The following is a 56304-nucleotide window of genomic DNA, read 5'->3' on the forward strand; positions in this document are numbered from 1 at the left end:
GCGGGCAAAGTGGCCGCACCTAAAATTGTGCTGCGGCCAAATTAAGCGATTTACCCAAACAAGATAGACTGAAGCTGTTCCGCGCCGCCCAATAGAATGGAGCGTTCGGCGATGGCGGATTCTGGTGTGACGCGCGGGCTGGGACCGTGCATGGCCAAAGATGCGATGTAACGCCCCTGGGGGTCAGTCACGGGCACGGCAAGTGCGACCATGCCGTCCATGAATTCTTCGTTGTCGATGGCGTAGCCGCGTTTGCGTGTGAGGGCGAGTTCTTCGAGCAGGGTTAACGCGCTGGTGTGTGTTTTGTCGGTGCGCGGTGACAAATCCAATCCCATCACAAAAGCTTTGCGTGCGGAGGGGGGCAGGGATGCCATGTAGGTTTTGCCACTGGCGGTGCAATGAAATGGGACGTTTGTGCCCACTGGCAATTGAATGCGAAACGCCCAATCTGTATCGACGCGATCGAGATAGTGCATTCCTGTTTCTTGTGGGACCACGTAGTTCACGGCTTCGCGCACCTGACGGGCCACGTTTTCAAGCACCTGATGGCGGATAATCTGATCGCGATTGGATTGGACGAGCCCCGCGCTCATGTCCATCAGACGGCGCGCTGGGCACAAACGTTTGCCGTCTGTTGAACGGGTGAGGAACCCTTCGGCTTCTAATGTGGAGCATAATCTGTGGACGGTTTGTTTGGGCAGGCCAAGTTTGGCGTTGATTTCGGTCGGGGTGAGTGGCGTGTCGCTGTTTCCGACAACTTCTAAAATCAGGAGCATTCGCAGGTTTGTTGGAATTCTCTCTTCTGCGGCCACGACTTTTCCTTTGCAATCCGTCCGAATCTCTGTTTAGCTTGATTTCACCAAAAAACAAGACAAAAAGTCTCAATAATTGACGAAATGGGGAATTTTTGGAATTTGACTATGTTGTCATAGGGGCTGGCTCGGCTGGCTGTGCTGCTGCTGCTCGGCTCTCTGAGTCGGGAAAGTATACGGTTGCGCTGTTGGAAGCGGGTGGCAAGGACACGAATCCGTGGATTCATATCCCCGTTGGTTATTTCAAAACCATGGGCAATCCGAAGACCGATTGGATGTATCATACGGAATCTGATCCGGGTCTGAACGGACGTGGTATTCCATGGCCACGCGGTAAGGTTTTGGGCGGATCGTCGTCGATCAATGGTCTGCTTTATGTGCGCGGTCAGGCGGAGGATTTCGACGGCTGGCGGCAGCTCGGCAATGAAGGCTGGGGTTGGGACGATGTTCTGCCGTTTTTCAAAAAAGCGGAAAGCTGGCAAGGCGAAGGATCAGAGGATCGCGGGACAGATGGGCCTTTGACCGTTTCGCCAACGCGGGCGGGACGTGATCTGGTGGATCACTGGATCGAAAGCGCGGTGAATGCGGGGTACAAGAAGAACCCAGATTACAATAGCGGCGATCAAGAAGGTGTTGGATATTTCCAACTGACCCAGCGCGGCGGTTTGCGGTGTTCTTCGGCCAAGGCGTATTTGAAACCTGCGCGGGGGCGCAAAAACCTTGACGTGATCACGCGGGCGCAGACCGAGAAAGTGATCATCGAAGAGGGCCGTGCCACGGGTGTAATTGCGAATGTGCGTGGCACGTCGAAGACGATTAAGGCGCGCAAGGAAGTGATCTTGTGTGCGGGTGCAATTGGGTCGCCGCAAATTCTAATGCTATCGGGTGTGGGTGATGCCGAGCATTTGAAATCGGTTGGTATTGCGGGTGTGAAGCATCTGCCCGGTGTGGGGAAGAACCTGCAAGATCATTTGCAGGCGCGACCTGTGTTCAAAACAACGCTCAGCACGATCAACGTTGAAATCGACAGCATGTTTAAGCAGGCCATGATTGGCTTGCGGTTTTTGACCACGCAGTCTGGGCCGATGACGATGGCAGCGAGCCTTGGGACGGGTTTTTTGAAAACCGATGAGCGTTTGGCAACGCCTGACATTCAGTTCCACATTCAGCCGTTCAGCGCGGATAAGCCCGCAGATGGGCCGCATAAGTTCAGCGGATTTACTGCGTCTGTTTTGCAGATGCGTCCTGAAAGTGCGGGCCATTTGGAGCTGACGTCAAACAACTGGCGCGATTATCCTGCGATCCATCCGAATTATCTGGCAACAGAAACGGATCAGCGCACGATTGTGGCTGGGATTGAGATCGCACGAAAGATTTCGCGCACCAACCCATTGGCCGAATTCATCACCGAAGAGCATGCACCGGGTGAAGGTGTGGCGATGGGTGATTATGAGGCGACATTGAATTGGGCGCGCGAAGCGTCTGTTACAATTTATCATCCCACTGGAACCTGCAAGATGGGCAAAGACGACCAAGCGGTTGTTGATCCACGGTTGCGGGTACATGGAATCGAAGGTTTGCGGGTGGCGGATGCGTCGATCATGCCAATCATCACAAGCGGAAATACAAATGCGCCTTGCATCATGATTGGTGAAAAGGTTGCGAGCATGGTCTTGGAGGACGCAAACTAATGTGGGAATCTGTAATTGATTACAGTCAAATTATCATCGCTGACCTGATTTTGTCAGGGGATAATGCGTTGATTATTGGCATGGCGGCGGCTGGCCTGTCACCTGAGTTGCGCAAGAAAGCGATCCTGTATGGGATGGTGATTGCGGCTGTTCTGCGAATCGTCTTTGCGGTTATTGCAACAAAATTGCTGGGGATTCCGGGCATTTTGTTCGTTGGGTCCGTGCTGCTCTTTTGGGTTTGCTGGAGGTTGTTTGTGGAAATCCGCGAAGGAACGGATGAACACGCGGCCGAAGCGTTGGAAGATGCCGAGAATCCAGAGGCTGGATATACAGGTCCACCGCGCCGCACGATGGGCGCAGCCCTTATTTCTATTACGATTGCGGATGTGTCCATGTCCTTGGACAATGTGTTGGCGGTTGCGGCCATTGCGGATGGGGACTCGACCAAGCTGATCGTCGGTCTGGCGCTGGCCATTGTGCTTATGGCGTTCGCTGCTACGCTGATTATGAAATTGCTGACGAGATATCCTTGGATTTCTTGGGTCGGTTTGATCGTTCTGGTCTATGTTGCGGCAGAGATGTTCTATCGCGGTACGTTTGACGCGAACAATGGTGTGTTGCCGATGTTGGGTTTGATTGAAGGATATGAACTGAGCAAAGGGGGGCATTAGCGCCCCAGAATGGGAGTTTTCAACAGGTCATACCACTGTTCAGTGGGCGGTCTGATTGAATAAAAGCCGAACTTATTGCCTTCGGGGTTCGGGATAAAAAGTCAGAAGGTTAACCTAGGGAGGAACATTATGTTCACTTTAAAAACTTTGACAAAGGGTGCAGTCGCGACGGCGGTTGGTGTATCTTTGTTCGCATCCGCGGCGTTCGCGGAAAAAGTACTGCGGATTCAATCCGTGCTGCCAACAACAGCTGACGAAGTTGTCATGCTGAACGCGTTTGGTGACGACGTTGCTGCGTTGACAGGGGGGTCACTGAAAATCGAAGTGCTGCCAGCGGGTGCCGTTGTTGGCCCACGCGACATCATGGACGCGGTTGACGCCGGTCTGGTTGAAGGCGGTTTCGCATGGACACACTATTGGGGTGGTAAGCACGTTGCAGCCAACCTGTTTGGCGCACCTGTAGCGGGCGCTGGTGTTGGCATGGACAACATCGCGTTCTTGTCTTGGTTCCAGTTCGGCGGCGGTAAAGAGCTGTACGACCGTCTGTGGGACGAAATGGGCGTAAACGTAAAAGGCTTCATGTTGCAGCCAGTTGGTCCAGAGGCATTGGGTTGGTTCCCAGAGCCGATCAAATCTATGGATGACTTCCGTAAAATGCGTTTCCGGGCTCCTCCAGGTATGGTTGGTGCTGCTTACGCTGAAATCGGTGTTCCTGCTGTAGCTATGGGCGGTGGTGACATTCTGCCAGCGCTGGAAAAAGGTACAATCGATGCGGCTGAATGGTGCTGCCCGAAGCCTGACTCTGTGTTTGGTTTCCAGAAAGTTCTGAAGCACTACTACCTTCAGGGTCTGCACCAGGTTGTTGTGAACGCTGACATGTATGTAAACGGCGATTTCTACAACGGTCTGTCCGATCTGGAAAAGAAAGCGCTGGAAGTTGCTGCAAACGCGTCTTTGTCTAAGTCCATGTCTTACCGTATTTACGAAAACGGCAAGGCGCTGAAAGACCTGACAGACAACCACGGCGTTATTCTGGAAGACACACCAGCTGACTACTTCACCGAGTACATGGCTGCTGCGAAAAAATCGCTGCAAGCTGCGGCTGATGAGAACGCCTTCTTCGCAGAAGTATGGCAGTCTCAGAAAGACTTTGCTGACATCGCTGTTCCATTCTGGGCTGGCGCACAGGCGTCTAACGCGTCTTTGGGTAAAGCACACGCTGACACTCTGAAGTAAGACTTGTCTTACGGTGCGGGGCCCTTCGCGGGCCCCGCGCTTCTTTTTCGATAAGGGCAAACGCCTTTTTCAAAAAAGAAGCCAAGCAAATGGCTGATAAATATAAAAGGGAGAGACATCATGGCTGCTGAAGAACCGATTCCAGAGAATCTTGAAATTGCAGATGAACTGATTGCGGAGCGCCGTGCCGAAGCCCCAGGTGAAACGCCCGAGGATATGACGCCGTGGCAACGTCCGATCACTGCTGTGATTGATGTGATTAACTATCGCGCGGGGCAGATCATTGCGTTGATGATGATCCCGCTGATCGCGATTGTTGTGTGGGAAGTCATTTCGCGCAACTTGGATTCTATTTTGGTGGATGCTGGGTTTGGCGATTTGGCCAAATCCTTGGGCCTTGGCCCGACGCTGCAAGCCTATGACCTGAGCCGCATGATTGCGGGTGTGTTGTGGATGGCGGGTGCGGGTTACGGCCTGATGCGCGGTGTGCATATCCGTGCGGACTTCCTCTATCGGAACTGGTCTGACAAGACACAGGCGACGATGGATGCGGTTGCGTATCTATTGTTCTTTATTCCTTCGATGATCTTTTTCACCGTGGTGGCCAGCCAATTCTGGTGGTTGTCCTATGAAACGGGCGAGCGCATGGCGCTGGATAGTGCGTGGCAGCCGATTTTGTGGCCTGCACGTATTGCGATGCCGATTGGTGGTTTCCTGCTGCTGATCCAAGGCCTGCCTGAGATTTTCCGTGCTTTCCATAAGATGGGTAAAGAACGCGAGCGCAAGTTTGTTATGTTCTTGCCGATCTATCTGATTGGCTTGGTGTGGCTGACGCTTGCGATCTTTGCACCTGATGTGGTGCCGGGCGGTGAGTGGTTCACGGGTGTCATGTCGGCGAGCCCTGGGCTGTCTAAACCAACGATTGGTTTGATTATGCTGGGTGCGATGTTGTTCGTGATCTTCATCGGCTTCCCGATTTCCTTTACGCTGATCTTCCTTGGCTTTGTGTTCGGGATTTGGGGTGCGAACTTCAAACTGACCACGTTGTTGATGACGCTGAACACCAACTCTACCATGCTGAACGATCAGCTGATGGCGGTGCCACTGTTCGTGCTGATGGGGATTGTGATGGAGAGCGCTGGTTTGATGGAACGCCTGTTCTCGTCGATCCAGATGATCATGTCGCGGGTGCGCGGTGCGTTGTTTATCGCGGTTTTGATCGTGTCTACGATCTTTGCGGCAGCGACGGGTATCGTTGGTGCGTCTGTAACCATGCTGGGTATTATGGCGGGTGCCACGATGAGCCGTGCTGGATATGATGTGAAACTGGCGGCGGGTACGATTACAGCTGGCGGGACACTTGGTATTCTGATCCCACCGTCGATCATGTTGATCGTGATGGGGCCTGTGCTTGAGGTCTCCACGCTTGATCTGTTCCGTGCGGCGTTTGTGCCAGGGGCGATCCTTGCTTCGCTTTACCTGCTGTATACGCTGGGGCGGTGTTGGATTAACCCAGATTTGGGTCCAATCCTATCCGAAGAGGACCAACCTGAAACGTCGAACTTCTATGGCGCAGAGGTTGCCTTGATCTGTCTGGGTATTCTGACGATCTGTCGTGTGTTTGGTTTGGGCCTTGGCGGCGCATTTGGCGGGGTGGTTCCGTTTGGTGGGTTGCTGATGCTGTTGATTGTGATGGCCGTGGCCTATCAAGCCTATCGCAAGCTGGCGATCCTGCGCATTGCGGTGCCTTTGGCGGTGCTGTTCCACCTGTATATGGTGTTCGGGAATATGGGTGAGGATGGCAGCCTGTCGATTATGTCGATTGCAATGGCTGCATTTGTTGTGCTGTTGGCCATCTTGGGTCGCCCGATTTACAGCAAAGACGCAGAAGAGGGGTTCTACTTTGCGCCGCTGTGGGATGAGTTCTTTGCGGGGCTGATGCCACCGACGATCCTCATTTCCTTTGCGCTTGGCTCGATCCTTCTCGGCTTTGCAACACCTGCAGAAGCGGCGGCGATGGGTGCCTTTGGTGCGATCCTTCTGTCCATTGGGTACGGTAAATTCACTTTCTCCAGTTTCTTTGACAGTTTGATCAAGGCTTTGGAAATCACCGTGCTGATTATGTTCTTGGTGGCGGCGTCCAACTTCTTTGGTGCGGAATTCTCGGCTCTGGGCACACCGCAGCTGATGACCAAACTGCTGCTGGGGATGGAGTTGTCGCCTTACATCATGCTGTTGCTGGTGATGGCGCTGATCTTCCTGCTTGGCTGGCCGCTGGAATGGGTGCCGATTGTGCTGATCGTTGTGCCGATCCTGTTGCCGGTTGTGCATGCGCTCGATCTGCATGGGTTGAATCGCTATGACATGATGGTTTGGTTCGGTATCCTTGTTGCGGTGAACCTGCAAACCGCGTGGCTCAGTCCGCCTGTGGCTTTGTCGGCGTACTTCCTGAAAGGGGTTGTGCCGAATTGGGACCTGAAAGACATCTACATCGGTATGATGCAGTTCATGCTGGTGCAGTTGACAGGCCTGATCCTGCTGTTGGTGTTCCCTCAGTTAGTTCTGTGGTTGCCACGGGTGATGAGCGGCGGGTGACGTCGTAACGCTGAATTATAACGCTTGAATTTGCGCCTCCGATGGGTTCCATGGAACCAACATCATCGGAGGCGCAAATGTTTTCTAAAGACGGTTTGATTGATGAAATTCGTGGGCGGTTTGCCCATGTGGACAGTTGTCCGTTTCAAGGGGAGCGCGTGTTTTTTGAAAACGCGGGTGGGGCGCTGACGTTGAAGTCCGCCGTAGAGACATCCACGTTTTATGCGGCCATTCCAGACAATCAGGGCCGTGACAATGTGGCGGCGGCAGAGCTGATGCGTGTGATTGCCAAGGCCAAGGACGATATGGAGGTGTTGTTTAACGCCAAAGAAGGCCAGTTTTTCGTGGGGGAAAGCGGGACAGAATTGCTGTTTCGGATGATCCGTACTGCCGTTGTGGAAAGTGCCGAAGGTGGGCGTGTTGTGGGCAGTTCGCTTGAGCATCCTGCGAGCCGATCTGCGGCCATTCGATGGGCGGAGATTGCGGGGAAGGACTATGTTTCGGTTCCGCACAATGATGAAACGGGATCGGTTTCGGCGGAGGATTACGCGGCGCATATTACGGCCGATACGCGGGTGGCCACGATCCTACACACCTCCCCCGTGACGGGGATGGCGGTGGATGTGGAGGCTGTGGCAGCGGTGATCCGCGAACGTGCGCCCGCGTGTTTGATTATTGTAGATGGCATTCAGCATGCGGCACATGGGCGGCTGGATTTGGCGGCATATGGCGTGGATGGGTATGCGGTGTCGCCGTACAAGGTGTTTTCGCGCCATGGATATGGTGTGGCGTGGGTGTCAGACCGTCTGGGGGCGATGAACCACGATATGCTGATTGGTGGACCGTCAGACAACTGGGAATTTGGCACCCGAGATACAGGGGCCTATGCCACGTTTTCAGATGTTGTCGATTACTTTGATTGGTTAGGGGCGCAGATATCGGACAGCGATGATCGACGGGAGCGGATTGTGGCAGCGGGGGCGGCAATTCATGCCCATGAGAAAGACCTAACGGATGCGATGCTGCACGGTGTTGGCAATCTGAAAGGGCTGGCTGATATGGACGGCGTGTCGATCATTGGCGGCGTTGATAATCCGCTGCGTGAGGGGCTGGTTTCGTTGACTGTGAACGGTATGACGGGACAAGAGGTGGTGGCCGCGCTGAACGAACAAGGCATCCGCACACATGTGCGCAAGGCGGATCATTATTCTGGTAATATCCTTGATCCGTTGGGATTGGAGACTTGTGTGCGCGTGTCCATGTGTCACTATAACACCGAGGCCGAAGTGGCGCAGTTTTTGGGTGTGATGCAGGGGATTGTTGGCGAGAAATAGGGTTTGAGTATTTTGGGAACAAAGAAACATGCGCGTGGTGTTCCTTTGAGACGAACAGTGAAGTTCGCTTAGCTTTGATGACGGATTGCTCTGTCTGATCTACATTTGGGTCAGAGAAGGAGACCTGAAATGACACCTATTCAAGTACAAGGCATTCATCATATCACGCTGAATGGTGCAGATCGTCAGACGTCTGTTGATTTTTGGGAAGGTGTGCTGGGCATGCCTTTGATTTTTGAGCAGCCTAATTTGGACGAGCCGTCGATCAATCATTTGTATTTCGATACGGGCGATGGACGCACGTTGACCGTGTTCACCGAAGAAGGGCGCAAACCACCGAGCCAAAAGTTGGCACAAGCACCAGGGTCGCTGCATCATATTGCATTCTGGGTGGCGCAGGCCACCATTCGACTGGCTGAGGAACGGTTAAAGGCGCGGGGGATCGGATCCAGTGGAATCAAAGATCGCGGTTTTATGGACAGCCTTTATTTTCGTGATCCGATGGGATTGTTGGTGGAACTGGCCAGTTACAAATTTGATCCGCCGCAGGGCAAAACACACGGTGACGTGTTGAACCGCGCCCATCAATTGCGGTTGGAGCGGGGCGGTTTGGCCATTGAAACAGGCGATGTGGCAGACGCTTTGGCGGAGTTGTCGAAGCGTTAAGTGGTGAGGGTGCGTTTGATCGCATCCTGCCAGCCAGCGTATTTGGCATCGCGGGTTGCGCCATCCATTTTGGGGGTGAAGCGGGTTTCACCCGTCCATGTTTTCGCAAATTCGTCTTGTGTGGGGTAGAGCCCTGCGCGCATTCCTGCGAGCCATGCAGCCCCCAAAGCGGTCGTTTCCAGCACATGTGGGCGGTCTACGGCAGCGCCGAGGATGTCGGACAGGAACTGCATGGTCCAATCGCTGGCGGCCATGCCGCCGTCCACGCGCAGGACGTTTTCGCCGTCTGTTGGGGCGCCGTCTGCGTGCATGGCTTCGATCAGGTCGCGGGTTTGGTAGCCAACGGATTCAAGGGCGGCGCGGGCAAATTCATTTGGACCAGAATTGCGGGTCAGGCCAAAGATCGCACCGCGGCTGTCGGCATCCCAATAGGGCGCGCCAAGGCCTGTGAAGGCTGGCACCATGTAGAGGTTTTGTTCGGGATCGGCGGCTTCGGCCATGGGTTGGCTTTCGGGCGCATTTGCGAGCAGTTTGAGGCCGTCGCGCAGCCATTGCACCACGGCCCCTGCGACGAAAATGGAGCCTTCGAGCGCGTAGGTGGGTTGGCCGTTGAACTGATAAGCGATGGTTCCGAGCAGGCGGTTTTGTGATGTGACGAGCGTGTCGCCCGTGTTCAGAAGCGCAAAACAACCCGTGCCGTAGGTGGATTTCATCATGCCTGGATCAAAGCAGGCTTGCCCGATCGTGGCCGCCTGTTGATCGCCTGCCACGCCAAGAATTGGGATGTTGCCGCCAAACAGGGTGGTGGAGCCAAAATCGGCCGCGCAATCGCGCACATCTGGCAGCATGTGCATGGGAATGTCGAAACGGGTGCAGATGACTTCATCCCAAGCGCCGACGCGGATGTTGTAAAGCATGGTGCGCGAGGCGTTGGTGGCATCTGTGGCGTGAACGCGACCTTCGGTCAGATGCCAGATGAGGAAGCTGTCCACTGTGCCAAACAGCAGGTTTTGGCTGTTGTCCTGCGTTTGCAGGATGTGGCGCAGTTTGGTGCCCGAAAAATAAGGATCGGCGAGTAAGCCCGTGCGGTGAGTGATCTCGGATTCGAACCCCTCCGCCTTTAACTCGGCGCAGAACGGGGCGGTGCGGCGGTCTTGCCAGACGATGGCGTTGTGGACGGCTTTGCCCGTGGTTTTGTCCCAGACGAGTGTGGTTTCCCGTTGGTTGGTGATACCAATGGCGGTGACGTCGTCTGCGGTGATGCCGTGGTTTGCAATGACGTCTTTGCAGGTTTTGAGGGTGGTGTTTAGCAGATCGTTTGGATCATGTTCGACCCAGCCAGATTTTGGGAAATGCTGGGTAAATTCCATCTGTTCCGTTGCCACGGGCTGCATCGCCGCATCAAACAGAATGGCGCGGGTGGAGGTGGTTCCTTGGTCGATGGCCAGCACGTATTTCATCGGTGTCTCCCTTGTTTGACCACTGGGGTAGCACGAGCGTTTGGGGCGGTGCAAAGGTAAACAGGAGGTTAACTTAGACGCGTCATATATGAAGCGTCTAAGTTAAGGATGTGGTAACGAATATGGTGCGCACCGGCGTGAAACTGTTTTGCGTTTCCCCCGAATTCGTCTAGCGTTTTGGCGCAAGAGGGAGACCGCAATGCCAGATGTAGAGTTGAATTTCAGCCGCGCCGAATATGCCGCGCGATTGGCCAAAGTGCGCACCAAAATGGATGCAGCAGGGATCGAGGTGCTGTTCACCTGCGATCCGTCGAACATGGCATGGTTAACGGGGTATGACGGGTGGTCGTTCTATGTGCATCAGGGTGTCATCATCGGCCCAACGGGGGATCCGATTTTCTGGGGCCGTGCCATGGATGCGGTTGGGGCGACGAAAACTTGTTACATGGGTTTGGATGACATCGTTGGGTATTCTGACGATTATGTCATGTCCACAGAGCGTCACGCCATGCAACATCTGGCTGCCCTGTTGAAAGAGCGCGGCTGGGCGCAGCTTCGACTGGGTGTTGAAATGGAGAATTACTATTACACTGCCAAAGCCCATGCAGTTTTATGTGCAGAGATTGGGCAATCGCCCACGGATGTCACGGCCCTTGTAAACTGGTGCCGCGCGGTGAAATCGGATCAGGAATTGGTTTATATGCGCCGTGGTGCGCGTATTGTGGAACGGATGCACGAACGTATCTTTGAGGTGTTCGAACCTGGCAAACGCAAGAATGAAGTGGCGGCGGAGATTTGGCACACAGCCATTTGGGGGGCAGAAGAAGACGGCGTTCAGTTTGGCGGGGATTATCCTGCGCTGACGCCGCTTTTGCCAACGGGGGACGAGGCGGCAGCGGCGCATTTGACGTGGAATGACAAACCTGTTCCGAACAATTCTGGTACTTTCTTTGAAATTGCAGGGGTGCATCGACGCTATCATGTGCCGTTGTGTCGGACCATCTGGCTGGGGGAGCCGCCTGCGGATATCCAACAGGCGGAAGAGGTTGTGCTCGAAGGGATTGACGCGGGCATTGATGCGGCGCGGGTTGGCAATACGGCGGGCGATGTGGCGCGGGCGTTTTATGGGGTTTTGGAAAAACATGGTGTGGAGCGGGAAGGGCGGTGCGGCTATCCCATCGGCATGAGCTATCCGCCTGATTGGGGGGAGCGGACGTTTTCTATCAGGCCGTCGGATGAGACGGTGTTTGAGGAGAATATGACGTTTCACTTTATGCCAGCGCTGTGGATGCCCGAGTGGGGGCTTGAGATCACCGAAACCCTGCGTATTCGCGAGGGTGGGGCGGCAGAGCCGCTGGCCAATGTAGATCGAAAATTGTTTGTGAAAAACTGATGGATCAGCTGACAAAAACGATTGAGATTTTGGAGACGCTTGTCGCGTTTCCGACGATTTCAACGGACAGCAATCAGGCCTGTGTGGATTGGATTGTGGCGTATTTGGCGCCGCTTGGCGCGCGGATTGATGTGTCGTCTGACACGCCTGGAAAGGCAAATATCTTTGCCACCATCGGCCCAGATGTAGAGGGCGGTTTGATCCTGTCTGGGCATCTGGATGTGGTGCCTGTGGCGGGGCAAGATTGGTCGAGCGATCCGTTTTTGTTGCGTGAAGAAGCGGGGCTTTTGTACGGGCGGGGCACCTGTGACATGAAGGGATTTATCGCGGCGTGCCTTGCGCTTGCGCCTGAATTTGCTGCCGCTGATCTGGCCCGCCCCGTGCATTTTGCTTTCACCTATGACGAAGAGACGGGCTGTCTTGGGGCGCGGGTTCTGGTGGATGAGATGGTTAAGGCGGGGTTGCGGCCCAGTGCGGCGATTATTGGTGAACCGACGTCGATGCGGATCATTGAAGGGCACAAAGGGTGTTGTGAATATACGGTTGAATTTACGGGGGTAGAGGGGCATTCATCGCTGCCCGATTTGGGTGTGAATGCGCTGGAATATGCCACCCGATATGTGACGGAACTGATGCGGTTGCGTCAGGATTTGCCTGATCGTGCCCCTGAAGGATCGCGATTTGATCCGCCGCACACCACATTGCAGGTGTGCATGCTTGAGGCGGGTGTGGCCCATAATGTGATCCCGAATAAGGCATCGGTGGGCTGGGAAATGCGGCCTGTTCAGGCCTCTGATCTGGAGTATGTGCGTGGTGAAATCGCCAGTTTTGCGCAAGACGTGTTGCTTCCTGAAATGCAGGCGAAGTCTCCGCTTGCGGGGATTGAAGAAACATTCACGAGCGAAGTGGCAGGGTTGGAACCAGACCCTGACAGCGAGGCCGTGGCCATCGTGCGCCGTTTAACAGGTGGAAATGAAACGGATGTTGTTTCGTTTGGGACCGAGGCTGGGCTGTTTCAAAAGGCGGGTGTCAGTGCGGTGATTTGTGGTCCAGGGTCCATTGAGCAGGCGCATAAGCCTGATGAATTTGTCAGCCGCGATCAATTGAACGCTTGTCTTGAGATGTTGTCCCGTGTGGCGGGGCAGTTGCAGGACTAAAGTGTTACGCTTGGGGCGCGTTACTCCCCAAGCGCAATGCCTTCGCGTCTGGGGTCTGCACCGCCTGTCAGGGTGTCGCCGATGGCAATGCCGTGCAGGCCAGAGTTGATGGGTTTGACTTCTACTTTGAAGCCGATGGATTCGAGTGCGGATTGCAGCGTTTTGGTTTCGCCTTTGTCCTCCAGTTCGAATGTGCCCCAGCGGTTGACGCGGCGGGGCATGTCGATGGCGGCTTGGATATCCATGTGCCAATCGATGTGCGCGATGATGGTTTGGGCGGTAAAGCCGATGATGCGGCTGCCGCCGGGTGATCCGATGACAAGGACTGGTTTTCCATCTTTCAGCACAATTGTGGGCGACATCGACGAGCGAGGCCGTTTGCCGGGCGCGAGCGCATTGGCGATGGGTTTGCCATCGCGGTTGGTGCGGAATGAGAAGTCAGTCAGTTCGTTGTTGAGGATGAACCCCCCTGACATGAGGCGTGAGCCGAAGCGGTTTTCCACAGTCGTCGTCATCGACAGAGCATTTCCATAGCTGTCCACAATGGAAAAATGAGAGGTGGAGGGGAGTTCGATGCTGTCGTCATCGGCCCAGATAAACGTGTGATCAAAGTCTGGTTCCCCTGCCGTTGGCTTTTCCAAAGCCGTGTCGGTGTTTAGCTGTTTTGCGCGGTTTTCGAGGTATTTTGGGTCAACCAGTCCTTTGGTCGGGACGGGGACAAAATCGCTATCCGCCATGTAACGCCCGCGATCGGCAAAGGCGAGCCGTGAGGCATCCCCAATAATGCGCCATGCTTCAGGATCATCCGGCCCAAGTGTGGCCATATCAAAGGGTTCAATCAGCTTTAGGATTTGTCCAACTGTCAGCGCACCAGAAGAGGGTGGTCCCATGCCACAGACATCATACGTACGGTAGGTGACACACACAGGGGCGCGTTCCTTCACACGGTATATTGCCATGTCCACAAGGGATAAGACCCCTGCGTTTCCTTGTGCGTTTTGCACGGTGGATACGATGTCTTGGGCGATTGGCCCTGTATAAAAGGCTTTTGGCCCGTCGTTTTGCAATGCGGTTAATGTGGCAGCGTAGTCTGGATTTTTCAGCACGTCCCCAGCCACAAGCCCCGTGCCATTTGGAAAGAAATAGGCGGCGGTTTCGGGGAAACGGGACAAACGGTCTGGGTCAGCTGCGATGCTGTCTGCCAGCCGTGGGGATACGGAAAACCCATCACTTGCCAAGGATTTCGCGGGGTCGAGCAGGGTGGCCCAAGGTTGGTTTCCCCATCTTTTATGGGCTTGGGCCATGAGCATCGGCGTGCCAGGTGTGCCGACAGATCGCCCGCCGACAACCGCATCGAAGAATTTTAATGGTTCGCCTGTTTCATCCTGAAACAGTGTTGGTGTGGCGCCAAGTGGGGCTGTTTCGCGCCCGTCGAGTGTGGTGACAGCCCCTGTTGCCGCATCATACCAAACCAAAAACGCGCCTCCGCCAAGGCCAGATGATTGTGGTTCCACCAGCCCTAAAACGGCCTGAACCGCAACCATCGCATCCGCTGCGGTGCCGCCATTGCGCAAAACATCTGCGCCCGCCTGAACGGCCAGCGGATTGGCGGCACTGATCATCCAGTTTTGCGCTGTGGTTGATTGCCCAGCGTTTCGCGCCGCAAGGGCGGCCTGCGCGGCACGGGGCAATTCTTGTGCGAAAACGGATGAGCCGAACGCCAAAATAGCGGTCAGAACGATGCAAATACGAGCCATGAAACCTGCCTTATTTTAATGCGGTGGTGTGACACTGCACTCTGAATAGCGCGGATACACAATAAATTTTAATAGATTTTTAACGATTTGTTGGTGTGAACAGGGGGGAAAACAACAGTTCGTTAAGAACGACCCAATAAGTTGCGAGACAGCAGCAGCCCTTAAAACCAAGGGAAATGTGACGAGGCAAGAGGCAAGTGAGATCAGGCAGAGTATACTATTTAACATGATAAATGCAATAAATTCAACATGTTAAGTTTTTATCAAATGGTAAATTTCACCGTTTGAACACATTTTGGCCCAGATTTTTCGTGAGTCTACCCTCATCAAATGTAACGCGGTTGCGCCCCAAATCCGTTGGGTTGCGCCGAAAATGAGTAACGATTGGAAGAGACATGAAACGTATGACAGTGAAATCAGCGGCTTTGGTAACAGGGTTCCTTGCTGCAACGGCACCTGTGATGGCTGCGCAATCCACGGCGAACCTTGCAGTGACAGCAACCGTGGCGGACACGTGCGCGATTACGGCGACAACAGCGTTGGCCTTTGCCACTATTGACGGGGGCAGCGTCACCGATGAATCCGTGAATGGTATCCTGACCGTGGTTTGCACATCCGCGAAAACGGGTGTGACCGTTGATATGGCGGGCGGCAACAACGCATCAGGGGGCCAGCGCCGCATGTCAGACGGTGGTACGGCTTTTCTGCCATATAACATCCATTCCGACAGCGGACACGCATCCGAAGTGGCCATTGATGGCGAAATCTATAACGGCGACGTCAGTGCGGCGGTTCCGTTGTTGATCAATGTTTACGGGCAAATCCCAAGCGGCAGTTACACAGCAGGCGTGTACACCGACACCATCTTGGTCACCCTGACATACTAATCCAAAAAATCGAGTAGGGAAAAAATGAAAAAAGCGATCAAAATTATTGCAGGAGCCTGTCTTGTACTGGCCCCTGCGGTGACGCAGGCACAATCTTTGTCGGTATCTCCAACGCGGTTGGAGGTCCCAAACAAAGGGTCTCAGACCACGCTCACGGTTAAGGCCGAAGGCGGCGGAACCGCAGTTTTGCAAATGCGGGTCATGTCATGGAAAGAAGGCCAAGACCCAAGCCGGATGAAACCCACACGCGATGTGGTGATCAGCCCGCCCATTGCAAAATTGAAACCACGCCAAGAATTAACCGTGCGGGTCGTGCGCACCAAAAAACGCGCTGTTCGCAAACGGGAATGCTATCGCGTTTTGGTGGATCGTTTGCCTGGACGCCCCGTCAAAGGCCAAGTGGTTAAGCTGCAAGTGCGCCACTCTTTGCCTTTGTGCTTTACCTCTTAACCATCTGATTTGGGGCATATCATGATGGTTAAAAACTGGACGAAAACGGCGATTTTGGCCGCTGCTGTTTGGGGCCAAATGGCCCAAGCGCAGACCGCCACAGATGACGTGGATGTATCTGCGGTGGTTGAGGCAGCGCAAATCGCCGCCCCCGCCGCGACCACCCCTTTGTTTCTGGAGGTGTTCATTAACGGGGAAAGCACGCAGTTGATTGCGGAGTTCACGCATCACACCAACAATCGGTTTTCCTCGACACGCAGTGAATTGACCGAAGTCGGCATCCGCCCACCGTTTGGTATTGGCGGAGATGTTTACCTCGATACGATTTCTGGGTTGGAATATGTGTATGATTCGACGGGGCAACGGCTCTATATCACAGTGCCGAACCGATCCCGTTTGCCAAAGGTTTTGTCAGGGTCACGGCGTGCATCCCATGTGGCCCCTGAACGCAGCTTTGGTGCGGTGGTCAATTATGCTTTGGCCACAGAATTTGGGCCTGACTCCACCACGCAAGATTTTGATTTCACGGGGTTAACAGGGTCTGTTGATGGGTGGATTTACGCGCCTTTCGGAACGCTGTCGAACACAGGTTTTTTTCGCGCGGATGCCACCAATGTGGCCAAAGTGAATTACGTGCGCCAAGAAACGCGTCTTGAATTTAACAACACAAAACATGCCGTTAGCCTTTCTTTTGGAGACTTCCAAAGCTCCACCGTCGCATGGAGCCGTCCAATCCGCATGGGCGGTGTGCAGTTTCGCAAAGATTTCAGCCTGCGGTCTGATATTGTGACCGAGCAATTGTTCACCTTTGAGGGCGCTGCCGCTGTGCCGTCGACGGTTGATGTTTTCATCGAAAACAATCGAACCTTTTCTGGTCAGGTCGGATCTGGCCCGTTTTTGCTGGATGATGTGCCGGTGTTCAGTGGCGCAGGCGATGCCGTTGTGGTTATCCGCGATGCAGACGGCAATGAACGCACCGAAGAAGTTTCCTTTTTCGCGTCGCGTAATCTGTTGAAAAAAGGGCGGTTTGATTTTTCGTTTGAGGCTGGCAAAGCCCGCGAGGCGTTTGGCACGCAAAGCAACGAATATGGCGATGACACTGTTTATTCAGCCAGCCTGAAATACGGTGCCACAGAACGAGTTACGCTTGAAGCGCACCTTGAAGGCAAAAACGATTTGTCGATGGGTGGCATCGGATTTACCACCGTCCCGTTTCGCCGTGCGGAAGTGACCCTATCGGCTGGTGCAAGCAAATACCAAGGCAACACCGCAGCGTTTTTTCACGGGGAATTTCGCACAAAAATTAAAAACGTTGATGTGCAGTTCAGCACCCTTCGTGCCGAAGAAGGGTTTGCGGATTTGGCCTTTGCCACTGGTGTCGATTTCTTGGGCGCGGGTGCCATTCAAACGGGGGGCTCTTTGCTGGAGTTTCCGACAGCCACTGATGTTTTATCGCTCGGCCTGCCGATGAAAAAGCAGGGACAGAATTTAGGTATGAGCTTTGTTCGCTCTGCGCGGGCCAGTTCTGATGATGCAATCGCGTCCGTTTCGTACGCGCGCAATCTGGGGATTGGCGATGCGTCGATTAGCGTTTTTGGCTCTCATAATCTGGTGACGGATAACAACCGCATCGCGCTTAGTCTTGCCGTGCCTTTGGGCAAAAAGACGCAAGTTCGTTCATCTTTGGTGACGGATGCGAGCGGGGCGCTCAATTCGAATATTTCATTGTCACGGCCGTTGGGCGATGCGGTTGGGGATTACGGGTATCAGGCGCAATTGGCGGATAATTCGACCAATGCTTTTGGCAGCGTGCGTGGGTCGTATCGCACCCGTTTTGCCAAAGTCAGCGGCGAGGTGTCCCGATCTTCTACCAACACTTTTGCCCGCGGAGTGGTTGAGGGGTCCATCGTCTTTACGGGTGGGAAGCTGGCGGCGGGCAATGCGATCCATGACAGTTTTGCACTGGTGGATACGGGTGTGGCCAACGTGCCTGTGCATCTGCAAAACCGCCCAGTGGCCAAAACTGGCCCTGCGGGTCGTGCGTTGGTTCCTGGACTGACGTCTTTCCGACGCAATCGGATTTCTGTTGATGTTAATGATGTACCGACACACGTGACCCTGAATGCCAGCGCCATGGAAGTTATTCCAGCCCGTCGTGGTGGGGCATTTGTGGATTTTTCAGGCACTGAGGGACAGGGTGTTTTGGTCACGGTTCAAGACGCAAACGGCAACGTCCTTCGTCCGGGTCTGGACGTAAAAGTGAATGGCAACCGAGAGCAAAGCGTTGTGGGTTATGATGGTTTGGTGTGGGTGGAAAACGTGAAGCCGAACAATCGTTTGCGTATCGATACGGCCGCAGGGCCCTGTCAGGCCAAGTTTACGTATAAGAAAACAAGCGCGCTGCAGCAGGCCATTGGCCCAATTGTGTGTCAATAAATGAGGATTGTTTTTTGCATATGTCTCGCACTTTTTGCAGTGTGTTTTGGGCCAAAGGCGGTGCAGGCGCAAACCTGTAGCGCCACGATTTCCCCGATCAATTTTGGCGCGATCAGCGTGCGTGCGGGTGCGGTCAATGAAACATCGGGTACGGTCACGGTGGAATGCACGGGGGCATTGATTTCCCCTGTGGGTGTTTGCATTCGTCTTGGCGATGGGTCGGGCGGTGCGGGCAGCAACAATTCCCCACGATACATGAGCAATGGCAGTGGGGGGCAATTGAGCTATCAGCTTCGGCCCAATGGTAACAGCTCTTCTAATGGAACATGGAACGAGGTGTTTGTTCTGGTTCCTGTCATCCTTGGCAGTGGATCGGTGAGCATTCCGATTTACGCATCCATCACATCGAATACGGTTGCGGTGGATGCGGGGAGTTACACATCCACGTTTTCGGGGCCATCTGATGCGCGGATCACCTATGGCGTAGCATCCTGTTTGTTGCTGGCGTCCGATGCGACGATCCCAGACTTTTCAGTGAGTGCGGATGTTGTTGCCAGTTGTGAATTGAACGTGTCGGCGATGAATTTTGGGAGCTTGAACACGCAGGTGATTAACCCTGTGTTGCAAACCGCAAATATCAATGTGGCCTGTACCGACAACACAAATTATTCCGTAACCTTGTCCCAAGGGCAAGGCGGTGGGTCGGGACCTGCGGATCGACGGCTGAGAAATGGCGGATCGGAACTGAGTTATGGGCTTTACCAAGATGCCAATCGGGCCGTGCCGTGGGGAGATTTGGCCACAAATGATGTGAACGCCACAGGCATTGGCGCAAATCAATCGTTTACGGTTTATGGTAAAATCCACGCGGGCCAGTCGGCGCAATTTGGCACTTATACCGATAATGTCGTGGTCACGGTGGTGTATTAACACAGGATTGGACGGACCCATCTGCGTGGCTGATGGTTTTGGCCGGCGTTCACTGTGGGGGAATTAACAGATGGCAGTCCCTAGGGGAATCGAACCCCTCTTTCCAGGTTGAAAACCTGGCGTCCTAACCGATAGACGAAGGGACCGCGATCTGTGAGACGGCTTTTAGTCTGAGACTTTGCGCGGTTCAAGATGATTCTTTCGCAAATTCGCACTTTTTATTCTGCGGGGGCCACATCTTCTAAGCGCAGTTTCGCTTTGCGCCGTCCGCCCCATTCGTCGATCTCTAATCGGCCTGCCAAATGAAAGGATTGTCCTTTGTGATTTTCCAGCATTGGGCCAATTGGACCATCAAATGCGCCAAAGCAAATGGCGTCAATGCGTCCGCCATTGGCGTCTTGAGCGGTCAGGCGAAGATGGCTTTCGCCCGCGCGTTTTGCAAAAGCGATTTTTTGGGCTGGCAAGGCGAATCGAGGTGCAGGCGCGCCGGCCCCGAAAGGACCTGCCATTTCCAGTTGTTCAACCAATTCGGTGGTGATGGCAGAGGGCATCACCGACCCATCAAGGCGCAAATCCTTGGGCCCAATTTTATCGGCCCCTTGTTTGCGCAGCAATTCGCCAAGACGGTCCATCGCTGCTTCGAGCTTGTCTTCGGCAACGGTGAGGCCCGCGGCCATTTTATGCCCGCCCCCTTTTAACAAAAGCCCTTCGCGCGCACAGGTTGCAATGGCAGAGCCAAGATCAATGCCTGTCACGGACCGTCCAGAACCTTTGCCTTCGCCCCCTTCAAGCCCAATCACAATCGCGGGTCGGTTCGATGTTTCTTTGAGCCGCGATGCAACGATGCCCACAACACCAGGATGCCAATTTTTACCCGCAGCCCAAACCAGCGGTGCATCAAAGCCGCGCTCTTCGGCTTGTTCCATGGCGAGCAGGCGGACCTGTGCTTCGATTTCGCGACGGTCATCGTTCAATTGGCTGAGTTGGTCCGCCATGGCCTGTGCTTCGTCAGGGTTTGTGGTGGCCAACAGGCGCGCGCCGAGGTCCGCCTTGCCGATACGTCCCCCCGCGTTGATGCGGGGACCAAGAGCAAAGCCAAGATGGTAACTGTTGGGGGCAGAGGTCAGGCGTGCGGCATCTGACAGCGCGGCAAGGCCCACGCGATTGCGCTGCCCCATGACCTTCAGTCCTTGTCGCACTAAGGCGCGGTTTAGGCCCGTTAGCGGGGCCACATCGGCCACTGTTGCCAGTGCGACCAGATCCAAAAGGGCCATGAGATCAGGTGTCTTTTCACCATTTTCGCGCAAGTTTCTGTTCACAGCCACAAGGGTTAAGAACACCACGCCCGCAGCACACAGATTGCCAAATTCGCTGTCTTCGTCTTGTCTGTTCGGGTTTACCACGGCCAGTGCAGGGGGCAGCGTTTCGCCGCCCATGTGGTGATCAAGCACGATTACATCTGCCCCTTTGGCCGCTGCAATCGCATCGTGGGACAGGGTTCCGCAATCCACGCAGATGATCAAATCGTGCCGCGCGGCAAGGTCGGCCATGGCCGGTTCGTTGGGGCCGTAGCCTTCGTCAATGCGGTCGGGCACAAAGAGCGTGGCGGGGATGTTAAAGTTGCGCAGATAGTCGATCAACAGGGCAGCCGATGAACCACCATCCACATCGTAGTCTGCAAAAATTGCGATTGTTTGGTGTTTGGCAATGGCCTGCGTGATCCGTTCTGCGGCGGTGTCCATGTCGCGAAAGATCGACGGGTTGGGCATCAGATCGCGCAGAGATGGCGCAAGGTAAGCGGTGGCATTTTCCGCTGCAACGCCAAGGCGGGCCAATGTCCGTGCCAAAGTTGCTGGCAGACCCGTTTGTTGTGCGATGGATTGTGCCAAGCGGTCGTCATTTTCTGACAATCCCACCCACTTGCGCCCTGTGGCGGACGCAGAAACACCCAAAAAAGCGGTCATTTTTTCGACTTCTGAAAAGGTTCACGCCCGCGCAGCAAGGCGGTCAGCACAAAGACAGCCACAAACCAGCCCAGAATGGCAAAGGCTAACCAAATAATGAGAAACGCGTCTGCTGTGCCAGACATTAAAACGCCGAGAGCAAACAATATGCCAATGGACCAGCCTGATATCCACACCATCATAAAGATGATCGAGACCCATTCCCGTTTCCGTTTGGGGGCCTTTGGCATGGGCTGTGTGTTGGGCGAAAGGTCGTGATTGTGCTTTTTGCGAAACTCGTCGAGGTAGCTGTCCGCAATCGACTTTTTCGGTTCCGTGTCTGGCCTGTCAAATCCGACTTTACGCGCCATGGTGCCCCTAAGTTATTGGTTGTTTTGGCGGTATTTAATACGCCGCACGGACCCTGTTTTTGATCGCATCAAAATGGTTTCGGTTTCCATATAGTCGCCGTCTTTGCGCGTGCCTTGCAGGATGGAGCCGTCTGTGACGCCTGTCGCGGCAAAGATCACATCCGCTGTGACCAGTTCGTCGCGGGTGTAGATACGATCAAAGTCGGTGATGCCAGCGCGGCTGGCGCGGCCTCGTTCGTCATCGTTGCGGAAAGTCAGGCGGCCATAGAATTGTCCACCCATACATTTCAGCGCGGCAGCGGCGAGAACGCCTTCTGGTGCGCCGCCAGAGCCCATGTACATGTCGATGCCTGTGATGGCGGCTTCGGCGCAGTGGATGACACCCGCAACGTCGCCGTCAGTGATTAGGCGAATGGCGCAGCCTGTTTCGCGGAGTTCCGCGATCATGGCTTCGTGGCGAGGGCGTTCCAGAACGCAAACTGTGATCTGTTCGGTTTTGCAGCCCTTGGCTTTGGCCAATGCTTCGACCCGTTCGCGTGGGGACATTTGCATAGTGACTGTGTCTGGTGCAAAGCCTGGGCCGATGGCCAATTTGTCCATATAAACATCAGGAGCGTGCAGCATGGAGCCCCGTGGACCCATAGCAATCACGGTGAGCGCATTTGGCATGTCTTTGGCCGTGAGTGTCGTTCCTTCGAGAGGGTCAAGCGCGATGTCCACGCCCGGGCCGTTGCCCGTACCCACTTCTTCGCCGATGTAGAGCATCGGTGCTTCGTCGCGTTCGCCTTCGCCGATTACAACAACGCCTGCGATGTCGAGCATGTTGAGCTGTTCGCGCATGGCGTTTACGGCCGCTTGGTCGGCAGCTTTTTCGTCGCCGCGACCCACCAATTTAGCAGAAGCAATCGCTGCCGCCTCTGACACACGGGCAAGGCCCAAGGAAAGCATACGGTCGGCAAAATCAGCAGTATCGGTCATCGCGAAGGGTCCTCTTGGTATAATGTGGTGTCCCCATGCCGCAAAACGCCATTGGTTACAACAATAAAGCATTTACAGGATCACATTCTAAGGCAATTCTGTGGGCAAAGAAATTGATCATTTGGGAACTGCTATGGGGAATATTCTGATTGATGTGGTGCTGCCACTGGCGTTGGCGTTCATCATGTTTACGCTAGGGCTGGGGTTGAAAATCACCGATTTCACACGCGTTTTTGCGATGCCCAAGGCGTTTGCGGTTGGGATTGTGAACCAAATGATCCTGTTGCCGATTGTGGGGTTTTGCCTTGCGATTGCATTGGGGTTATCGCCAGAAATTGCGGTAGGCATGATGATTTTGGCTTTGGCGCCTGGGGGTGTGACCACCAATGTTTTGGCAAAAATCGGTGGCGGCAATACGGCCTTGTCCATTTCCTTGACGGCGGTTGTTACTATCATTTCTGCGATCACCCTGCCGATCATCATCGCCTTTTCGGTGCGGTATTTCATGGGGTCAGACGCACCAGAGGTGAATACGCTGTCATTGTCTGTGACGATGTTTTTGATGACCGTGGTGCCTGTTGTCTTGGGGATGGGTGTGACGGCGTTGTCGCCAAGTTTTGTGGATGGGGCTGGTCAATGGCTCGGTCGGTTGGCGGTGGTGTTGTTTGCGGTGATCGTTTTGGCAGCAATTCTGACGAATTTAGATGTGCTGTTTGACAACATTGAAAGTCTTGGCCCTGCTACGATTTTGCTGATGGGGATCATGCTAACACTGGGTTTGCTGAGCGCCAAAGTGTTGGGGTTGAGCGTACAGGACGCGACCACGGTGGCAGTGGAAACAGGGGTGCAGAACAGCACGCTGGGCATTGCGGTGGGGGCGATCCTTGCGGGGCAAATATTGGGCGGTGTTGACGGATTTTCCACCTTTGCGCTGCCCTCTGCCATGTATGGAGTGCTAATGTACTTCGGGGCTGTGCCGTTTGTTTTGTGGCGGCGTAGCAAACACTAGACATGCGCTGCGTCAAAGGCGCCAAGGTTTTCGCCTTGAGCGCCTATTCGTTGTTAGACGCGTCCATTTTGTTGCCGATGTCTTGGGCGCGGTTTTCTAGCCAACTGGCAATTGTAAGAATGGCCAAGGCGACGGCTGCAACGAATCCAGCTTCCCACAAATAGCCGAGTCCGCAGGCCACGCCTATTGCGCCAACAGTCCAAACTGCGGCACCTGTGCCCATGCCCCGCACCATTCCTTCGCCGTTGGAGTTTGACATGATTGCGCCTGCACCCAAAAATCCGATTCCCCCGATGATGCCTTGAATTACACGGGTTGGATCAATGGAGATTGCGCTTTCAACCTCTGCCACTGTGCTGGCTGCAAAGTTTAGGGTGATCATTGTGAAACAGGCCGACCCAAGTGCCACCATCATAAACGTGCGCACGCCAACAGGTTTGTTTTTGATACTGCGTTCTAAGCCGAGAAGACCCGCAAATAATACGGCGAGACCCGCATGGAAGCAAAATTCATAAAAATCGGTGATCATTTTCTGTCCTGTTCTTTTTTGTATCGCAACAGCGCAATATGTTCGTTTGCTTCGGATTTGCGATCCTCAAGCATGCAGGTTTCGACAAAGCCAAGGTGGTCTTCGATGGCTTGGCGTGCGCCGGCTGGATTGCGAGCCAGAATGGCATCGTGAATGGCGCGGTGTTGATCCAGTAAGGCGCTGCGGGTGGTACGCACTTTGAACATGACTTGGCGATTATAAAACACGCCTGCGCGTAGCATTTCAAACATGGAACGCATCATGTGCAGCATAAAGACGTTGTGTGATGCCTCTACAATGGCCATGTGAAATTCCGCATCGAGTGCGGCTTCTTCGGCGGGGTTTCGTTTGGAATGTGCGTTTTCCATTTTGCGAAACAGCGTTGAGATGACTTTGTGATCTGTGTCCGAACCGAGCCGTGCGGCCCGTTCTGCGGCCAATCCTTCGAGATCACGGCGAAAGGCGATGTAATCAAACAGCGCTTCTTCGTGAGAGGAGAACAATTTGATCAGAGGTTCAGAAAAGGCAGAGCCCAAAACATCCGCCACAAAGACGCCTGAGCTTGCACGTGTGGCCAACAGATCGCGTGACACGAGATCGGCAATCGCTTCGCGGATTGATGGGCGCGACACACCGAGCCGTTCGGATAAATCCCGTTCCGATGGCAACCGTTCGCCAGGGCGTAAAATCCCGCGCAAGATCAGTTGTTCGATCTGGCGCACAACGGTATCTGCAACCCGTTCTGTCTGAATTTTTTGAAAAGGCATCTTGGCTCTCGGATCAGAATTGGTCTGATAATATGACCAGTGGCAATATTCAGCAAGGGCAGGGGTGGTGTGCGAATTTTCTTGCGCTGGTGTAAGGGGCAGGCCAGCATCGCCAAAAAGGGTGGGCAGAAAATGCGATTTGTTTTTGGATTGATGTGTTTGATTTTCGCAGGGTCAACTGCGTGGGCCTGTGGGCCAAATAGTAAATGCCGCTTGGGGGATCGTCATTATTACATCGCCCTGCCAGAGGGCCATGACGGGCGCAGCCAAGTGGGTGCGATTTTGTTTTCCCATGGACTGCAAGGTACGGCCAAAGGCGTGATGGGCAATGAAACGTTGCGCGGGATTGCTTCGGAGTTGGGGGTGGCGTTGATTGCTGTGAAATCTATCGGAGAAGATTGGACGTTGCCCAATGGCCCACGCAACGCGGTGCGCAATGTGAATGGGACGTTTCGGTATTTTGATGCAGTGGTGCGTGATGCAACGTCGCGGTTTCCCATTGACCCTGATCGCATGATGGCAACGGGATATTCTGCGGGTGGAATGGTGACGTGGAATTTGGTGTGTCAGCGCCCGCAACTGTTTGCGGCCTTTGCGCCGATGGCAGGAACGTTTTGGAAAAACCCGCCAAGGCGCTGTCGCAAACCCGTGGCCAATGTGCTGCATATTCATGGGCTGACGGATAAAACCGTGCCGATGGAGGGCCGTGTGATCAATGGTGTGCGCCAAGGCAATGTGACCAAAGTGATGCGGCGCTATAAACGGATGGGGCGGTTTCGCGCCGCTGGTCGCAGTTCAAATGCGGTGCTGGAGCTGTCGTGTAAATTAAGCCGCAATCGCAAAGGCAAGATGCTGGATCTGTGTTTGTACCCAGGGCGGCACAAATACGACAGCCGCTATGTGGAGTTTGCGTGGAAGCATTTTGTCAAAGCGGGTGTTTTGTAAATCTGCTTCACGAAAAGTTGAAGAAATCGCATATTTATCAATAAATTAGCGAAATTCGCGACATTCTGTCCCGAATGTAACACTCTTTGGTTTGGGCGGTGAATAAAACGGATGGTTTGCGGGTTTCGTTCTTGAACACTGTTGTTCATATCTTAACGAGGACATCCAAAATGAAGTTTTTTCCAACTGTAGCTGCGCTTGTTTTGAGCGTTTCCCCTGTTCTGGCATCGGGTCAAAGTGCTGTGCTTCCAACGGCTGTGGCAAGTTTGATGAATAAAGACGGCAAAGAGATTGGGACCGCGACGTTGACGCAGGGACCCAATGGCGTTTTGTTTCACATCAAGGTTGCCGAACTGACACCTGGTAAGCACGGATTGCATTTGCACAGCCATGGCGAGTGCGAAGCGCATACGGGGTTTAAATCTGCCAAAGGCCATGTGGGCAAAAAGGAAGGGTCGCATGGTTTGTTGAACCCCAATGGGCCAGAGCCTGGGGATATTCCAAACATCTTTGTGGGTGCTGATGGCACGGGTGAAATGGAAGCCTTTAGCACGCTGGTGTCTTTGACTGGTGGTGAAAACAACCTTTTGGATGCGGACGGATCCACATTCATCATTCACGAAAATGGGGATGATCACCTGTCCCAGCCTATCGGTGGGGCAGGAGGGCGCGTGGCTTGTGGTGTGATTAAGGCGGGGTCTTAAAACACAAATGGCCGCTGCATTGGATATCCATTGCAGCGGCCATTTGATTGATTTTGGATCAGCTGGTTGGGCGGATCACAATTTCCACGCGGCGGTTTGCGGCGCGTCCTGACGCAGTGTCGTTTGAGGCGATGGCTTCGGTTTCACCACGGCCATAGGCACGAATGCGGCTGCCGCTGACGCCGTTGTTCAGCAGGATGTTTTCAACCGATGCGGCGCGTCGTGCAGACAGGTTTTGGTTGTATGCGGCATCGCCCACGCTGTCGGTGTGGCCGATCACGTCAACGGTGCTGTCTGGATATTCATCCAAGTTGCGGGCCAGCGCGGCAAGATCGTCTTGCAAGGTGCTGCGGACAAAGGTGCTGTCAGTTTCAAATGTGATGGCTTCGGGCAGGGTAACGATCAAACGATCCCCTGCATTGGTGATGGTTGCACCAGAGCCTTCCATATCGCGGCGCAGATCGCGTTCTTGTTTATCAAGAATATTACCAATCACTGCCCCTGCAACGGCACCAACGGCCCCTGCTTTGACGGCGCTGTTGGCGGAATTGCCAGCAAGGATTTGAGATGCAACGCCGACTGCTGCGCCAATGGCGGCCCCGTTTCGGGTTTTTTCGAAGTCGGGGTTGGATGGATCGCTACATGCGGACAGTGCGAAAACGCATGTGGTGGCAAGGATAAGAGGTTTGGTAAACGCCATTGACTGGTCTTTCTGTTACGTCTCGATCAGCGTAACATGTGGAGTTCTGTCCATTTTACAAGGGTTTTGCCCGTGACGATGCCGTGATCAGGCAGAATTTTGCGCAGAGTGTTGTATTTCGTGATCGGCGTCTGCGCGCGCACCTTCCCATGCCAAAAGCGCGCGTTTAACAGGCAGGCCCCAGTGATAGCCGCCCAAACCGCCTGATTTGCGCAGGGCGCGGTGGCAGGGAATGAGCCAGCTGATGGGGTTGCGCCCCACGGCGGTTCCGACGGCGCGCACGGCTTTGGGGTTGCCGATGGATTTGGCAATTTCGCCATAGGTGGTGACGTGACCTGTGGGAACGTTCAAAAGCGCCTCCCACACTTTGATCTGGAAGGGGGCGCCGATCAGATGCAGGTTGGCTGCGTCACCGCCGATGATAGCATCGACTTTGGCCTGCAAAGTGGTTTCGTTTTGGATGTAAGTGGCTTCGGGCCAGCGGGCTTGCATATCGGTGAGTGACCAGTCGCGGCCAAATTCGGCGGTAAAACCCATGCCGCAAATGCCGCGCGGGGTGGCAGCGACGATCATTTCGCCAAACGGGCTGTCGAACCAACCCCAAGTGATGGTCAGGCCCTTACCTTTGGCGGCGAATTCGCCTGGGCTCATGGCTTCCCAAGTGAGGAACAAGTCATGTAGGCGGCCTGTGCCAGAAAGGCCCGTTTCATGGGCGGTATCAAGGAGTGTGAAGCGGTCGCGCAGAAGGGATTTCGCGTGGTCGAGGGTGAGGTATTGTTGATACCGTTTCGGAGACACGCCCGCCCATTGGGAAAACACCCGCTGAAAGTGCATCGGTGACAGGCCGACGGCGTTGGCCACTTCGTCGAGTTTGGGTTGTTCGCCCACAGTGCTGTCGATGTAGTCAATCGCGCGGGCGATTACGGCGTGATGATATGGATCTTGTGTCATAGGGGGAGTGTGGCGGGTGTGAGGTGAGTCTGCCACCCGTTTCTTGCGGGAAGGTTGGGGAAGGGGGTGCGTGGACCCTTTTGTTCGGGTGTGTCGAGGGCTGTGAAAGTCCGTGAAAACTGCGGCAGCAGCCGCCCATGACGAACGGTAGGTTTTGGCCAAGTACGAGTCAAAATATGCGACCCAAAACGGCCATTTATGGGCCATAGTTTCGCCCAACTTTGCGTCCACTTAACAAATCGTTAAATTGTACACCCCGCGGAAAACCCGCGTTGGACACGTCTGAGTGAAATCTGAATGTTCAACTTGTGGGGTTAACGTGCCTTTCTTCAAAACACACACATCGCGTTCCAAGAAATTCGGTAAAGACGAATCCGGGTCAATTATTGTTTTTGTGCTGATCATTTTTTCGGCCATGTTTCTGGTTGGGGGCACTGCGATTGATTTGGCCCGTCATGAAAACCTGCGGACATCCTTGCAATACAATTTGGATCGCGCGGTCTTGGCCGCTGCATCTTTGCGCCAGACACAAGACCCAAAATTGATCGTTGAGAGCTATATGTCGAAGGTTCAAACCATCGAAGACTTTACGGTTGTGGTGGACTCGACTGTTTCATTGAACGCGCGGGCAGTTGCGGCGTCGGCCACCGCTGAGCTGGACACATGGTTCCTTTCGATGGCGGGAATCAATTCGATGCCCATTACCGTGAAAGCCAGTTCTGAAGAGCGGATCCCAAACTTGGAAATATCATTGGTTCTCGATGTTTCTGGGTCCATGCGGGGCACGAAGTTGACAAACTTGCAGGCTGCGGCAAAGGAGTTTGTCACGACCTTGTTGAATGGCGCGGATACGGACACGGTTGCGATTTCTATTATTCCGTTCAACCAAAATGTTGCGCCATCCATTGACTTGTTTAGCAAGTTGAACATCGTTGAAACGCATACTTTATCTACGTGTTTACAGTTTGAGGACGCTGATTTTGACAGCGTTTCCATTGATCCAGCAGTGGCCCAAACCCAAGCAATTTATACATCTCGGTATGGTTACAATTACGGCGATTTCGAAAAGTTTTATCAGACCTGTTTCCCGCAACCGCAATTTCAGACCCTGCCATATTCCGATGTGTCCGTTGTCATATAAAGTGGGACATCAGAGCGGCTTGAGCATTGGAGGCTCTGGCTCGTTAGTGTGATTGATTATGCTGCTTGTTTCTGATGTTGCAAGCGACGTTGTTTGATTGTCTGTTTCTTGATCCTCTTCCTTTCTCTCAGAATGGCTTTGTCGCGGCCGAAGTAGACATCGGCGGGTGTGACGTTGTTCAGGCTCTCGTGGTATCGTCGGTTATTGTAATAGTCGACGAAGGCCTCGATCTGGCGCTCGAGATCGCCGGGCAGATAGTAGTTTTCTAACAGCACTCGGTTCTTCATCGTTTGATGCCATCGTTCGATTTTGCCTTGGGTCTGTGGATGGAACGGAGCACCACGGACATGATCCATATTTTGCCCTTCCAGCCATTCGGCCAGGTCGCCAGATATGTAACACGATCCGTTATCGCTGAGCAGGCGTGGTTTGTGCCGAACAACCGCTTGGTCACAGCCTGATGCTGTCAGAGCGCGCTCAATCGTCTCGGTCACATCACTGGCCCGCATGGTTGTACACAGTTTCCATGAGATGATGTAGCGGCTGTAATCATCCAAGATCGTAGACAGATAATACCACCCCCAACCAATGATTTTGAAGTAGGTGAAGTCTGTCTGCCACATCTGATTGATGGCGGTGGTTTTATCCGTGAACTCGTTGGCTGCTTTGATCACCACGTAGTCTGGTGCTGTGATCAGGTCGGCTTCCTTGAGAATGCGATAAGCTGATGATTCTGAGACAAAATACCGCTTTTCATCGGTGTATTTGACTGCCAGCTCGCGCGTGCTCAGCGCCTCGTGTTCCAGCGCAAACGCGATCAGGTCGTCACGACGATCATCGGGGATGCGGTTCCAAACGGATTTAGGGCATGGCGATTTGTCAGCCAGCCGGTCAAACCCGCCTTCGAGATATAAATCATACCAGCGATAGAATGTGGTGCGTGGAATGCCCAGCATGTCGAGGGTCTGCTTGGTTGGCAGATGTGATCCCTCGACGGTGCGGATGACCTCCAGCTTCTCAGACGCAGGGTATCTCATTCCTCGAACTCCCCAGCCCCTGTCATGCTTTTTTTGAGAAGCCGGTTCTCAAGCGTCAGATCGGCCACGCATTCCTTCAAGGCCATAGCTTCTGAGCGTAGTTCTTTCACTTCAGGGGATGTGGCCTGACGCGCCGTATCGCCAGATAGACGGCGTTTGCCTGCTTCAAGGAATTCTTTCGACCAGCTGTAATACAGGCTCTCCGCGATGCCCTCCCGACGGCACAACGCTGAGATGCTTTCTTCTCCACGCATCCCTGCCAGCACAATGCGGATCTTCTCCTCCGCCGAATAGGTTTGACGTGTCTTGCGGCGGATGTTCTTTACCAATTTATCTGCAGACGCTTTGCTGCTTCCGGATTTCTTGTTCATCTTCACTCCATGAAGGTTACGATGAACCAGAAATCCTCCGTTGTTCAATTCCTCAAATCTGTCCCAAAGGCCCTGACGTCAGACAAAGGACATTGATCCGCTGGTATTTGTCGGGGCGCCGATTTACACCAGTGTTTGGAATACTCTGTTTAGTGACTTGCAGCCCTTGGATGCAGACAAGCTGATAGACGACTATCTGGACACTGTTACATTAGGGTTGCTTGCCGAAAGGTAAACGATTGAACCGCTAAGTGCGCTTTTTCGGATCGCATCCGAGACATGGGGCGACAGAACTACGACTTTCGAATTTGAGTTGATTACCAGCCGCCTTGTTTTGTGGGCATCGGGTTTTTCGTCGCTATTTGTTTTTACCTATTGCGTCAAAATCCGCCAAAATCTCTTTCGCCACTTCCTCTGCCCAGAGCGCATAAATGTCTGGGCCTGGGTGGTAGCCATCGCTGGCCATCAGATTCGGATCAAGGGGGAGGTCTAGGTGCAGGCGGGTCACTTCGGGGCGGGTGGCTTGGTACTTTGCCATCGCCTTATCAAACCGATTGACGCGCAGTCCTATGATCCAGCGCAAGGGTTGCGGAAGGACGGGAAATTCGCCCATGGGCGGCAGATTTACGGTGTAGATGTGTTTGGCGGAGAACTTGTTGGTCAGCAGGTCGAGGAAGGTGGCTGTTTGGTTGAGCCAGCGGATGAGGGGGATTTGACGGGTGACGTCGTTCACGCCGAGGGAGACGACAACGGCGTCATAGGGTTTGGGTGCTGTGTCGTGGAGCCACTCAATTGTGCTGGCGGTGGTGCCGCCTGTGCGGGCGATCAAGTCCCATTCAACGCTGATGTGGTGTGAGAGGTTTTTGACAAGTTGGCCCATCAATGCGGTGTCTTGGGTTTTTTCCCCGACACCCGCAGCGGCACTGTCACCTACGATCAGCAAACGAAGGGGAGCGTTATTGGATCGATGGGCGGTGACGCCGCTGCGGGGCCCGGTTGGCTCTGGCAAGATTAACGCGTGCTTTCGTACGCGCAGTCCCTGCCAGACCAACAATGGTGCTGCCAGTATTTTAAGGGACAATTCAAATACGGCCTGCACCAGGAGGGACCTTTATTTACTATTCAACACCCTGATACCGCTGAGACGCGCGCAGAACGAAGTCCTGCAAGGCCGTGTCGTCGATCCCCACATCCGAGTCGGATGGGTGAATGACGGCTTGGACAACGCGTGGTTTTTCCAAGATACGGTCATGGGACACTTCGACAACGGGTGTTGTCGTCGTGATTGCGGCGGCGATTGCAGCTGTAAGAGCCGACATGGGTGTGTTCCTTTGTTGTTGCGTATATTCAGAATACGTTTGGTATTCGTGAATGGATCATCTTGTGGTCTTTAAATAACTAAGTAAGCAGTGCTTTCAAGAGGGAAGCTATGCTATTTTTGCATCCCTGTGCATCCATATACGTGAGAGCTCAGGCATTCCGGCGGTATACAGCCGAAATGTTCTGTTTCCAGACCAAAACCAGCCCGATATCGCAAAGGTGATCGGCGGTGAGGGAACAGGGAAGTGCCGTTAGGGGGAGGTGCAGGCCGCGTTCAGGGCGGTTTTGCGCAACGTCATTTTGGTGGCCCAAGGGGCGTTGGATTGCGCGATGTCCCACGTTTGCCATGCAGATGCTGTACCACCTGGCGGTACGGCGCAGACTGTCATAATGGAGGCCCCATTGGCCGCGCGATCCAGCACCACAAATGTAGAATTTTGTGCATTGATGGATTCGGTTTCCAAGCCTTTGTTATCCAGTTTGGTTCCGCTGCCACCCACAACCAACTGAATGGCGGCGCCTGCTTTGGGCTGTTCATATTGAAACAAATGCACGTGCCCGCTGACCACAAAGCTGACGGGATCAGGCAGGCCGCTGCGATAGTTGGGCGTGCCTGATGGGGCGGGGGAGAAAGAATTACCATGGAAAGAAGCAAACGGGACGTGGGTGACGATCCATGTTTCATCTGCCAGCGCGGTAAGATTTGAAAAACCGGACCAAAGGGGGGCGTCCTCGTTGGCGGTATCAAACGCGTAGAGGTTTAGGGCAGGGGCTGCGCCTGTTTGGGCAGCGGCAGGCAGTTGGATCAGCTCTGGTTTTTTGATGTCCCGTTTGTTGGCTTTGCAATTTTTGTAAAGACTGGTCACTGGATCGGTTTTGGATGACAGATCGGGGGTCATGGCCAGAAATACGGCCCAACCGCGCCAGCCACGATCTGCATTTTCACAATCTTCGTGGTTGCCACGTGTAAACACCCAAGGGGCCAAAGGCAGTAGATCGGCAGCGGGTTTGAAGAAGTCTTCTTCCCAGTAATACCATTCTTTTAATTGGCCGTTGATGACGTTGCCGTGGGCGTCTTTTTTGGCGCAGCCTTCGGTTCCGTTCCAGCAATTGTAGCGGTAGACGTAATCGCCCACATGAACCATCAGGTCTGGTTTGGTTTTGGCAATGGCGGCGGCCACGGCGTTAAAGTTCCATTTCGAGGTGTCCGAGCAGTGTTGATAGTGGTGGTCTTTGCGACAGCCCGTATCACCCAAAATCACCACGCGTTTTGGGGCGGCTTTGGGCAGGGTGATTGTGTGGCCGTCCACTGTGACTGTGTTCCCCGTAAAGGTGGACAGATCGATTAGGGCTTCGCAGATTGTGTTGCCGTTCATCTGTTCCATTGTGTTTTTAATGCGAGGTTGAAACGTGACTGATCCCGTTATGGCAGAACACGATTGGGTGGAGATCACACGCAAGCTAACGAGATTGGTGCCCACGAGTTGCGCCCAGACGTATGATTTGGCGGCAGCGGTTTGTGTTAGCAAAAGAAGGGTCAGGAGTGCGGAAACGATTTTGAGCATGGAAACACCTTTAAGTGGAATAGGGTTTGGATAGCATGGGGTGAAGGTGTGACCTAGAAAAATTTTGTAAGGGAAATCCTGCGCGGTTGTCTGTTGGTGGATGGCGTTTGGGGTATAGTTGGCCAAACGCAGGAGGCGCGGGTGAGATTTTTGCCGATTATTTTGGTGTGGTGTATGGTGGTGGGCGCGGCCTTTGCTGTGTTTTCCAGCTTTTTGAGCGGGCTTGGCATGTTTTATCACCCAAACTCCGATGGCGCACATTTGCAGTCATTTTACGGGATGTTTTGGATGGTGGTTCTGTGCGTGCTGCTGTTTCTGGCGTTTTTGATCATGTCAAAGCGGGACCAATGGACGGTTTGGGGGCAAGCTGGTGTATTGGTGGCTTTTGGTGTCGGGGTGTTTGGGATCGAGCGTGGCTATGTTGCGCTGCACCCGCAGCCGTCGCATTTTCTGATGTTGTTTAACGGCACGTATTATAGTCTGCCGCGAGCGTATTCACCACGTGTGGTGGCCGACAGGGTGGAGGTGGATCAGATCAGCAAAAGTGTTTGCGTGGCCGACTTATCGCCCAATTCGGGGTCTGCGTGTGAAGCGCGTGGGGACCGACCGCGCACGGCTCTTATTTCGCTGTCACAGACGCCAATTGCCCGTGATTATTTGATTGCCAATGTGCTGGACGCCAAAGATGTGCCGTTCAAAAGTGATACCATTGGCCCGTTGCCCGAGGGTGTGGGGAAAATGGTGGATGGGGTGTTGGTGTTAAAACATGAAGGCGCAGTTTTGATGTTGGAATTGGACCCTGCGCGACAAGTAAAGCGGGCGGTGTGGTGTCGTGATGGCGTTCTGGGGTGCCATGGGCACAGCAGAACCGCACATGGGCATCTTAGCTTTCCATCCGTGGGGAAGGCCAAGGTTGATAAGGCGCGTTGGGACGCTGAGGAAGCACGGGTGGACGCGTTGTTTGCCGCGTGGCGCTGCGAAGAGCGCAGTTGTGCTGGGGTCTATCAGGGTGGTGCGACGGAAGCGTTTGAGTGAGCGGTGTTAGAAGATCGAGCGGTAGATGGTTTCGCCGTCTTCGATGGTTTTGATGGATACGCCGCCGCCTTTTTCTTCTTCCTCGATGACGAACTCATAGAGTTGGAGGGCGCGGCGGATGACCTCTGCGTGGGAGGAGGCCTCTATCTTGTCTTTGAGTGCAACCATACGGTCGAAGGATTCCTTCGCCATTTCGAACTGTACTCTAGTCGTCGTTTTTTGAATAGGTTTTGAAGTAGTAATCGATGACTTTTCTTACGATTGGAGAAACAATTCTCCACACCTGAGACAGGGCGTTTTCGCCTTTTATGACCCACGCGATTAAGAGCGCAATCAAAAATGCGATAAAAATGAAACTTGCGAACGCTGCCCTGATAACTTCCACAAAGTTCGACGAAAGCAATTCGAACAAGCCAGTCTTTGGTACCGCTTGGTTGTATTTGTTTTGTAATGTCATTGATATCCTCGACTTTCATGTCACAGATTCCCATTAGGTTGCGATGCTGTGTAAGTAAGCCGAAGGTCGTGCCGACGGAGCGCTGTTGCACATTGCCGTGCTTAGCGGTTGGTAATCTAATATACCATAACTTGATCAAAAGTCCAATTTGTTGCCAATAGTTCTTTAACTGGCCGAATTGTCGTGTCAAACCATCCCCATGACAAAACAACTCGATTACCACACGATCCACGCGATGTTTTCGCGGTTTCGGGACAGTGAGCCAGAGCCCAAAGGGGAGCTGGATCATGTGAATGCCTATACCCTCGTGGTGGCGGTGGCGTTGTCGGCGCAGGCGACGGATGTGGGGGTGAATAAGGCGACGAAGGAGCTGTTCAAGATTGCGGATACGCCTGAGAAGATGCTCGCACTTGGCCTTGATGGGGTGACGGAGCATATTAAGACGATTGGGCTTTATCGCAACAAAGCCAAGAACGTCATGAAGATGTCCCAGATATTGGTGGATGAGTATAACAGCGTTGTGCCGTCCTCGCGCGCGGCGTTGGAGAGCCTGCCAGGGGTCGGGCGTAAGACGGCGAATGTGGTTTTGAACATGTGGTTCAAGCAGCCAACACAGGCGGTGGACACGCATATTTTTCGGTTTGGGAATAGGACTGGGGTATGCCCTGGTAAGGATGTCGTGGTTGTAGAACGGGCGATAGAGGATCATATCCCCGCCGAATTTGCCATGCACGCGCATCATTGGATGATTTTACACGGGCGTTATGTGTGCAAAGCGCGTAAACCCGTCTGCGGAAACTGTATCGTTGAGGACTTATGTCCGTTTGAGGAGAAGAATTTTGGCTAAGAAGTATCAGGTTGTCGGGATTGGCAACGCACTCGTAGATGTGTTGGCTCCGTGTGAGGATGCGTTCCTGACAGACAATGGCGTCGAGAAGGGCATCATGCAGTTGATCGACACGGAGCGTGCGGCGGAGCTGTATGGTGTCATGGGGCCAGCGAAAGAGGTTTCTGGCGGGTCTGCGGCGAATACGATTGCGGGGATGGCCGCGCTGGGCGATCGGACGGCCTATGTCGGCAAGGTAAAGGCCGATCAGCTCGGTGATATTTTTGAGCATGACATGCGTGCGCAGGGGGCCGATTTTGAGGTGCCGCGCTCACCTGCAGATGCGGTGGATGAAACAGGGCGGTGCATGGTTTTGGTGACGCCTGACAGTGAGCGGTCGCTCAACACCTATTTGGGTGTGTCCGAGCATTTGGGCCCAGATGACATTGATCCTGCCATGATGGCGGATGCTGAGTGGCTGTATCTGGAAGGCTATCGCTTTGACGGCGAGTTGTCCCATGCGGCGTTTGCCAAGGCGATTGAGGCCTGCAAGGGTGCGGGCGGTAAGGTTTCTGTGACGCTGTCTGATCCGTTCTGTGTGGATCGGCATCACCAAGCATTTCGCGACATGATCCGTGACCATATTGATCTGTTGTTCTGTAATGAACATGAGATGGCGGCGATGTATCCTGCGGACACGTTAGAAGAGAGCATTGCCGAAGCCGCCCGTCGGGTGGAGATCGTGGCCTGTACCGTTGGGGAAAAAGGTGCCTATGTTGTGAAAGACGGCGAAACCGTTCTGGCCCCTGCTGAAGCGTCCGAAGTTGTGGATGTGACGGGTGCGGGTGATTTGTTCGCCGCTGGGTTCCTGCATGGTTTGGTGAATGGACACGACATGATGACCTGCGGGCGCATGGGTTGTGTTGCCGCGGGCGAGATCATCAGCCACATCGGCGCACGCCCCGAAGCGGATTTGGGGGCTCTTTTCGCAGAAAAGGGCCTGCAATAATCCAACTTGGCGGGATTGCTGAAATCTAACTTGCTGCGCGCCGTTGGCGTGCTGCTGCTGGGCATTTTGTTCCTTGATATGATGTCTGTCATTATCAAAACGCTGCTGGAACGGTATGCGGTGCTGGAGCTGTCTGCCTATCGCAATGTGATCGGGGTGATCCCAGCGTTTGTGATGATGTGGTGGACGGGGGAATTTAAGCTGGATCCCAAACACCTGTGGCTGCGCCAGTGGAAGCTGGCGTTTGGGCGTGGTCTGATGGTGACCGTGGCGCAGGTGTGTTGGTATGCGGCGCTAAGTTCGTCTGCCTTCGCGCTGGTGGCGGCGCTGGGTTATACCATGTCGTTGTTTGTGGTGATCCTGTCCATTCCGATCCTTGGGGAAAAGGTGGGGATTTGGCGATCCGTTGCGGTGCTGCTGGGCTTTGCGGGGGCGCTGTTGATTGTGCAACCCACCGCCGAGGGGTTTAGTCTGTGGTCTTTGCTGCCGTTGGTGGCCGCGGCGTTTTACGCGCTGTCGATTGTGTCCGTGCGTTTGTTTGATCGCGAAGTGTCATCATCGCTGATGTATTTGTACTCTGGTGTGGCCGCGGCGGTTGCAAATTTTGTGATCGTTTTGGCGACCACAGGGTTTGCCCCAATCCAAAGCACCCATGATTTGATGTTGATTGTGGCCATGGGATTGATCGGCGGGTGCGGGGTGATTTGTTTGCTGGTGTCCGCGCGTATGGCGGAACCAAGCCTGCTTGCGCCCTTCAACTATTTCGGGTTGTTGAGCGCGTTTGCCATGGGGTGGATCGTTTTTGGGGAGAACCCAGCGGATCGTTTGTTCCCTGGTGTTTTGTTTATCGTTGCAGGTGGTGCGTTGATTTTGTGGCGGGAAAGTCAGCGTAAATCGGACTGATGTGCAGCGTGATCTTCACCAAAAAGTCCCAGATTGAACACTAATCATACCTAATCTTGCCGTATTTGGCGTTCTAAGTCTTTTGAAGTTCTTAGCGAGTAACGCTTCGCAATACTGATCTATCCGATTGTGCGTCTTTGGGCGTGGTGATCTGTGTTTTGCAAAACGTGTGTGTGTTTCCATTCTGTCGAAAACGCCCGAGGAGGTTACTATGAACGCAAGACCCCTGAATAGACCATTCGTTTCTTATGTGCTGACACAATCCATGCTGGTGTTGATTGTGATGGCTGCATCGTTTCTGATTGTTGGACTGCTGCGCGATAGCGCAGGCATCACATTGGATCGGTTCTGGATTTCCGCCATTTTGGTGTTGTTTGCGCAACTGCCTGTGGCGATCATGTATGCGCGCACTGAAACGCGCAATCTGACCCCTGTCGAAGGCTGGGGGCTGTCGATTGTTTTTGTTGGCGTGACGCTGGCGTTTGAAATCGTTTTGCAAAGCATTGCAGGGCAGAAGATTGCGAAGGTGGTTGGGCATACGCTCGGTGTGCCTGATGGTGCGAGCAATCATCAGACCATTTGGGTGATTGGGTTCATCGTTGGTTTGTTGTTGGCCTCTTTCATGGTGAAAATGCTGTTTCAATATGCCGTGCGCAATAACTTGTCTACCAAGGCCGAAGAGGGCGGGCTTTTGACTATGGTGCCTGGTCTGAATGCGGCGCGGTTTAAGTTACATCGTCCAAGCGCGACGCGGGATTATTCAGAGCTGTATCGTCGTGAATTGATCGGCATGAATATTGGGATTTTCGGCCTGTCGCTGATGGTATTCGGGCCGCAGTTCATGCACGTTTTAAAGCTGAGCATTCCGCTGTCGTTTGTGTTCGCCGTGGTGTGTGTGGCCAATCGCATGGCCCGTGTCGAGCGCACAACAGCCTTGTCAGAGCGGTGTTTGACCGTGGCGATCCAGATGTTGCCGTTGACGGTTGTGTCGATGGTTCTGCTGGGGCTGAGCACGCTTTATGCGAACTATGTGTCCCTTTATGGCAGCGAACGTGATGTGGTCGGTTATGCGGCTTGGTTGGTGGCTGGACTGGGATTGCAACTGTCAGATATTGGGCAAATTGCAACGTATCTGGGTGTTTTGTTTGCGATCTGTCTGGCCGCGAATACATTGATGCTGGTGCTGTTTGCGCGGTTGATCCGCCCATTGGTGTGCAAGACAGCCCGCGTGGCACAGGCCAAATCTAAGGATGTGACCGAACGGTTGCAGGCGAAAGTGCCCGCAGTTGAACCGTATAAAGTGATGTTGGCCAATGAATTGCGAGCCCGTTCGCGGGGTAAGGCAGCCCGCACACAACGCCCGATCATCGCTTAAGTTACTCGGAATTAAAAAAAAAGGGCCTGAAGTTTGACTTCGGGCCCTTTTTTGTTTGTTTGGCTGTTTGGTTTAGGCGGCTTTTGCTTCGGCCCCGAAGCGGCCGTAGAAGCTTTCGCCTTTTTCGCCCATTTCGCGCAGCAGTGCGGGGGCGGCGAAACGATCACCGTGTTTGGCAGCCAGTGCGTCGCAGATTTCGACCGCTTTAGCGGAGCCAATGATGTCGAGCCATGCAAACGGGCCACCTGACCATGGCATGAAGCCCCAGCCGAGGATCGCGCCCACGTCGCCTTCGCGGATGTCTTCGAGAACGCCTTCCTCTAAGGAGCGAACCGCTTCCAAAACTTGGGCGAGGATCAGGCGGTGTTGCACCTCTTCCAGATCAGGCTGGTCTTCCATCACTTCGAAGTGGTCGCCGAGACCTTTCCACAGGCCTGTGCGTTTGCCTTTTTCGTCGTAGTCGTAAAAGCCCGCTTTGGTTTTGCGGCCCAGACGTTTCAGATCGAACAGCGTTTGCACCACATCGTCGCCGTTGGAGGCAGGGTATGCGTTGCCCATGGCGGCCTTGGTGGCGGTCATGATTTTTTCGGCCAAGTCGATGGATGTTTCATCGCCCAGCTGTAGTGGGCCGAGCGGGAAGCCGAGCTGTTTCGCGGCGTTTTCGATCAATGCTGGTTCGATACCTTCGGCCACCATGCGGTTGGCTTCGCCGCCGTATGGGATGATGCAGCGGTTGGCATAGAAGAAGCGCGCATCGTTGACCACGATTGGCGTTTTGCGAATTTGACGTACGAAATCGAGGGATTTTGCAACCGCGCGGTCGCCCGTTTCGGCCCCTTTGATGATTTCCACCAGCAGCATTTTGTCCACGGGAGAGAAGAAGTGGATACCGATGAACTGATCAGGACGCACGGAGGCTTTGGCCAATTCGCCAATTGGAAGCGTGGATGTGTTGGTGGCAAAAATGCAGTCTTCGCCAACGATGGCCTCAACTTTTTTGGTCATTTCGGCCTTCACGCCCACGTCTTCGAACACGGCTTCAACGATCAGGTCGCAGCCTTTGAGGGCGTTGAGGTCTGTTGTGGCGTTGATGAGGGAAAGAAGTTTCTCTTTCTTCTCGGGTGTGGATTTTTTGCGTGCGATGCCTTTGTCGGCGTGGGCTTCGGAATAGGCTTTGCCTTTGTCCGCAGCTTCTTGGTCGCGGTCGATCAGCACCACTTCGATGCCTGCCATGGCAGAGACAAGCGCGATGCCAGCGCCCATCATGCCTGCGCCAAGGACGCCGACTTTTTTGACGGATTGATCGTCGATGCCTTTTGGACGCACCGCGCCTTTTTCAAGGGCCCCTTTGTTGATGAACAAAGAGTTGATCATGGCAGAGGACGATGGGTTCATCAGGATGTTGGTGAACCAGCGGGCCTCGATCCGGATGGCGTCGTCGAAGGGCACGAGTGCGCCTTCGTAGACGGCTGCGAGCATGGCTTTGGCGGCAGGGAACGCGCCCTGTGTTTTGCCGTGCACCATCGCGGTTGCACCAACGTAGGTCATGAAGCCAGCAGGGTGGTACGGTGCGCCACCCGGCATTTTGTAGCCCTTGGCGTCCCATGGTTTCACGAGGTCCGCGTCCGTGGCGGATTCGATCCATGCTTTTGCAGAGGAGATCAGTTCATCGGCAGGGACCACTTCGTCGATCAGGCCAGCGGCTTTGGCTTTGGCTGGGGCCACTGTCTTGCCTTCCAAAAGGAAAGAAGAGGCGTTCATCACGCCGAGTTTGCGCACGAGGCGGGTTGTGCCGCCGCCCCCTGGGAAGATGCCAACCATGATTTCGGGCAAGCCGATTTTGGCCTTTGGGTTGTCGGCCACAAAAATGCGGTGACAGGCGAGCGGGATTTCCAGGCCGATGCCCAGACCCGTGCCTGTCATGGCGGCCACGATGGGTTTGCCGCCTTTGTTGGTTTTCGCATCCATGCCCGCGCGTTCGATTTTGCGCATGACCGTGTGGCCCTGCATGATGCCCGCCATCAGTTCGGGGGCTGGATTGTCGCCGCCTTTGGCTTTCCATTCGGCGAGGACTGTGAGGTCCATGCCAGCGGCAAAGCTGTCTTTGCCAGAAGTGATGATCGCGCCTTTGATAGCATCGTCACTGAGCACCGTATCAATGTGGGCGTCCAGTTCGGCAAAGCCTGTTTCGGACATCACGTTCATAGATTTATCAGGGCAATCCCATGTGATGATGGCGATGTCGCCGTCGAGTTTATAGTGAAAATCAGTCATTTTCCGTTCCTCTTGTGTCAGACGTTTGCACGCCGTGTTCATGTAAAGTCGCATCAGCGTGGCGCTGGTGCGTATGTTTGTGTCAGTCTATCGGCGTGCCGTCTTTGCGGGTGAATGTGCTTTCGCCGTCTTTGTCTGTGACCTTCATGTCGATGTCCGAATAGGTGCAAATCTCTTCGGGGTGGCTGGTGCCAACCACAAGGAATTTGGCCATTTGATCGGTTGTGTTGACCAGATGATGGCCGTTTTCCACGCCTGCTTTGAACGCCGCGCAATCGCCCGGGTGCAGCAGGGTTTCGCCATCGTCTTCGATTAACGTCGGTGTGCCCTCAGTGACGATCAAAAACTCGTCTTCCTTGGCGTGCCAATGGCGCAAAGATGACTTTGCACCGGGCACCAAGGAAACGAGGTTGGCCCCGAATTGTGTCAGCCCAGCATGTTCTGCCACGGGCAACCAAGTCCGTGTGGCCGTGTCTGCGCTGTATTGGTCTGGATACGAGGACCCAGACCTCTGTGGCACTTTATCGAGGTCGATCTTTGGCATTACACGCGCTCAAGAATTGTGGCCGCGCCCATGCCAGAGCCGATGCACAGTGTCGCAAGACCTGTTTCTTTGTCGGAGCGTTCCATTTCATCGAGCAGTGTGCCGAGGATCACTGCGCCTGTGGCACCGAGAGGGTGGCCCATGGCGATTGCGCCGCCGTTCACGTTCAGCTTGTCGTGGTCGACGTTGAAATAGTGTTGGAAGCGCAGAACCACGGAGGCGAAGGCTTCGTTGACTTCGAACAGATCAATGTCGCCAATGTTCATGCCTGTGCGTTCCAAGATGCGCTCGGTTACGGGCACGGGGCCTGTGAGCATGATGGTCGGGTCGGTGCCGATTTTCGCGGTTGCTTTGATGCGGGCACGTGGTTTCAGACCGTTCTTTTCGCCAAACTCTTTGTTGCCGATCAGAATGGCGGCAGCGCCGTCTGCGATACCTGAAGAGTTGCCCGCGTGGTGGACGTGGTTGATTTTTTCCAGCTCTGGGTATTTCAGCAATGCGATGGCGTCAAAGCCTGGCATGACTTCGCCTTGGGCTTTGAACGATGGGTTCAAGGAGCCAAGCGTTTGCATGTTGGTTTCGCCGCGCACCATTTCATCGTGGCCGAGGATTTCGATGCCATTTTGATCGGTCAAGCCAAAGACGGATTTGTCAAAGCGGCCTTCTTGTTGGCTGCGTGCCGCGCGTTTTTGCGATTCAACCGCGTATTCATCGCACATGTCACGGGTGAAGCCGTATTTGGTGGCGATGATGTCCGAAGAGATGCCTTGTGGGACGAAATAGGCTTTCATCGCGAGCGTTGGGTCCACAGCGATTGCGCCGCCGTCTGAACCCATTGGGACGCGGGACATGCTTTCCACACCGCCTGCGATATAGGCGTTGCCCATGCCGCCCATGACTTGGCCTGCCGCCATGTTCACGGCTTCTAGGCCAGAGGCGCAGAAGCGGTTGACGGAGACGCCAGCGACGGATTCATCAAGGTCGGAATAGAGCACGGCGGAGCGGGCCAAACAGCCGCCTTGTTCGCCCACTTGGGAGACGTTGCCCCAGATAAGATCGTCCACGTCTTTGGAATCGAACCCTGTGCGGGCTTGCAGTTGATTGAGGACTTCGGCGGAGAGGCGAACAGCGGACACCTCGTGCAAGGAACCGTCTTTTTTGCCTTTGCCGCGCGGGGAGCGCGTGGTGTCGTAGATATATGCGTCGTGGGTCATTTTGTGATCCTTTGGAGCGTGTGTTTTAGTGAAAGGCCCCCGATTTAATCGGGGGCGTTATGGGTGTGAATTAAGCGCGGTCGGCTGGGGAGCCGGGCATCAGGTCGTAGGGGGCTTTATAGCCGTCGAGGGCTTCGATGTTGGAGAGCCAGCGGTTGATGTTGGCGTGATCGCTGCGCACAAAGCCGAACGGTTCAGGGTAGTAGAGGTAGCCGCAGCAGGAGAAATCGGCATTGGTGACACCATCGCCCACCAGCCAATCGCGTCCTTCGAGTGCTGCGTCGAGTGTGGCATAGGCTGCGGCAAGGCGGCCTTTGTTAAAGGCGATGACTTCTTGCGGGCGTTTGTCTTCGGGCAGGAAGTTCATCAAGAATCGGGTGAGGCCCGCCATGGAGGAGAGTTTGTGGTTGTCCCACAGAACCCATGCCTGCACTTGGCGTTTTTCGGCGGCTGTGTTGCCGCCAAATTTGCCCGATTGTTCGGTGATGTAAGACTGGATCACGCCTGATTGGGCGATTTTTTCATCACCATGGATCAGAGCGGGAGCTTCGCCGAATGCGTTGACGTTGGCGCGGTATTCTGGGGATCGGCCTTCGCCGTTGAAGAAATCAACATAGACAGCTTCCCAATCGAGACCCGAGAGGGAGAGGGGCAGTGCGGCTTTGTAAGAGTTGCCGCTTTCGCCAAAGCAGTAGAGTTTGTAATCAGCCATCTGTTTGTTCCTTCTGTCGGTACTGTCCCTGATTTAATCAGGGACCTGAGCGATTGTTGCGCGAGGCCCCCGATCACGTCGGGGGCAGTGAGGTATTGTGTGCCTTAAAGCGCGCGGCCTGCGAGCTCTTTCATGATTTCGTTTGTGCCGCCGTAAATGCGTTGGACACGGGCGTCGGTCCACATTTCGCCAACGGCGTATTCCATCATGAAGCCGTAGCCCCCATGAAGTTGCAAGCATTCGTCGAGCACTTCTCCTTGAGTGTCCGTGAGCCAGTATTTCTGCATGGCTGCTTGTTCGACTGTCAACTCACCGCGCAGGTGCGCTGCGATACAGGTGTCGAGGTAAGCGCGGGCCACTTGGGTTTTTGTGGCGCATTCCACCAATTTGAATTTGGTGTTTTGGAATTCCATGATGGATTTCCCAAACGCTTTGCGCTCTTTGCAGTATTCGATTGTGGTGGCGACAGCGCCTTCCATCGCGCCAACAGCACCGCAGCCGATGATCAGGCGTTCTTGGGGCAGTTGTTGCATCATTTGGTAAAAGCCACGGCCTTCGTCGCCGCCCAGAACGTTTTCTGGTGGGATTTCCACATTGTCAAAGAACAGCTCTGACGTGTCGGCGGCTTTCATGCCGATTTTGTCGAGGTTGCGGCCACGGGTGAAACCCTCTGCGCCGTCTGTTTCAAGGATCATCAGGGACGTGCCTTTTGCGCCTTGGGAAGGGTCGGTTTTGGCGGCCACAAGGATCAGGTTGGCGTGTTGACCATTGGTGATAAAGGTCTTGGAGCCAGACATTTTGTAGTTGTTGCCTTCTTTGATGGCGCGGGTTTTGATGCCTTGCACATCGGAACCACCAGAAGGTTCGGTCATGGCGAGCGCGCCGACGAGTTCACCTGACACCATTTTTGGCAGCAGGCGTTTTTTCTGTTCTTCTGTACCGCAGTGCAGAATGTAGTGGGCCACGATTCCAGAGTGGATGCCGTGGCCCCATGAGGCGAGGTTGAGGCGGGAGCCTGCCATCAGGATCACGGCTTCGTGGCCGAAATCACCACCAGCGCCGCCGTATTCTTCTGGAATGGAGGGGCAAAGCAGGCCAAGTTCGCCAGCCTCTTGCCAGGTTTCGATGTCCATTTCCCCTTGCTTGCGCCACTTTTCAAATTTGGGAGCCCATTCGGTGGAGATGAAGTTTGTTGTCATCTCGTCGAGCATTTGATGCTCTTCGGTCATCCAAGCAGATTTAAGTGGTGCAATCGACATGTGTCTCTCCCTGACGTCGGTTTTGGGTGGCGCGAACGCCACCCGATTTTCGTGTAATTAAAACGCTTCTGCGCTTAGGCCCATAACGGTGTCCGCGCCAGATTGGATACGCGCGAGGTGCATCCCTGTGGCGGGCAATTGACGCGCCATGTAGTAGCGGCCAGTCACCAGTTTGTTTTGATAAAACTCTGGATCATCCGTGCCAGCGTCAAGCGCTGACGTTGCGGCCTTTGCCATGCGGGCCCACATCAGGCCGAGGCAGACGTGACCGAACATGTGCATGAAGTCGTTGGAACCAGACAGGGCGGCGTTCGGGTCTTTCATACCGTTCTGCATGAAGAACATGCCTGCGGCTTGCAAGTCTTTGGACGCGGCTTTCAGCGGTTCGATGAAATCAACGAGGGCTTCGTTGTCTTTGTTTTCAGAGATGAAGGACTTCACCATTTCAAAGAAGGCCATCACATGCTTGCCGCCGTCTTGCGCCAATTTACGCCCTACGAGGTCTAGCGCCTGAACGCCGTTTGCGCCCTCATAGATCATGGCGATACGGGCATCGCGGGTGAATTGGGACATGCCCCATTCTTCGATATAGCCGTGACCACCATAAAGCTGTTGAGCTTGCACGGTCATGTCGTAACCTTGATCGGTGAGGAAGCCTTTGATCACAGGTGTCAGCAAGGAAATCATGCCGTCTGCGTCTTTGTCCTCCAGCCCGTGGGCTTGGTCGATCATCATGGCACCCCAGTAAACGAATGCGCGTGCGCCTTCGATAAAGGACTTTTGATCCATAAGAGAGCGGCGCACATCTGGGTGTACGATGATCGGGTCGGCTGGGCCGTCTGGGTTTTCCGCCCCTGTGACTGCGCGGCCTTGCAGGCGGTCTTTGGCGTAGACAACAGCGTTTTGGTAGGCGGCTTCGGCTTGAGCCAGACCTTGCAGGCCAACACCGAGGCGGGCGTGGTTCATCATGGTGAACATGGCACGCATGCCTTTGTGCTCGTCGCCCAAGAGATAGCCTGTGGCTTCGTCGTAGTTCATCACGCAAGTGGAGTTGCCGTGGATGCCCATCTTTTCTTCGATTGCACCACAGGAGACACCGTTGCGCGCGCCTTCGGACCCGTCTTCGTTAACCATGAATTTTGGTACGATGAAGAGGGAGACGCCTTTGATGCCTTCAGGGCCGCCCACGATTTTCGCCAACACCAAGTGGATGATGTTGTCGGACATGTCGTGTTCGCCCGCAGAGATAAAGATTTTCTGACCAGAGATTTTGTAAGAACCGTCCGCTTGAGGTTCGGCTTTGGTGCGCATCATGCCCAGATCGGTGCCGCAATGCGGTTCGGTCAGGTTCATCGTGCCTGTCCATTTGCAGGACGCCATGTTGGGCAGATAGGTTTCTTTTTGCGCCTGAGAGCCGTGGGCAAGGATGGAGGCATATGCGCCGTTGGTCAGGCCGCCGTACATGGCGAAAGCCTGGTTTGCCGCAGATGTCATTTCGCCGATGGTTGTGCCCATCAAATATGGCAGGCCTTGGCCGCCGAATTCTTCTTCGCAGGCGATACCTGTCCAGCCGCCTTCGCGGAATTGGTCAAACGCGTCTTTAAACCCTGTTGGCGTGCGCACAACGCCGTTTTCCAGTTTACAGCCTTCTTTGTCGCCCACAACGTTCAAAGGTGCGATCACGTCTTGGTGGATTTTGGCGGCTTCTTCCAGAATGGCGGATGTGAAATCGGGTGTCAGATCGTCGTAGCCTGGCACATTTGATTTTTCGATGCCTAGCAGATCGTGCAGGACGAAGGCCATATCTTTGGTGGGGGCGGCGTATGTTGGCATGGTGTGGCTCCTTGGGGTCTTGGTTTGGGGCTTAGGGAGAGGCGGTTATTCTGCCGCCTCTTTGGCGGTGAGATCGGCGATAAAGTTGGCACCCCATTGCAGCTGTTTTTCAAATTCAGCGATGGTGGTGTCCAATTCTGCGCGTTGCTGTTTCATGGCCGCAAGCCGTTCCACAGCAAGATCATAGGTTTTGGTCATTTGGGTGCGTTGCTGATCGCCGATATAGTAAAGGTCGAGCAGTTGGCGGATTTCTTCGAGTGAAAAGCCAAAGCGTTTGCCTTGCAGGATCAGCTTGAGCCTTGCCTGAGAGCGTTTGCCGTAAAGGCGTTTCTGGCCTTCGCGCAGGGGCGAGATCAGTTCTTTGGCTTCGTAAAAACGAAGGGTGCGGGGTGTTACGTCAAATTCTTCGCACATTTGGCGAATGGTCTTGCGAACTTCGGTCATGGTGTACCTCGTGCATAGGGTGTCTGAACTGACGCTTACGTGAACGTCAACTTAGCAGTTTTCAAGGTGAAGACCATGACGTTAACGTAAAGAGACGTGACGTCACAGGGAAAAGCCCTGAAAAACAACGAAAAAAATTTCGAATTATTTTATGTTTTTGATGCGATCGAGGGTGCGGTTGCGCATTTCTTTTAGGTCAACGAGGGTTTCACCCAATTGTTCGTACTGCGATTCGAGCGCGACAAGCTGGCGTTCGGCCATTTCAAGAAGGGTTTCCAGCTGAGCGGAGTTATCTTCTTTGTCGTACATTTCGAGCCACTGGCGAATTTCTTCGAGTGAGAAACCCCAGCGTTTGCCCCGCAGGATCAATTCCATGCGAGCAAATTCAGTTGGTCCGTAAAATCGGGTGCGGCCCTCTTTTTCGGGGAACAGCAATTCGATGTATTCATAATAGCGCAGCGTTCGTGTGGTGACGTTGAACTTGGCGCACATTTCTTTGAGGGTAAGGCGGTCGACGGTCATTCCGTGCATTCCGTAACTAAGAGGATTTGGGCAGAGCCTAACAAACCTATCAGGCGTTGCAATATGAAACAGTGTTTCGCAGAGCAAAACAAGATGTGATTTCGCGCCTTAGGGTTTGGGTGTATTTTGGCCAAAGGTTTGGGCTTGTGCCTGTGCGCAGATGCCCCGTATTGATGGGGGACAGCAGAAAGACCGAGACCTATGGCAGAGATATCCCAAGACAGGCGCGAAAAGATTGCCGCGCAGTTTATCAATGCGTTGCCGTTTTGTGCGGCGCTGAATATTCGGCTGGAAAGCATGGGCGCGGCAGAGGCGTCGATGTCGATGCCTTATGACAAACGCATTGTGGGCGATCCTGAAACGGGCGTGGTGCATGGGGGGGCTGTGTCGGCGTTGATGGACACCTGTTGTGGGTTGGCCGTGTCGTTGCATCCAGAAAGCGGCAAACCCACGGCAACGATTGATTTGCGCATAGAATATATGCGGCCAGCGAAAGTGGGGGAACGGATTGTGACCCATGCCCATGTGTACCATGTGACGCGGACCGTGGCGTTTGTGCGGGCCTTTGCCCATGACGGGGACGCGGAAAAACCCGTGGCCAGCGCCACGGGGGCCTTTACCTTTGCTCGTTTGAAAAAGGACGCGTCATGAAACAGCCAGAACCATTGCAAATCGTCAAAGAACGCCGCGATGGGGCGTTAAAGGCGTTGGTGGACAGTGTTCCGTATATCGAATTTATGGGCGTCAGTTTTGATCGGCGCGGCGACGAGTTAACGGCGGTGATGGCGTTTGATCCCAAGATTATCGGTAATCCTGTGTTGCCCGCCATCCACGGCGGAGCAACGGCATCGTTTCTGGAAATGGCAGCGCTGATTGAACTGGCATGGCAGCGGGCCTGGGGCGCGCTGGAAGAAGAAAAGACGGATGTGGAAGCGGTTAAGGCGGCAGGGTATTTGCGCCTGCCCAAGACTATTGATTTCACGGTGGATTACCTGCGCAGTGGTTTGCCGCGGGATTGTTATGCGCGTGCGCGGGTGAACCGATCTGGACGGCGCTATGCGTCTGTGCATGTCGAAGCGTGGCAGGACAATCGCGAAAAGCTATACGCCCAAGCCACGGGGCATTTTTTGATGCCGCGATTGGACGTGGATGGATAAAGCGGCGATCCCACAGGGTGAACTGACCCATCGCCGCGTTTTAAACGTGGCCATTCCCATTGTGATTTCCAACGCCACCACGCCCATTTTAGGCGCGGTGGATACGGGCGTGGTGGGGCAAATGGGGCTGGCCGCGCCGATTGGGGCCGTTGGCATTGGGGCGGTGATCTTGACCTCTGTCTATTGGATTTTCGGCTTTTTGCGGATGGGTACGGCGGGATTGGCGGCGCAAGCGATTGGGGCCAATGATCGCGGCGAAGTGTGCGCGCTGTTGGTGCGCAGCCTGATGATCGGTTTTGCCGCAGGATTTCTGATGATTGTTCTGCAAGTACCGATTTTTTGGATGGCCTTTCAACTGGCCCCCGCAAGTGCGGAGGTGGAAAGCCTTGCCTATGGTTATTTGCAAATTCGGATTTGGAGCGCCCCTGCGGCGATTGCGGTTTATGGGCTGACGGGGTGGTTGGTGGCCCATGAGCGCACGCGCGCGGTGCTGGTGCTGCAAGTTTGGATGAACGGCGTGAACATTCTGCTGGATCTGTGGTTCGTGCTTGGCCTTGGCTGGGGTGTTGAAGGGGTGGCGGTGGCCACGATGATTGCTGAACTGTCGGGCCTGGTGCTGGGGGTTTGGTTGGTGCGTGATGGATTTCGCGGAGATTACTGGAAAAACTGGACGGTGGTGTTTGATCGAGTGATCCTGAAACGTATGGCGCTGGTGAACAGCGACATTATGATCCGATCCGTGTTGTTGTTGATCTGTTTTGCATCTTTCCTGTTTCTTGGGTCGGCGTTTGATGACACAACGCTGGCGGCCAATCAGGTTTTGATCCAGTTTTTGTTTATCACTGCAAATGCGATGGATGGCTTTGCCTTTGCTGCAGAGGCACTGATTGGACAGGCGCTGGGTGCGAAGGATCGCGGACGATTGCGCCGATCTGTGATGATCACCAGTTTTTGGGGGGCTGTGGTGATCGTGATCCTGTCCATATTCTTTTTCTTTGCGGGTGGGTGGCTGATTGATGTGATGACCACCGCGCCTGAAGTGCGGGCGTTGGCGCGGGTCTATCTGATATGGATGATCTTGGCGCCGTTTTTGGGTGGGCCGTCTTGGATGTTGGATGGAATATTCATCGGGGCAACGCGGACCACAGACATGCGCAACATGATGCTGATCAGCTTTGGCGTGTATTGGCTGGCAATTTGGCTGCTGTTGGAGCCTTTTGGCAATCACGGCCTGTGGGCGGCGTTGATCATTTTCTTTGTGGCACGAGGGGTGACGTTGGCGGTGCGGTATCCAGCGTTGGAACGTGCGGCGGAGGGGTGATTTGAGTATTTCAGGAACAAAGAAGCGTGGATTGGCGTTTGTGGAACTGATGGCGGATGAGCCTGAGGGGTTGGCGGCGTTCTACTGTGATGTGCTTGGCATGTCGGTGCGGGATCAGGGTGCGGGGTTCGTGCGTGTGGGATACGGTGGCGGCGATGCGGATGTGCTGCTGCGCCAAGGGATTGCGGGGGTGCAGAGCCGCGCGGATCGATATTGGAAAATTGGGATCACGCTGCCGAATGTGGATATGGCCGTAGCGCAATTGAAGCGGCGTGGGGTAGTGGTTTCTGTGCCGAAGCAGTTTCAAGATATCGGTTACATGGCGCATCTGGCTGATCCCGCGGGATATCAGATCGAGCTGTTACAGCATGATTTTGAGGCCAATCGGACGGCAGGTGCAGGGGATAGCGATGCGCCGCTCGGTGGGGGTGCGCGGATCGGGCAGATCACGTTGCGCACGAATGATGTGGAATCATCGCTTGGTGTCTGGCGCGATCAGTTGGGGATGAAGCTGTTGTCGGTGCAGCCTGTGGTGGGGTTTGGATTTACGTTGTATTTTCTGGGGTTCACAGAGGATGTGCCGCCCGGCCATGGGCTAGAGGATGTGGCCCATCGGGAGTGGTTGTGGAAACGCCCTTATACCACGTTGGAATTGCAACATGTGGCAGGGCCGCTGTCCGATTCCAGCGGCTATGTGGGTGTTGGGTTATCTGGTGTTGCGCCCGTTTTGGATGACTTTGGGCACCATACTTTAGAGGATATTTAGCACATCTTCTGGGGGGCGTCCGATGGCGGCGCGGTCGTTTTTAAACACGATGGGGCGCTCGATCAGGATGGGGTTTTCGGCCATGGCTGTGATGAGGGTTTCATCGGGGTCGATTTTCGACAGGCCCAGATTCTTGAAGGTTTTTTCACCCGTACGCATGATTTGGATCGCGGGGACGTTGAGCGCCGTTAGGGCCGCGCGGATTTCATCAATGCTAGGCGGGGTTTCGAGGTATTTTATCACGTTTGGGGTTTCGCCGTTTTCTTCGAGCAGAGCGAGGGTTTGGCGGGATTTTGTGCAGCGTGGGTTGTGCCAGATCGTTGTCATAACCAAGGGTCCTTATCTGTACCGACCGCATCGGCAACCGATGCAAAGCCATCGCGTTTCAAGAGTGCGTCGAGCCCGTTTGCAATGTCTGCAGCAAGTGACAGGCCGCTGTACACTAAGGCGGTATAGAGTTGCACGGCCGATGCGCCTGCGCGGATTTTCGCATAGGCCTGATCCGCAGAGCCGATGCCGCCGACGCCGATCAAAGGAATGTCACCGTCTGTCAGACTGTGCAATTGCGCAAGGATGCGGGTCGATTTTTCAAACAGAGGCTGGCCTGCGAGACCGCCCATTTCGTCGCGATCCGCGCTGATCAGACCATCACGTGACAGGGTTGTATTGGTGGCGATGATGGCATCGAGATGAGAGGTTTTTGCGACCTCGGCGATGTCGTTGAGTTCTTCGCTGTTCAGATCGGGGGCGATTTTCAGAAAAATCGGGATGCGGTTTGGCAGGGTTTCGCGCACCTCCATCACCCCAGCGAGGAGAGCGGAAAGCGCTGCTTTGCCTTGAAGATCACGCAGGCGTTCGGTGTTGGGGGAAGACACATTAACGGTGGCGAAATCCACATGTGCGCCGCAGGTTTTTAGGACAGAGGCGAAATCCGCAGCGCGGTCGGTGGCAGTTTTGTTGGCCCCGAGGTTGAGGCCAATGATGCCAGTGTTAGGGCGTACGGCGAGGCGGGCGGCGATGGCCTTCGCGCCTTCGTTGTTAAAGCCAAAGCGGTTGATCGAGGCCTGGTCTTCGCGCAGGCGGAACAGGCGGGGTTTGTCGTTGCCAGGCTGCGGCAGCGGCGTTGCTGCACCTGCTTCGATGAAACCAAACCCCGTTTGCAACAAGGGTTTAAGCGCGGTGGCGTTTTTATCAAATCCAGCGGCGAGGCCGACGGGATTGGGGAGGTCGAGCCCTGCAAGGGTGGTGCGCAGGCGGGGCGATGTGACGGGGCCAGGTTTGGGAGTGAGACCTGCCTGCAAGGCCTTGATCGCCAGTGTGTGACCGAGTTCGGGGTCGAGGCGATACATGGCGGCCAGTGCGAGTTTCTCTGTAAGCTTCATGACATTTCGGGGAATTGGTGAATGCCGTCGATTAGGGGCAGCTCCTCAGCCCAGACAACATGATCCATCTTGAACGTTTCATAGAGGTGCGGGAATTTTGCGCCCCCGCGAGAGATTTCCCATTTCAGGGTATTCATTCGATCCGTTTCGGCAGCGATCAGCCAAAGCCCGTCTGCGCCCGCGAAGTGTTTGGCGGCGGTTTCAACGGCCTGTTCAGCGGTGGAAAAATGCACATAGCCATCGGCAAGGTCGATGGGTGCGCCTGTGGTTTCGCCTTTGGCCTGCATGTCAGTCCATTCGTCGGATCGGAAGATTTTGTATATCAGCATAGGCGGGTGATGCCTGTCTGCGCGACGTGCGTCAAGTCGCTTTCAGGCGTGACAGTTGGGATGGGACGTGCCACGGATGGGTTAAAGGAGAACACAATGTCAAAAGGCCAAGACCTTACGGTTGGACCCATTGCGGGGCATTTTCGCACTTTGGCCATTCCCATGGCCATCGGAATGGTGTTCACCACCCTTTATAATGTGGTGGACACATTTTACGCGGGGATGATTTCGACCGAGGCACAGGCGGGTCTGGCGGTGTCGTTTCAAGTATTCTTCGTCATGGTGGCTTTTGGCTTTGGCCTGAATTCGGCGCTGAGTGCGTTGGTGGGCAAGGCGCTGGGTGAAAAGCGGGGCGGGCAGGCGAAACGCATTGCATGTCAGGGCATTAGCTATGCGGTGATTGCATCGGTGGTGTTGGCGATAGTGGGTTATGTGGTGGGGCCAGCGTTGTTGGCGATTATTTCTGCGCCTGGGGCGTACCGTGACGCGGGTGAGGCGTATTTCAATGTGCTGTTGTTTGCTGTTCCAGGGTTTTTGGTCGCCTTTGGGGCAAATGGGATTTTAGGCGCAGAAGGGGACATGAAATCCATGCAGCGGGCGCAGATTGTAGCGTTCTTTGTGAACCTTGTGCTGAACCCATTGCTGATTTTCGGAATCCCGAACGTTTGGGGGGGTATGGGGTTTAACGGCATCGCCGCAAGTACGGTGATCAGCCAAACAGGGGTTATGGTTTACATCCTGATGCAGGTGATGAAATCGGATATTATGGCCGATGCGCAAGAGATGGTATTTCGGCCCCGCGCCAAGTGGATTTGGGAGATTACCCAGCAGGCCATTCCAACCGCGTTTACCATGATGGTGATGATGGTTGCGGGCTTTGTGGTGCAGTATTTCCTGAAAGGGTTCGGGGGGTCTGCCGTGGCGGCCTACGGTATTGGATTGCGGGTGGAGCAGCTGATCTTGTTGCCTGGATTTGGGCTAACTGGGGCATTGTTGCCGATTGTGGCTCAGAACTATGGTGCGCAGAATTTTGATCGGGTGCGCGAGGCCGTGGCGTTTTGCTGCAAAGCTGGCGTGGCGCTGATGTTTGTGGGGTCACTGGTGTTGTGGGTGGCCGCGCCGTATCTGATGGCGATCTTTTCGTCTGACCCAGAGGTTATTCGCATCGGCGCGCAATACCTGCGGGTGGATGGGTTTATCCTGCCCGTTTACATCGTGTTGTTCGCGATGAATTCGTTTTTACAGGCATTGCAAAAACCGATCTGGACTTTGTGGATTGGGATTTTCCGCCAAGGTATCGGGGTGTTGGTGTTTATCTGGTTGTTTGTGCGTGTGTTTGACATGGGCACGTTGGGGGTTTGGCTCGGCATTGCGCTGGCGGTGACATTGGGGTTGGTGATGTCGGTGATCGTGAGCGCGTGGGTGGCGCGGGACAAGATCGGTGGGATACGCAGCTAAGCGGGTTTTGGTTCAAGACCACGAGAAAAGATCAATTTACCTGATGCGGTGTTGCCATCAAAACCGAGCCATTGAACGTATTTTGTGGGCAGGTCGTGATAGGTTAGGTCGCCATTGCTGACAAAACCAAAACGGGCGTAATAGTTTGGATCACCGATTAGAACGCAACCTTTGGCGTTTTGGGATTTCAACCAATCGAGTCCTTGGTTGATAAGGGCGCTGCCAATGCCGCTTTTCTGGTGGGTTGTTGCAACAGAAATCGGGCCGAGGCCAAACCAACCATCCGATATGCCGTTTAACGTAACGGGAGAGAACGCCACATGGCCGACGATTTCATCGTCAATTTCAGCCACCAAGGAGAGTGTTAGATCCCCGTCATCACGCAGGGCATTGATGCAATCCTGTTCGGTTCCATCGCTGTAGGCCATAGGTGCAAAGGCCGCTTTGGTCAGTTGATAGATTGCTTCAATGTCGCTGGGACGTTCTGTGCGTAGGATCATCAGCCGTAGCGGGCTTGGAGCCCAGAAATCAGAAACTGCATTCGAGGTGCAGGTTCAGTCGATTTCGCCACATATTGTGGGATTTCAGCCTTTGATTGGAGTGTTTGTGAGGTGCGCAATGTCTGTGCGTCGGGTGCATTCGGACATTCGCGCTGCTCGCGTGGGTCGTATTGAGATGCCATTGTGTTGCCTCGTGACTGCTGCGCCTATTTTGACGCTTGATCAGATCAGGCTGGACCCTGATTCGGGCAGAATTTGGGCACTACTGTGGGAATCAAGCCACGTGTGTGTTGTATTTTAGTCGATTGCTGAGAGCCCAATCAGAGTTGATCGGCAACGCGCTGGATCGCAGCGGCAACGTCTTTTGGTGCTTCTTCTTGCAGGAAATGACCTTGGTCGAGTTTGGTTACTTCCGCATTCGGGAAGAGGGGGGTCATATCTGAAAGGCGTTTGCCCAAAATCGGATCGGCCAATCCCCAAACGATTTCGGTCGGGTGGTTCCAATCTGCGAGATAAGCCTCGATTGCAACGAAATGGTGGGCATTTGGGTGGTCTGGTCCTGTCACTGCCATGCGTGTCAGTGCCAGTGGGCCCTTGGCATTGCCACTATCCTGCACAGGTTTTGCATAAAGCGCGATCACATCAGCGGGCATGGAGGCAGGGTCTTTTTGCAGGCCAGCCAATTGGTTGAAGATAGACACGACGCCTTCGAGGAAAAGCTCGCCCACGATGGGAGTGTTGACGATTTTGAGCGGCAAAGCAATTTCGCGGTCTACCTTTGGGGCATCAAGCACAGTATTTAGAATAACCGCGCCGCTTGCCATTTCAGGGGAACGAGCGAGAGCGCCCATGCCAATGGGGCCGCCCCAATCTTGGCCTACGAAGATCACGTCTTTTAGGGCAAGTTTCGTAAGCGCAGTATTCGTCCAAGCGATTTGATTTTCGAGGGTGATCTGACTGGCGGGGACTTTGGACGAAAATCCAAGACCAATGAGCGTGGGCATGATCACGCGAAATTGGTCGCGGGGCAGTGCGTCGGCGACTTTGCGGTTCAAGAAGCCAGAGGTGGGAACACCGTGCTGCATGTAAACGGGCTGACCGGTGCCGACCTCGAGGATGTGCATTTTGATGCCTGGGGCGACCTCGATGAAATAGCTTTTGTAATCGTCGTCCACAAA

At 54.4% G+C, this 56304-nt stretch carries 55 protein-coding genes and 1 tRNA gene (2 of these 56 only partly in view); 27 read left to right on the forward strand and 29 right to left on the reverse strand.

Features of this window, described 5'->3' with window-relative positions:
* Positions 1-45: the 3' portion of an alcohol dehydrogenase catalytic domain-containing protein gene (locus QBD29_RS04445; RefSeq protein ID WP_280100111.1), read on the forward strand. Its footprint begins 942 nt before the window's first position; the window shows 45 of its 987 coding nt (coding positions 943-987); its start codon lies off the left edge, out of view; it ends in the stop codon at positions 43-45.
* A gap of 5 nt (positions 46-50) precedes the next feature.
* Here the strand turns inward: QBD29_RS04445 and QBD29_RS04450 are convergent, their stop codons facing one another.
* A complete protein-coding gene (locus tag QBD29_RS04450; RefSeq protein ID WP_280100112.1) occupies positions 51-812 on the reverse strand; it encodes an IclR family transcriptional regulator in 762 nt (253 codons plus the stop codon).
* Positions 813-907: 95 nt separating this feature from the next.
* Between QBD29_RS04450 and QBD29_RS04455 the strand changes: the two genes are divergently transcribed.
* The 6 genes from QBD29_RS04455 (at position 908) to QBD29_RS04480 (ending at position 9005) form a co-directional block, all read left to right on the forward strand.
* On the forward strand, positions 908-2503 hold the full coding sequence (locus QBD29_RS04455) for a GMC family oxidoreductase N-terminal domain-containing protein (RefSeq protein ID WP_280100113.1): 1596 nt from the start codon (positions 908-910) through the stop codon (positions 2501-2503).
* A complete protein-coding gene (locus tag QBD29_RS04460) occupies positions 2503-3174 on the forward strand; it encodes a TerC family protein (protein WP_280100114.1) in 672 nt (223 codons plus the stop codon). The genes QBD29_RS04455 and QBD29_RS04460 overlap by 1 nt, the downstream gene beginning before the upstream one ends.
* A gap of 129 nt (positions 3175-3303) precedes the next feature.
* Complete coding sequence (locus tag QBD29_RS04465) at positions 3304-4410, forward strand: TRAP transporter substrate-binding protein (protein ID WP_280100115.1); 1107 nt, start codon at positions 3304-3306, stop codon at positions 4408-4410.
* A gap of 120 nt (positions 4411-4530) precedes the next feature.
* Positions 4531-7005 (forward strand): TRAP transporter large permease subunit, encoded by a 2475-nt coding sequence (locus tag QBD29_RS04470; protein WP_280100116.1) that lies wholly within the window; start codon positions 4531-4533, stop codon positions 7003-7005.
* Positions 7006-7082: 77 nt separating this feature from the next.
* Positions 7083-8339 carry an aminotransferase class V-fold PLP-dependent enzyme gene (locus QBD29_RS04475; RefSeq protein ID WP_280100117.1) on the forward strand — a complete coding sequence of 419 codons (1257 nt, stop codon included), beginning with the start codon at positions 7083-7085 and terminating at the stop codon, positions 8337-8339.
* Positions 8340-8468: 129 nt separating this feature from the next.
* A complete protein-coding gene (locus QBD29_RS04480) occupies positions 8469-9005 on the forward strand; it encodes a VOC family protein (protein WP_280100118.1) in 537 nt (178 codons plus the stop codon).
* Here QBD29_RS04480 and glpK read toward each other — a convergent pair.
* A complete protein-coding gene (gene glpK / locus QBD29_RS04485) occupies positions 9002-10465 on the reverse strand; it encodes a glycerol kinase GlpK (protein ID WP_280100119.1) in 1464 nt (487 codons plus the stop codon). The two genes, QBD29_RS04480 and glpK, sit on opposite strands and share 4 nt — an antisense overlap.
* Before the next feature lie 199 nt (positions 10466-10664).
* Between glpK and QBD29_RS04490 the strand changes: the two genes are divergently transcribed.
* The gene (locus tag QBD29_RS04490) at positions 10665-11858 is read left to right on the forward strand and encodes a M24 family metallopeptidase (protein ID WP_280100120.1); all 1194 of its coding nucleotides are present in this window, start codon (positions 10665-10667) and stop codon (positions 11856-11858) included.
* Positions 11858-13015, forward strand: a complete 1158-nt coding sequence (argE, locus tag QBD29_RS04495) for an acetylornithine deacetylase (RefSeq protein WP_280100121.1) — start codon at positions 11858-11860, stop codon at positions 13013-13015. The genes QBD29_RS04490 and argE overlap by 1 nt, the downstream gene beginning before the upstream one ends.
* A gap of 20 nt (positions 13016-13035) precedes the next feature.
* Here the strand turns inward: argE and ggt are convergent, their stop codons facing one another.
* On the reverse strand, positions 13036-14772 hold the full coding sequence (gene ggt, locus QBD29_RS04500) for a gamma-glutamyltransferase (protein WP_280100122.1): 1737 nt from the start codon (positions 14770-14772) through the stop codon (positions 13036-13038).
* Positions 14773-15167: 395 nt separating this feature from the next.
* Between ggt and QBD29_RS04505 the strand changes: the two genes are divergently transcribed.
* The 4 genes from QBD29_RS04505 to QBD29_RS04520 are packed head-to-tail and all read left to right on the forward strand — an operon-like array spanning position 15168 to position 19475.
* The gene (locus tag QBD29_RS04505; protein WP_280100123.1) at positions 15168-15659 is read left to right on the forward strand and encodes a spore coat protein U domain-containing protein; all 492 of its coding nucleotides are present in this window, start codon (positions 15168-15170) and stop codon (positions 15657-15659) included.
* 24 nt (positions 15660-15683) lie between these two features.
* Positions 15684-16109 carry a fimbria/pilus periplasmic chaperone gene (locus QBD29_RS04510; protein ID WP_280100124.1) on the forward strand — a complete coding sequence of 142 codons (426 nt, stop codon included), beginning with the start codon at positions 15684-15686 and terminating at the stop codon, positions 16107-16109.
* A 21-nt stretch (positions 16110-16130) separates the two neighbouring features.
* Complete coding sequence (locus QBD29_RS04515) at positions 16131-18545, forward strand: fimbria/pilus outer membrane usher protein (RefSeq protein WP_280100125.1); 2415 nt, start codon at positions 16131-16133, stop codon at positions 18543-18545.
* Between the two features lie 60 nt (positions 18546-18605).
* Positions 18606-19475, forward strand: a complete 870-nt coding sequence (locus QBD29_RS04520) for a spore coat U domain-containing protein (protein ID WP_280100126.1) — start codon at positions 18606-18608, stop codon at positions 19473-19475.
* Positions 19476-19546: 71 nt separating this feature from the next.
* On the opposite strand, the gene QBD29_RS04525 is transcribed toward QBD29_RS04520, so the two are convergent.
* The 4 genes from QBD29_RS04525 to glpX all read right to left on the reverse strand — a co-directional run bounded on the left by QBD29_RS04525 (position 19547) and on the right by glpX (position 22767).
* Positions 19547-19621, reverse strand: a tRNA-Glu gene (locus QBD29_RS04525).
* A 72-nt stretch (positions 19622-19693) separates the two neighbouring features.
* A complete protein-coding gene (recJ, locus tag QBD29_RS04530; protein ID WP_280100127.1) occupies positions 19694-21439 on the reverse strand; it encodes a single-stranded-DNA-specific exonuclease RecJ in 1746 nt (581 codons plus the stop codon).
* Positions 21436-21789 carry a hypothetical protein gene (locus QBD29_RS04535; protein ID WP_280100128.1) on the reverse strand — a complete coding sequence of 118 codons (354 nt, stop codon included), beginning with the start codon at positions 21787-21789 and terminating at the stop codon, positions 21436-21438. Before QBD29_RS04535 ends, recJ begins: the two co-directional genes overlap by 4 nt.
* A 12-nt stretch (positions 21790-21801) precedes the next feature.
* Positions 21802-22767, reverse strand: a complete 966-nt coding sequence (gene glpX, locus QBD29_RS04540) for a class II fructose-bisphosphatase (protein ID WP_280100129.1) — start codon at positions 22765-22767, stop codon at positions 21802-21804.
* 100 nt (positions 22768-22867) lie between these two features.
* Here glpX and QBD29_RS04545 point away from each other — a divergent pair, with 100 nt between their 5' ends.
* Entirely contained in the window at positions 22868-23776 is a 909-nt protein-coding gene (locus QBD29_RS04545; protein ID WP_280100130.1) for a bile acid:sodium symporter, read from the forward strand.
* A gap of 43 nt (positions 23777-23819) precedes the next feature.
* Here QBD29_RS04545 and QBD29_RS04550 read toward each other — a convergent pair whose 3' ends face one another.
* Entirely contained in the window at positions 23820-24305 is a 486-nt protein-coding gene (locus QBD29_RS04550; RefSeq protein ID WP_280100131.1) for an MgtC/SapB family protein, read from the reverse strand.
* Complete coding sequence (locus QBD29_RS04555) at positions 24302-25072, reverse strand: FCD domain-containing protein (protein ID WP_280100132.1); 771 nt, start codon at positions 25070-25072, stop codon at positions 24302-24304. Before QBD29_RS04555 ends, QBD29_RS04550 begins: the two co-directional genes overlap by 4 nt.
* A gap of 132 nt (positions 25073-25204) precedes the next feature.
* On the opposite strand from QBD29_RS04555, the gene QBD29_RS04560 reads away from it, so the two are divergent.
* A complete protein-coding gene (locus QBD29_RS04560) occupies positions 25205-26017 on the forward strand; it encodes a prolyl oligopeptidase family serine peptidase (protein WP_280100133.1) in 813 nt (270 codons plus the stop codon).
* Between the two features lie 170 nt (positions 26018-26187).
* Entirely contained in the window at positions 26188-26721 is a 534-nt protein-coding gene (locus QBD29_RS04565) for a superoxide dismutase family protein (RefSeq protein WP_280100134.1), read from the forward strand.
* Positions 26722-26779: 58 nt separating this feature from the next.
* Here QBD29_RS04565 and QBD29_RS04570 read toward each other — a convergent pair whose 3' ends face one another.
* Positions 26780-27421, reverse strand: a complete 642-nt coding sequence (locus tag QBD29_RS04570) for an OmpA family protein (RefSeq protein WP_280100135.1) — start codon at positions 27419-27421, stop codon at positions 26780-26782.
* An 87-nt stretch (positions 27422-27508) separates the two neighbouring features.
* The gene (locus QBD29_RS04575; RefSeq protein ID WP_280100136.1) at positions 27509-28372 is read right to left on the reverse strand and encodes a bifunctional helix-turn-helix domain-containing protein/methylated-DNA--[protein]-cysteine S-methyltransferase; all 864 of its coding nucleotides are present in this window, start codon (positions 28370-28372) and stop codon (positions 27509-27511) included.
* Positions 28373-28691: 319 nt separating this feature from the next.
* On the opposite strand from QBD29_RS04575, the gene QBD29_RS04580 reads away from it, so the two are divergent.
* Positions 28692-29513, forward strand: coding sequence for a VWA domain-containing protein (locus tag QBD29_RS04580; RefSeq protein WP_280100137.1), 822 nt, complete (start codon positions 28692-28694; stop codon positions 29511-29513).
* 56 nt (positions 29514-29569) lie between these two features.
* On the opposite strand, the gene QBD29_RS04585 is transcribed toward QBD29_RS04580, so the two are convergent.
* From QBD29_RS04585 to QBD29_RS04600, 4 genes are all read right to left on the reverse strand, one after another.
* A protein-coding gene (locus tag QBD29_RS04585) for an IS3 family transposase (RefSeq protein WP_280098781.1) occupies positions 29570-30921 on the reverse strand; the annotation gives its coding sequence in 2 pieces (ribosomal slippage) (positions 29570-30585 and positions 30585-30921; 1353 coding nt in all).
* A 358-nt stretch (positions 30922-31279) separates the two neighbouring features.
* The gene (locus QBD29_RS04590; RefSeq protein ID WP_280100138.1) at positions 31280-31864 is read right to left on the reverse strand and encodes an SGNH/GDSL hydrolase family protein; all 585 of its coding nucleotides are present in this window, start codon (positions 31862-31864) and stop codon (positions 31280-31282) included.
* Positions 31865-32039: 175 nt separating this feature from the next.
* Positions 32040-32240: a hypothetical protein gene (locus QBD29_RS04595; protein WP_280100139.1), complete on the reverse strand. Its 201-nt coding sequence runs from the start codon at positions 32238-32240 to the stop codon at positions 32040-32042.
* A 252-nt stretch (positions 32241-32492) separates the two neighbouring features.
* The gene (locus QBD29_RS04600; RefSeq protein WP_280100140.1) at positions 32493-33806 is read right to left on the reverse strand and encodes a metallophosphoesterase; all 1314 of its coding nucleotides are present in this window, start codon (positions 33804-33806) and stop codon (positions 32493-32495) included.
* 141 nt (positions 33807-33947) lie between these two features.
* Here QBD29_RS04600 and QBD29_RS04605 point away from each other — a divergent pair, with 141 nt between their 5' ends.
* A complete protein-coding gene (locus QBD29_RS04605) occupies positions 33948-34841 on the forward strand; it encodes a hypothetical protein (protein ID WP_280100141.1) in 894 nt (297 codons plus the stop codon).
* 6 nt (positions 34842-34847) lie between these two features.
* On the opposite strand, the gene QBD29_RS04610 is transcribed toward QBD29_RS04605, so the two are convergent.
* A complete protein-coding gene (locus QBD29_RS04610; RefSeq protein WP_280100142.1) occupies positions 34848-35033 on the reverse strand; it encodes a hypothetical protein in 186 nt (61 codons plus the stop codon).
* 464 nt (positions 35034-35497) lie between these two features.
* Here QBD29_RS04610 and nth point away from each other — a divergent pair, with 464 nt between their 5' ends.
* The 4 genes from nth to QBD29_RS04630 all read left to right on the forward strand — a co-directional run bounded on the left by nth (position 35498) and on the right by QBD29_RS04630 (position 39411).
* Positions 35498-36145, forward strand: coding sequence for an endonuclease III (gene nth, locus QBD29_RS04615; RefSeq protein WP_280100143.1), 648 nt, complete (start codon positions 35498-35500; stop codon positions 36143-36145).
* A complete protein-coding gene (locus tag QBD29_RS04620; protein WP_280100144.1) occupies positions 36138-37133 on the forward strand; it encodes an adenosine kinase in 996 nt (331 codons plus the stop codon). The genes nth and QBD29_RS04620 overlap by 8 nt, the downstream gene beginning before the upstream one ends.
* A gap of 15 nt (positions 37134-37148) precedes the next feature.
* Entirely contained in the window at positions 37149-38036 is an 888-nt protein-coding gene (locus QBD29_RS04625) for a DMT family transporter (RefSeq protein ID WP_280100145.1), read from the forward strand.
* A 211-nt stretch (positions 38037-38247) separates the two neighbouring features.
* Positions 38248-39411, forward strand: a complete 1164-nt coding sequence (locus tag QBD29_RS04630; RefSeq protein ID WP_280100146.1) for a hypothetical protein — start codon at positions 38248-38250, stop codon at positions 39409-39411.
* A gap of 72 nt (positions 39412-39483) precedes the next feature.
* Here the strand turns inward: QBD29_RS04630 and QBD29_RS04635 are convergent, their stop codons facing one another.
* The 8 genes from QBD29_RS04635 to QBD29_RS04670 form a co-directional block, all read right to left on the reverse strand.
* Positions 39484-41685: a 3-hydroxyacyl-CoA dehydrogenase NAD-binding domain-containing protein gene (locus QBD29_RS04635; protein WP_280100147.1), complete on the reverse strand. Its 2202-nt coding sequence runs from the start codon at positions 41683-41685 to the stop codon at positions 39484-39486.
* An 82-nt stretch (positions 41686-41767) separates the two neighbouring features.
* On the reverse strand, positions 41768-42229 hold the full coding sequence (locus tag QBD29_RS04640) for a cupin domain-containing protein (protein ID WP_280100148.1): 462 nt from the start codon (positions 42227-42229) through the stop codon (positions 41768-41770).
* Entirely contained in the window at positions 42229-43443 is a 1215-nt protein-coding gene (locus tag QBD29_RS04645) for an acetyl-CoA C-acetyltransferase (protein ID WP_280100149.1), read from the reverse strand. The genes QBD29_RS04640 and QBD29_RS04645 overlap by 1 nt, the downstream gene beginning before the upstream one ends.
* A gap of 70 nt (positions 43444-43513) precedes the next feature.
* Positions 43514-44155 carry a glutathione S-transferase family protein gene (locus QBD29_RS04650; RefSeq protein ID WP_280100150.1) on the reverse strand — a complete coding sequence of 214 codons (642 nt, stop codon included), beginning with the start codon at positions 44153-44155 and terminating at the stop codon, positions 43514-43516.
* Between the two features lie 104 nt (positions 44156-44259).
* Positions 44260-45414 (reverse strand): acyl-CoA dehydrogenase family protein, encoded by a 1155-nt coding sequence (locus tag QBD29_RS04655; protein WP_280100151.1) that lies wholly within the window; start codon positions 45412-45414, stop codon positions 44260-44262.
* A 57-nt stretch (positions 45415-45471) separates the two neighbouring features.
* On the reverse strand, positions 45472-47247 hold the full coding sequence (locus QBD29_RS04660; protein ID WP_280100152.1) for an acyl-CoA dehydrogenase C-terminal domain-containing protein: 1776 nt from the start codon (positions 47245-47247) through the stop codon (positions 45472-45474).
* A gap of 45 nt (positions 47248-47292) precedes the next feature.
* On the reverse strand, positions 47293-47691 hold the full coding sequence (locus QBD29_RS04665) for a MerR family DNA-binding transcriptional regulator (RefSeq protein ID WP_280100153.1): 399 nt from the start codon (positions 47689-47691) through the stop codon (positions 47293-47295).
* 144 nt (positions 47692-47835) lie between these two features.
* Positions 47836-48213 (reverse strand): MerR family DNA-binding transcriptional regulator, encoded by a 378-nt coding sequence (locus QBD29_RS04670; protein ID WP_280100154.1) that lies wholly within the window; start codon positions 48211-48213, stop codon positions 47836-47838.
* A 201-nt stretch (positions 48214-48414) separates the two neighbouring features.
* Between QBD29_RS04670 and QBD29_RS04675 the strand changes: the two genes are divergently transcribed.
* Genes QBD29_RS04675 through QBD29_RS04690 form a run of 4 tightly spaced genes read left to right on the forward strand, consistent with a single transcriptional unit; the run spans position 48415 to position 51457 of the window.
* On the forward strand, positions 48415-48864 hold the full coding sequence (locus QBD29_RS04675) for a PaaI family thioesterase (protein WP_280100155.1): 450 nt from the start codon (positions 48415-48417) through the stop codon (positions 48862-48864).
* Positions 48861-49370, forward strand: coding sequence for a PaaI family thioesterase (locus tag QBD29_RS04680; RefSeq protein WP_280100156.1), 510 nt, complete (start codon positions 48861-48863; stop codon positions 49368-49370). Before QBD29_RS04675 ends, QBD29_RS04680 begins: the two co-directional genes overlap by 4 nt.
* Entirely contained in the window at positions 49363-50691 is a 1329-nt protein-coding gene (locus QBD29_RS04685; protein WP_280100157.1) for an MATE family efflux transporter, read from the forward strand. Before QBD29_RS04680 ends, QBD29_RS04685 begins: the two co-directional genes overlap by 8 nt.
* A 1-nt stretch (position 50692) precedes the next feature.
* Positions 50693-51457, forward strand: a complete 765-nt coding sequence (locus QBD29_RS04690) for a VOC family protein (RefSeq protein WP_280100158.1) — start codon at positions 50693-50695, stop codon at positions 51455-51457.
* Here QBD29_RS04690 and arsC read toward each other — a convergent pair.
* Genes arsC through QBD29_RS04705 form a run of 3 tightly spaced genes read right to left on the reverse strand, consistent with a single transcriptional unit; the run spans position 51443 to position 53168 of the window.
* Positions 51443-51784 carry an arsenate reductase (glutaredoxin) gene (arsC, locus tag QBD29_RS04695; protein WP_280100159.1) on the reverse strand — a complete coding sequence of 114 codons (342 nt, stop codon included), beginning with the start codon at positions 51782-51784 and terminating at the stop codon, positions 51443-51445. The genes QBD29_RS04690 and arsC overlap by 15 nt on opposite strands.
* The gene (locus tag QBD29_RS04700; RefSeq protein WP_280100160.1) at positions 51781-52839 is read right to left on the reverse strand and encodes a quinone-dependent dihydroorotate dehydrogenase; all 1059 of its coding nucleotides are present in this window, start codon (positions 52837-52839) and stop codon (positions 51781-51783) included. Before QBD29_RS04700 ends, arsC begins: the two co-directional genes overlap by 4 nt.
* Positions 52836-53168 carry a DUF952 domain-containing protein gene (locus QBD29_RS04705; protein ID WP_280100161.1) on the reverse strand — a complete coding sequence of 111 codons (333 nt, stop codon included), beginning with the start codon at positions 53166-53168 and terminating at the stop codon, positions 52836-52838. The genes QBD29_RS04700 and QBD29_RS04705 overlap by 4 nt, the downstream gene beginning before the upstream one ends.
* 96 nt (positions 53169-53264) lie before the next feature.
* On the opposite strand from QBD29_RS04705, the gene QBD29_RS04710 reads away from it, so the two are divergent.
* The gene (locus QBD29_RS04710) at positions 53265-54626 is read left to right on the forward strand and encodes an MATE family efflux transporter (RefSeq protein ID WP_280100162.1); all 1362 of its coding nucleotides are present in this window, start codon (positions 53265-53267) and stop codon (positions 54624-54626) included.
* On the opposite strand, the gene QBD29_RS04715 is transcribed toward QBD29_RS04710, so the two are convergent.
* Both QBD29_RS04715 and QBD29_RS04720 read right to left on the reverse strand, forming a co-directional pair.
* Positions 54623-55126: an N-acetyltransferase gene (locus QBD29_RS04715; RefSeq protein WP_280100163.1), complete on the reverse strand. Its 504-nt coding sequence runs from the start codon at positions 55124-55126 to the stop codon at positions 54623-54625. The genes QBD29_RS04710 and QBD29_RS04715 overlap by 4 nt on opposite strands.
* Positions 55127-55446: 320 nt before the next feature.
* Positions 55447-56304, reverse strand: partial view of an alpha/beta fold hydrolase gene (locus tag QBD29_RS04720; RefSeq protein WP_280100164.1) — the 3' portion only. The gene runs 168 nt beyond the window's last position; the window shows 858 of its 1026 coding nt (coding positions 169-1026); its start codon lies beyond the right edge, outside the window — the gene reads right to left on this strand; its stop codon occupies positions 55447-55449.

Source organism: Amylibacter sp. IMCC11727 (assembly GCF_029854195.1).
Taxonomy (GTDB): domain Bacteria; phylum Pseudomonadota; class Alphaproteobacteria; order Rhodobacterales; family Rhodobacteraceae; genus Amylibacter.

Bases quoted from the DNA above. Each gene is read 5' to 3' on its own strand.
- QBD29_RS04460 (WP_280100114.1), top strand. From the start codon at position 2,503: ATGTGGGAATCTGTAATTGATTACAGTCAAATTATCATCGCTGACCTG.
- QBD29_RS04465 (WP_280100115.1), top strand. From the start codon at position 3,304: ATGTTCACTTTAAAAACTTTGACAAAGGGTGCAGTCGCGACGGCGGTT.
- QBD29_RS04470 (WP_280100116.1), top strand. From the start codon at position 4,531: ATGGCTGCTGAAGAACCGATTCCAGAGAATCTTGAAATTGCAGATGAA.
- QBD29_RS04475 (WP_280100117.1), top strand. From the start codon at position 7,083: ATGTTTTCTAAAGACGGTTTGATTGATGAAATTCGTGGGCGGTTTGCC.
- QBD29_RS04480 (WP_280100118.1), top strand. From the start codon at position 8,469: ATGACACCTATTCAAGTACAAGGCATTCATCATATCACGCTGAATGGT.
- glpK (WP_280100119.1), bottom strand. From the start codon at position 10,465: ATGAAATACGTGCTGGCCATCGACCAAGGAACCACCTCCACCCGCGCC.
- QBD29_RS04490 (WP_280100120.1), top strand. From the start codon at position 10,665: ATGCCAGATGTAGAGTTGAATTTCAGCCGCGCCGAATATGCCGCGCGA.
- argE (WP_280100121.1), top strand. From the start codon at position 11,858: ATGGATCAGCTGACAAAAACGATTGAGATTTTGGAGACGCTTGTCGCG.
- ggt (WP_280100122.1), bottom strand. From the start codon at position 14,772: ATGGCTCGTATTTGCATCGTTCTGACCGCTATTTTGGCGTTCGGCTCA.
- QBD29_RS04505 (WP_280100123.1), top strand. From the start codon at position 15,168: ATGAAACGTATGACAGTGAAATCAGCGGCTTTGGTAACAGGGTTCCTT.
- QBD29_RS04510 (WP_280100124.1), top strand. From the start codon at position 15,684: ATGAAAAAAGCGATCAAAATTATTGCAGGAGCCTGTCTTGTACTGGCC.
- QBD29_RS04515 (WP_280100125.1), top strand. From the start codon at position 16,131: ATGATGGTTAAAAACTGGACGAAAACGGCGATTTTGGCCGCTGCTGTT.
- recJ (WP_280100127.1), bottom strand. From the start codon at position 21,439: ATGACCGCTTTTTTGGGTGTTTCTGCGTCCGCCACAGGGCGCAAGTGG.
- QBD29_RS04535 (WP_280100128.1), bottom strand. From the start codon at position 21,789: ATGGCGCGTAAAGTCGGATTTGACAGGCCAGACACGGAACCGAAAAAG.
- glpX (WP_280100129.1), bottom strand. From the start codon at position 22,767: ATGACCGATACTGCTGATTTTGCCGACCGTATGCTTTCCTTGGGCCTT.
- QBD29_RS04550 (WP_280100131.1), bottom strand. From the start codon at position 24,305: ATGATCACCGATTTTTATGAATTTTGCTTCCATGCGGGTCTCGCCGTA.
- QBD29_RS04555 (WP_280100132.1), bottom strand. From the start codon at position 25,072: ATGCCTTTTCAAAAAATTCAGACAGAACGGGTTGCAGATACCGTTGTG.
- QBD29_RS04560 (WP_280100133.1), top strand. From the start codon at position 25,205: ATGCGATTTGTTTTTGGATTGATGTGTTTGATTTTCGCAGGGTCAACT.
- QBD29_RS04565 (WP_280100134.1), top strand. From the start codon at position 26,188: ATGAAGTTTTTTCCAACTGTAGCTGCGCTTGTTTTGAGCGTTTCCCCT.
- QBD29_RS04570 (WP_280100135.1), bottom strand. From the start codon at position 27,421: ATGGCGTTTACCAAACCTCTTATCCTTGCCACCACATGCGTTTTCGCA.
- QBD29_RS04575 (WP_280100136.1), bottom strand. From the start codon at position 28,372: ATGACACAAGATCCATATCATCACGCCGTAATCGCCCGCGCGATTGAC.
- QBD29_RS04595 (WP_280100139.1), bottom strand. From the start codon at position 32,240: ATGTCGGCTCTTACAGCTGCAATCGCCGCCGCAATCACGACGACAACA.
- QBD29_RS04600 (WP_280100140.1), bottom strand. From the start codon at position 33,806: ATGCTCAAAATCGTTTCCGCACTCCTGACCCTTCTTTTGCTAACACAA.
- QBD29_RS04610 (WP_280100142.1), bottom strand. From the start codon at position 35,033: ATGGCGAAGGAATCCTTCGACCGTATGGTTGCACTCAAAGACAAGATA.
- nth (WP_280100143.1), top strand. From the start codon at position 35,498: ATGACAAAACAACTCGATTACCACACGATCCACGCGATGTTTTCGCGG.
- QBD29_RS04630 (WP_280100146.1), top strand. From the start codon at position 38,248: ATGAACGCAAGACCCCTGAATAGACCATTCGTTTCTTATGTGCTGACA.
- QBD29_RS04635 (WP_280100147.1), bottom strand. From the start codon at position 41,685: ATGACTGATTTTCACTATAAACTCGACGGCGACATCGCCATCATCACA.
- QBD29_RS04640 (WP_280100148.1), bottom strand. From the start codon at position 42,229: ATGCCAAAGATCGACCTCGATAAAGTGCCACAGAGGTCTGGGTCCTCG.
- QBD29_RS04645 (WP_280100149.1), bottom strand. From the start codon at position 43,443: ATGACCCACGACGCATATATCTACGACACCACGCGCTCCCCGCGCGGC.
- QBD29_RS04650 (WP_280100150.1), bottom strand. From the start codon at position 44,155: ATGGCTGATTACAAACTCTACTGCTTTGGCGAAAGCGGCAACTCTTAC.
- QBD29_RS04655 (WP_280100151.1), bottom strand. From the start codon at position 45,414: ATGTCGATTGCACCACTTAAATCTGCTTGGATGACCGAAGAGCATCAA.
- QBD29_RS04660 (WP_280100152.1), bottom strand. From the start codon at position 47,247: ATGCCAACATACGCCGCCCCCACCAAAGATATGGCCTTCGTCCTGCAC.
- QBD29_RS04665 (WP_280100153.1), bottom strand. From the start codon at position 47,691: ATGACCGAAGTTCGCAAGACCATTCGCCAAATGTGCGAAGAATTTGAC.
- QBD29_RS04670 (WP_280100154.1), bottom strand. From the start codon at position 48,213: ATGACCGTCGACCGCCTTACCCTCAAAGAAATGTGCGCCAAGTTCAAC.
- QBD29_RS04675 (WP_280100155.1), top strand. From the start codon at position 48,415: ATGGCAGAGATATCCCAAGACAGGCGCGAAAAGATTGCCGCGCAGTTT.
- QBD29_RS04680 (WP_280100156.1), top strand. From the start codon at position 48,861: ATGAAACAGCCAGAACCATTGCAAATCGTCAAAGAACGCCGCGATGGG.
- QBD29_RS04685 (WP_280100157.1), top strand. From the start codon at position 49,363: ATGGATAAAGCGGCGATCCCACAGGGTGAACTGACCCATCGCCGCGTT.
- arsC (WP_280100159.1), bottom strand. From the start codon at position 51,784: ATGACAACGATCTGGCACAACCCACGCTGCACAAAATCCCGCCAAACC.
- QBD29_RS04700 (WP_280100160.1), bottom strand. From the start codon at position 52,839: ATGAAGCTTACAGAGAAACTCGCACTGGCCGCCATGTATCGCCTCGAC.
- QBD29_RS04705 (WP_280100161.1), bottom strand. From the start codon at position 53,168: ATGCTGATATACAAAATCTTCCGATCCGACGAATGGACTGACATGCAG.
- QBD29_RS04710 (WP_280100162.1), top strand. From the start codon at position 53,265: ATGTCAAAAGGCCAAGACCTTACGGTTGGACCCATTGCGGGGCATTTT.
- QBD29_RS04715 (WP_280100163.1), bottom strand. From the start codon at position 55,126: ATGATCCTACGCACAGAACGTCCCAGCGACATTGAAGCAATCTATCAA.